Source organism: Pseudomonas sp. PDM19, from assembly GCF_014852215.1.
Classification (GTDB): domain Bacteria; phylum Pseudomonadota; class Gammaproteobacteria; order Pseudomonadales; family Pseudomonadaceae; genus Pseudomonas.
Genome location: NZ_JACVBG010000002.1, coordinates 55,891 through 113,307, shown reverse-complemented (window position 1 = coordinate 113,307; position 57,417 = coordinate 55,891). Strand labels below are relative to the sequence as shown.

49 protein-coding genes and 3 pseudogenes (1 of these 52 only partly in view) are annotated in these 57,417 nt (G+C 66.2%); 26 read left to right on the top strand and 26 right to left on the bottom strand.

From position 1 onward, the window contains the following. Nucleotides 1–75: 75 nt before the first annotated feature. From IB273_RS08755 to IB273_RS08705, 12 genes and pseudogenes are all read right to left on the bottom strand, one after another. Nucleotides 76–1,515: an NAD-dependent succinate-semialdehyde dehydrogenase gene (locus IB273_RS08755; RefSeq protein ID WP_151188281.1), complete on the bottom strand. Its 1,440-nt coding sequence runs from the start codon at nucleotides 1,513–1,515 to the stop codon at nucleotides 76–78. Then, nucleotides 1,512–2,546 (bottom strand): aldo/keto reductase, encoded by a 1,035-nt coding sequence (locus tag IB273_RS08750; RefSeq protein ID WP_192223884.1) that lies wholly within the window; start codon nucleotides 2,544–2,546, stop codon nucleotides 1,512–1,514. Before IB273_RS08750 ends, IB273_RS08755 begins: the two co-directional genes overlap by 4 nt. Nucleotides 2,547–2,556: 10 nt before the next feature. Then, the gene (fae, locus tag IB273_RS08745; RefSeq protein WP_081516344.1) at nucleotides 2,557–3,069 is read right to left on the bottom strand and encodes a formaldehyde-activating enzyme; all 513 of its coding nucleotides are present in this window, start codon (nucleotides 3,067–3,069) and stop codon (nucleotides 2,557–2,559) included. Between the two features lie 386 nt (nucleotides 3,070–3,455). After that, a pseudogene (locus IB273_RS31910) lies at nucleotides 3,456–3,869 on the bottom strand (arginine decarboxylase); the annotation flags it as partial. 99 nt (nucleotides 3,870–3,968) lie between these two features. Beyond that, nucleotides 3,969–5,696 (bottom strand): annotated as a pseudogene (locus IB273_RS08740) (Orn/Lys/Arg decarboxylase N-terminal domain-containing protein); the annotation flags it as partial. Nucleotides 5,697–5,841: 145 nt separating this feature from the next. After that, nucleotides 5,842–7,353 carry an arginine/agmatine antiporter gene (adiC, locus tag IB273_RS08735; protein ID WP_192223882.1) on the bottom strand — a complete coding sequence of 504 codons (1,512 nt, stop codon included), beginning with the start codon at nucleotides 7,351–7,353 and terminating at the stop codon, nucleotides 5,842–5,844. 151 nt (nucleotides 7,354–7,504) lie between these two features. Then, on the bottom strand, nucleotides 7,505–8,083 hold the full coding sequence (locus tag IB273_RS08730; RefSeq protein WP_192209846.1) for a DUF2846 domain-containing protein: 579 nt from the start codon (nucleotides 8,081–8,083) through the stop codon (nucleotides 7,505–7,507). A 149-nt stretch (nucleotides 8,084–8,232) separates the two neighbouring features. Further along, entirely contained in the window at nucleotides 8,233–8,820 is a 588-nt protein-coding gene (locus tag IB273_RS08725; protein WP_081516445.1) for a GNAT family acetyltransferase, read from the bottom strand. A gap of 160 nt (nucleotides 8,821–8,980) precedes the next feature. Then, nucleotides 8,981–10,276, bottom strand: coding sequence for an acyltransferase family protein (locus IB273_RS08720; protein WP_192223881.1), 1,296 nt, complete (start codon nucleotides 10,274–10,276; stop codon nucleotides 8,981–8,983). A gap of 51 nt (nucleotides 10,277–10,327) precedes the next feature. Next, nucleotides 10,328–11,485, bottom strand: coding sequence for a phospholipase D-like domain-containing protein (locus tag IB273_RS08715; protein ID WP_081516349.1), 1,158 nt, complete (start codon nucleotides 11,483–11,485; stop codon nucleotides 10,328–10,330). Beyond that, nucleotides 11,482–12,057, bottom strand: coding sequence for a YceI family protein (locus tag IB273_RS08710; protein WP_081516350.1), 576 nt, complete (start codon nucleotides 12,055–12,057; stop codon nucleotides 11,482–11,484). The genes IB273_RS08715 and IB273_RS08710 overlap by 4 nt, the downstream gene beginning before the upstream one ends. Nucleotides 12,058–12,169: 112 nt before the next feature. Next, entirely contained in the window at nucleotides 12,170–13,075 is a 906-nt protein-coding gene (locus IB273_RS08705) for a LysR family transcriptional regulator (protein ID WP_192223880.1), read from the bottom strand. A 109-nt stretch (nucleotides 13,076–13,184) separates the two neighbouring features. On the opposite strand from IB273_RS08705, the gene IB273_RS08700 reads away from it, so the two are divergent. Then, nucleotides 13,185–14,684, top strand: coding sequence for an MFS transporter (locus IB273_RS08700; RefSeq protein ID WP_192223879.1), 1,500 nt, complete (start codon nucleotides 13,185–13,187; stop codon nucleotides 14,682–14,684). A gap of 602 nt (nucleotides 14,685–15,286) precedes the next feature. Here IB273_RS08700 and IB273_RS08695 read toward each other — a convergent pair. The 5 genes from IB273_RS08695 to IB273_RS08675 all read right to left on the bottom strand — a co-directional run bounded on the left by IB273_RS08695 (nucleotide 15,287) and on the right by IB273_RS08675 (nucleotide 19,321). Then, nucleotides 15,287–15,886 carry a YceI family protein gene (locus IB273_RS08695; RefSeq protein WP_192223878.1) on the bottom strand — a complete coding sequence of 200 codons (600 nt, stop codon included), beginning with the start codon at nucleotides 15,884–15,886 and terminating at the stop codon, nucleotides 15,287–15,289. Between the two features lie 43 nt (nucleotides 15,887–15,929). Beyond that, nucleotides 15,930–16,277 carry an amidase gene (locus tag IB273_RS08690; protein WP_081516354.1) on the bottom strand — a complete coding sequence of 116 codons (348 nt, stop codon included), beginning with the start codon at nucleotides 16,275–16,277 and terminating at the stop codon, nucleotides 15,930–15,932. Next, entirely contained in the window at nucleotides 16,274–17,401 is a 1,128-nt protein-coding gene (locus IB273_RS08685) for a serine hydrolase domain-containing protein (protein ID WP_192223877.1), read from the bottom strand. The genes IB273_RS08690 and IB273_RS08685 overlap by 4 nt, the downstream gene beginning before the upstream one ends. Before the next feature lie 132 nt (nucleotides 17,402–17,533). Continuing rightward, complete coding sequence (locus IB273_RS08680) at nucleotides 17,534–18,319, bottom strand: MBL fold metallo-hydrolase (protein ID WP_192223876.1); 786 nt, start codon at nucleotides 18,317–18,319, stop codon at nucleotides 17,534–17,536. 105 nt (nucleotides 18,320–18,424) lie between these two features. Next, on the bottom strand, nucleotides 18,425–19,321 hold the full coding sequence (locus tag IB273_RS08675; protein ID WP_192223875.1) for an acyl-CoA dehydrogenase family protein: 897 nt from the start codon (nucleotides 19,319–19,321) through the stop codon (nucleotides 18,425–18,427). 148 nt (nucleotides 19,322–19,469) lie between these two features. Between IB273_RS08675 and olsB the strand changes: the two genes are divergently transcribed. Beyond that, nucleotides 19,470–20,225 carry an L-ornithine N(alpha)-acyltransferase gene (gene olsB, locus IB273_RS08670; protein ID WP_081516358.1) on the top strand — a complete coding sequence of 252 codons (756 nt, stop codon included), beginning with the start codon at nucleotides 19,470–19,472 and terminating at the stop codon, nucleotides 20,223–20,225. Beyond that, nucleotides 20,225–20,992, top strand: coding sequence for a lysophospholipid acyltransferase family protein (locus IB273_RS08665; RefSeq protein WP_151188292.1), 768 nt, complete (start codon nucleotides 20,225–20,227; stop codon nucleotides 20,990–20,992). The genes olsB and IB273_RS08665 overlap by 1 nt, the downstream gene beginning before the upstream one ends. Before the next feature lie 161 nt (nucleotides 20,993–21,153). Here the strand turns inward: IB273_RS08665 and IB273_RS08660 are convergent, their stop codons facing one another. After that, nucleotides 21,154–22,014, bottom strand: a complete 861-nt coding sequence (locus tag IB273_RS08660) for a universal stress protein (RefSeq protein ID WP_225601570.1) — start codon at nucleotides 22,012–22,014, stop codon at nucleotides 21,154–21,156. A 75-nt stretch (nucleotides 22,015–22,089) separates the two neighbouring features. Beyond that, on the bottom strand, nucleotides 22,090–22,683 hold the full coding sequence (locus IB273_RS08655) for an ACP phosphodiesterase (RefSeq protein WP_192224498.1): 594 nt from the start codon (nucleotides 22,681–22,683) through the stop codon (nucleotides 22,090–22,092). Between the two features lie 129 nt (nucleotides 22,684–22,812). Here IB273_RS08655 and IB273_RS08650 point away from each other — a divergent pair, with 129 nt between their 5' ends. Genes IB273_RS08650 through IB273_RS08640 form a run of 3 tightly spaced genes read left to right on the top strand, consistent with a single transcriptional unit; the run spans nucleotide 22,813 to nucleotide 25,433 of the window. Further along, the gene (locus IB273_RS08650) at nucleotides 22,813–23,142 is read left to right on the top strand and encodes an ArsR/SmtB family transcription factor (protein ID WP_138215930.1); all 330 of its coding nucleotides are present in this window, start codon (nucleotides 22,813–22,815) and stop codon (nucleotides 23,140–23,142) included. Between the two features lie 47 nt (nucleotides 23,143–23,189). Beyond that, nucleotides 23,190–24,353 (top strand): MFS transporter, encoded by a 1,164-nt coding sequence (locus tag IB273_RS08645; RefSeq protein ID WP_192223874.1) that lies wholly within the window; start codon nucleotides 23,190–23,192, stop codon nucleotides 24,351–24,353. 30 nt (nucleotides 24,354–24,383) lie between these two features. Next, nucleotides 24,384–25,433 (top strand): alkene reductase, encoded by a 1,050-nt coding sequence (locus tag IB273_RS08640; protein WP_192223873.1) that lies wholly within the window; start codon nucleotides 24,384–24,386, stop codon nucleotides 25,431–25,433. Nucleotides 25,434–25,637: 204 nt separating this feature from the next. On the opposite strand, the gene IB273_RS08635 is transcribed toward IB273_RS08640, so the two are convergent. From IB273_RS08635 to IB273_RS08620, 4 genes are all read right to left on the bottom strand, one after another. Beyond that, nucleotides 25,638–25,907, bottom strand: coding sequence for a FeoC-like transcriptional regulator (locus tag IB273_RS08635; protein WP_081516365.1), 270 nt, complete (start codon nucleotides 25,905–25,907; stop codon nucleotides 25,638–25,640). Continuing rightward, entirely contained in the window at nucleotides 25,907–28,201 is a 2,295-nt protein-coding gene (feoB, locus tag IB273_RS08630; RefSeq protein ID WP_192223872.1) for a Fe(2+) transporter permease subunit FeoB, read from the bottom strand. The genes IB273_RS08635 and feoB overlap by 1 nt, the downstream gene beginning before the upstream one ends. A gap of 6 nt (nucleotides 28,202–28,207) precedes the next feature. Then, entirely contained in the window at nucleotides 28,208–28,435 is a 228-nt protein-coding gene (feoA, locus tag IB273_RS08625) for a ferrous iron transporter A (RefSeq protein WP_081516367.1), read from the bottom strand. Between the two features lie 191 nt (nucleotides 28,436–28,626). Beyond that, a complete protein-coding gene (locus IB273_RS08620; protein ID WP_151188296.1) occupies nucleotides 28,627–29,466 on the bottom strand; it encodes an ATPase in 840 nt (279 codons plus the stop codon). A gap of 252 nt (nucleotides 29,467–29,718) precedes the next feature. Between IB273_RS08620 and IB273_RS08615 the strand changes: the two genes are divergently transcribed. Continuing rightward, complete coding sequence (locus IB273_RS08615; RefSeq protein ID WP_318652482.1) at nucleotides 29,719–30,009, top strand: hypothetical protein; 291 nt, start codon at nucleotides 29,719–29,721, stop codon at nucleotides 30,007–30,009. A gap of 220 nt (nucleotides 30,010–30,229) precedes the next feature. Here the strand turns inward: IB273_RS08615 and IB273_RS08610 are convergent, their stop codons facing one another. Further along, entirely contained in the window at nucleotides 30,230–31,219 is a 990-nt protein-coding gene (locus IB273_RS08610; protein WP_192223870.1) for an NAD-dependent epimerase/dehydratase family protein, read from the bottom strand. A gap of 193 nt (nucleotides 31,220–31,412) precedes the next feature. Here IB273_RS08610 and IB273_RS08605 point away from each other — a divergent pair, with 193 nt between their 5' ends. Next, on the top strand, nucleotides 31,413–32,474 hold the full coding sequence (locus IB273_RS08605) for a saccharopine dehydrogenase family protein (protein ID WP_151188297.1): 1,062 nt from the start codon (nucleotides 31,413–31,415) through the stop codon (nucleotides 32,472–32,474). Here IB273_RS08605 and IB273_RS08600 read toward each other — a convergent pair. Beyond that, nucleotides 32,461–33,366 (bottom strand): LysR family transcriptional regulator ArgP, encoded by a 906-nt coding sequence (locus IB273_RS08600; protein ID WP_192224497.1) that lies wholly within the window; start codon nucleotides 33,364–33,366, stop codon nucleotides 32,461–32,463. The genes IB273_RS08605 and IB273_RS08600 overlap by 14 nt on opposite strands. Nucleotides 33,367–33,459: 93 nt before the next feature. On the opposite strand from IB273_RS08600, the gene IB273_RS08595 reads away from it, so the two are divergent. The 18 genes and pseudogenes from IB273_RS08595 to IB273_RS08515 all read left to right on the top strand — a co-directional run bounded on the left by IB273_RS08595 (nucleotide 33,460) and on the right by IB273_RS08515 (nucleotide 56,787). Beyond that, nucleotides 33,460–33,867 (top strand): ACT domain-containing protein, encoded by a 408-nt coding sequence (locus tag IB273_RS08595; protein ID WP_151188298.1) that lies wholly within the window; start codon nucleotides 33,460–33,462, stop codon nucleotides 33,865–33,867. 3 nt (nucleotides 33,868–33,870) lie between these two features. Continuing rightward, nucleotides 33,871–34,473 (top strand): LysE/ArgO family amino acid transporter, encoded by a 603-nt coding sequence (locus IB273_RS08590; protein WP_192223869.1) that lies wholly within the window; start codon nucleotides 33,871–33,873, stop codon nucleotides 34,471–34,473. Nucleotides 34,474–34,799: 326 nt separating this feature from the next. Beyond that, nucleotides 34,800–35,381: a superoxide dismutase gene (locus tag IB273_RS08585; protein ID WP_045211147.1), complete on the top strand. Its 582-nt coding sequence runs from the start codon at nucleotides 34,800–34,802 to the stop codon at nucleotides 35,379–35,381. A 192-nt stretch (nucleotides 35,382–35,573) separates the two neighbouring features. After that, a complete protein-coding gene (locus tag IB273_RS08580; protein WP_192223868.1) occupies nucleotides 35,574–37,655 on the top strand; it encodes a putative bifunctional diguanylate cyclase/phosphodiesterase in 2,082 nt (693 codons plus the stop codon). Between the two features lie 205 nt (nucleotides 37,656–37,860). Continuing rightward, nucleotides 37,861–39,201, top strand: coding sequence for an imelysin family protein (locus IB273_RS08575; protein ID WP_138215918.1), 1,341 nt, complete (start codon nucleotides 37,861–37,863; stop codon nucleotides 39,199–39,201). A 197-nt stretch (nucleotides 39,202–39,398) separates the two neighbouring features. Continuing rightward, nucleotides 39,399–40,823 (top strand): di-heme oxidoredictase family protein, encoded by a 1,425-nt coding sequence (locus IB273_RS08570; RefSeq protein ID WP_192223867.1) that lies wholly within the window; start codon nucleotides 39,399–39,401, stop codon nucleotides 40,821–40,823. A 15-nt stretch (nucleotides 40,824–40,838) separates the two neighbouring features. After that, a complete protein-coding gene (locus IB273_RS08565; protein ID WP_192223866.1) occupies nucleotides 40,839–41,900 on the top strand; it encodes an imelysin family protein in 1,062 nt (353 codons plus the stop codon). Between the two features lie 153 nt (nucleotides 41,901–42,053). After that, nucleotides 42,054–43,148: a DUF1513 domain-containing protein gene (locus IB273_RS08560; RefSeq protein WP_192223865.1), complete on the top strand. Its 1,095-nt coding sequence runs from the start codon at nucleotides 42,054–42,056 to the stop codon at nucleotides 43,146–43,148. A gap of 242 nt (nucleotides 43,149–43,390) precedes the next feature. Then, nucleotides 43,391–44,083: pseudogene (locus IB273_RS31905) on the top strand (methyl-accepting chemotaxis protein); the annotation flags it as partial. 165 nt (nucleotides 44,084–44,248) lie between these two features. After that, on the top strand, nucleotides 44,249–45,016 hold the full coding sequence (locus tag IB273_RS31900; protein ID WP_405307215.1) for a methyl-accepting chemotaxis protein: 768 nt from the start codon (nucleotides 44,249–44,251) through the stop codon (nucleotides 45,014–45,016). A gap of 290 nt (nucleotides 45,017–45,306) precedes the next feature. After that, nucleotides 45,307–46,422, top strand: coding sequence for an efflux RND transporter periplasmic adaptor subunit (locus IB273_RS08550; RefSeq protein WP_081516380.1), 1,116 nt, complete (start codon nucleotides 45,307–45,309; stop codon nucleotides 46,420–46,422). 195 nt (nucleotides 46,423–46,617) lie between these two features. Beyond that, complete coding sequence (locus tag IB273_RS08545; protein ID WP_192223863.1) at nucleotides 46,618–49,677, top strand: multidrug efflux RND transporter permease subunit; 3,060 nt, start codon at nucleotides 46,618–46,620, stop codon at nucleotides 49,675–49,677. Nucleotides 49,678–50,022: 345 nt separating this feature from the next. Next, nucleotides 50,023–50,499, top strand: a complete 477-nt coding sequence (locus tag IB273_RS08540) for a GspH/FimT family pseudopilin (protein ID WP_081516447.1) — start codon at nucleotides 50,023–50,025, stop codon at nucleotides 50,497–50,499. Then, nucleotides 50,496–51,032 carry a type IV pilus modification protein PilV gene (gene pilV / locus IB273_RS08535; protein ID WP_151188305.1) on the top strand — a complete coding sequence of 179 codons (537 nt, stop codon included), beginning with the start codon at nucleotides 50,496–50,498 and terminating at the stop codon, nucleotides 51,030–51,032. Before IB273_RS08540 ends, pilV begins: the two co-directional genes overlap by 4 nt. 8 nt (nucleotides 51,033–51,040) lie before the next feature. Then, nucleotides 51,041–51,802, top strand: a complete 762-nt coding sequence (locus IB273_RS08530) for a PilW family protein (RefSeq protein WP_151188306.1) — start codon at nucleotides 51,041–51,043, stop codon at nucleotides 51,800–51,802. Continuing rightward, complete coding sequence (locus tag IB273_RS31410) at nucleotides 51,799–52,377, top strand: PilX N-terminal domain-containing pilus assembly protein (RefSeq protein WP_081516384.1); 579 nt, start codon at nucleotides 51,799–51,801, stop codon at nucleotides 52,375–52,377. Before IB273_RS08530 ends, IB273_RS31410 begins: the two co-directional genes overlap by 4 nt. A gap of 10 nt (nucleotides 52,378–52,387) precedes the next feature. Further along, entirely contained in the window at nucleotides 52,388–56,353 is a 3,966-nt protein-coding gene (locus IB273_RS31740; RefSeq protein ID WP_192223862.1) for a pilus assembly protein, read from the top strand. Beyond that, on the top strand, nucleotides 56,350–56,787 hold the full coding sequence (locus IB273_RS08515) for a type IV pilin protein (protein ID WP_151188309.1): 438 nt from the start codon (nucleotides 56,350–56,352) through the stop codon (nucleotides 56,785–56,787). Before IB273_RS31740 ends, IB273_RS08515 begins: the two co-directional genes overlap by 4 nt. A gap of 185 nt (nucleotides 56,788–56,972) precedes the next feature. Here IB273_RS08515 and IB273_RS08510 read toward each other — a convergent pair whose 3' ends face one another. Then, nucleotides 56,973–57,417: the 3' portion of a hypothetical protein gene (locus tag IB273_RS08510; RefSeq protein WP_151188310.1), read on the bottom strand. It continues 671 nt past the right edge of the window; the window shows 445 of its 1,116 coding nt (coding positions 672–1,116); its start codon lies off the right edge, out of view; the stop codon is at nucleotides 56,973–56,975.

Genomic DNA, 57,417 nt, shown 5'->3' with positions numbered 1-57,417 from the left:
TATTGGAAACACAGCGAGGTTGAGCCGCCGAGCCCGGAGGGCGCGGCGGATGAGGCAGAACGCCTTGACGAAGCGTCAGGCGGACAGGCCGCCCATGAGCAGGTACTTGATCTCCACATAGTCCTCGATGCCGTACCTGGAACCTTCGCGGCCCAGGCCCGATTCCTTGATGCCGCCAAAAGGCGCCACTTCGGTGGAGATGATTCCTTCGTTGATGCCGACCATGCCGGCCTCCAGGCCCTCGGCCATGCGCCAGACGCGGCCGATGTCGCGGCTGTAGAAATAGGCGGAAAGTCCGTAGGGCGTATCGTTCGCCAGACTCAGGACTTCAGACTCGTCGCGGAATCGGAAACAGGCCGCTACAGGGCCGAAGGTTTCCTCACTGGCAATCAGCATTTTCGGACTCGCTTCGGCCAACACCGTCGGCTCGAAGAAGGTGCCGCCCAGCGCATGGCGACGGCCACCGCAGAGCAGCTTCGCGCCCTTCTCCAACGCATCGCCGACGTGCTGCTCGACCTTGGCCAGCGCTGCTTCGTTGATCAGCGGGCCCTGCTCGGTTTCGCCCTCCAGTGCATTGCCCACGCGCATGGCGAGCACCGCTTGGGTAAGGCGCGAAACGAAAGCGTCGTACACGCCGTCCTGGATGTAGAAGCGGTTCACGCACACGCAGGTCTGCCCGGTGTTGCGGAACTTCGAGGCCATGGCGCCGCGCACGGCGGCCTCGATATCGGCGTCATCGAAGACGATGAAGGGGGCGTTGCCGCCCAGCTCCAGCGAGACCTTCTTCAGTGTTTCCGCCGCCTGGCGCATCAGCAGTTTGCCGGTGCGGGTTGAGCCGGTGAACGACAGTTTGCGCACCGCCCCCGATGCCTGCAGCGCGCCGCCGATGGCCGGGGCGTCGCCAGAAACGATGTTGAACACGCCCGGCGGGATGCCCGCTTGTTCCGCCAGCACCGCGAGGGCGAAGGCCGACAGCGGGGTTTCTTCCGAAGGCTTGAGAATCATCGTGCAGCCGGCGGCCAACGCCGGACCGACCTTGCGGGTGACCATCGCCAGCGGGAAGTTCCACGGAGTGATCGCCGCAACCACGCCGATCGCCTGCTTGATGACCACGATGCGCGCATCACCCTTGTGCGAAGGGATCACGTCGCCGTAGACACGTTTGGCTTCCTCGGCGAACCACTCGAGGAAGCTCGCCGCATAGGCTACTTCGCCCTTGGCCTCGGCCAGCGGCTTGCCCTGCTCGGTGCTGAGCAGACGCGCCAGGTCGTCCTGGCGCTGCAGCATCAGCTCACCCCAGCGGCGGATGCGCGCGCTGCGTTCCTTGGCAGTCAACGCGCGCCAGGCCGGCAATGAGCGTTCGGCGGCGGCGATGGCTGCATTGGTTTCTTCTGCGCCACCGCGGGCAACGTCTGCGATCAGCGCGCCGGTGGCCGGGTTGCGCACCGGGTAGGTCGCGCCACCCTTCACCCATTGGCCGTCGATGTAATGGCCGGTCTTCAGCAACTCGCTCATGCCACCGCCTCCGTCAGCGCGAAGGCTTCGCGCATGGGGCGGGCGACCCGCAGGATGCGCTTGCCGGCGCTGTAGTCGTTGATCACATCGCAGGGCGTGTAGTTGCGCTCCAGCTCGAAGATTTCCTCATCATCCAGGCGAGTCTCCAGTGCAGCCAGCGCACTGTCGAACTGCGCGGTGGTGTCAGCGCCGACCAGCATGCAATCCACTCCCGAATGCTGCAGGACCCAGGCCTGGGCGATCTGCGCATTGGACACTCCGCGCCGCTGGGCAACGCGCTGCACCGAACGGGCGATCTCGAAGGAGGCGTCGTCGGCATACATCTGCTGGGTGAAGAAGTCGGTCTGGTTACGCGTGGAGCTCACGTCGCCGGTCAGCAGTCCCCGCGCCAGCGGGCTGAACGCCGAGACGCCGAGGCCCTGGTCGCGGCAGAACGGGATCATCTCGCGTTCTTCCTCGCGGTAGGCGCAGTTGAGCTGCAGCTGCATGTTGATCGGCTTGACCCAGCCATTGCGCTCGCAGGCCATGAGGATCTTCGCCAGCTGGCCGGTGAGCATGGTGGACACGCCAATGTAGCGGGCCTTGCCGGCGCGGACGATGTCGTTCAGCGCGCCCATCACCTCTTCCACCGGGGTGTTCACGTCGTAGAAGTGCAGCATGTAGATGTCGACGTAATCCATGCCCATGCGCTTCAGGGAGGCGTCGATGCCATCCATGATGTGCTTGCGCGAATGCCCGCTGGCGTTGATGCCGGGACGGGTGCCGTAGCCGACCTTGGTGGTGATCACCACGTCCTCGCGACGCACCAGGCGCTTGAGGATGCGGCAGACCACTTCCTCGCCGACACCGGCCGAATAGAAGTCGGCGAGGTCGATGAAGTTCACGCCGGCATCCAGCGCGTGCTTCACGATCGGCTCGCTTTTTGCCTCATCGAAGATCCACGGTTTCCAGTCCGGGGTGCCCATGTTCATGGTGCCCAGGCACAGCTTGGAAACCTGCAGGCCGGAGTTGCCGAGACGGATGTATTGCATGGTGCGGACCTCAGGCCTTGGGGGTGTAGAAGGGGTTGGCGATGGCGTTGACCACGTCGGCCAGCTGCGCACGCTCGGGCTTGCAGGTCAGCGCCGCGCGGATCGCGGTGCGGCAGGCGTTGTAGTTGTTGCGGTAGACGGCATCCAGGTCGTCGCAGCCCGGATTGACCCAGTTGGCGGTGACGATGGCCCATTCGTCCTCGGCTTCCGGAGGCAGGGTGCCGTCCAGCAGCGCCTCGGTGACGGCCTTGGCGATGCCCGCCTGGGAAGCCCCCCAGGTGGCGTTGGCGTGCAGGTCACCATCGATCTCGGCCTTGTTCACGTAAAGGGTCATCGGCTTGACCGGAATGTTCGGCTGGGCGATCACCATGAACGGGCAGTGGCCCTGGCTGGGCGAAGCCAGGCTGTTGGAGAAGGCCTGGCCGGCCGGGCCGCTGCGCGGACCGAGCAGGATATTGATGTGCGCGGCGTTGACGCCGGGGCCTTCGAAACCTTCACCGATATACAGGTCGAGCTTTTTCATGGGGTACCTCATGGAATCGTGGGGGTGCAGGAAAGCCCGGGCCTGCTTGCGCGGCCCGTGGCAAAGCCGGCGCAGGGCGCCGGAGGAAATCGGAGTGGGATCAGGAATCGACAGGCGAGTCGGACGGGTGCGCAGAAGCACCGGACAGGCCGGAACGCGGAGGACGGATCGAGGGCAGGGAAAGCAGGGAGGTGATCATGTCGCGTCGCTCTTTGTTGTTGTCGATGAGCTGGTGCGACGATTTTTAGCACCGGGCCAAATCGACCCGGTAACCATAAAAACTCAAGGAGCTATGAGTTCATCTCATACCCCAAAAAACAGACAGCCAAGCCGGAAAAAGCCGACGACGAAGCGAGGCTCCGCCGTCGGTTGGTTACCCTTGGCCGTCAGTTCTTGAGGCAGGCGATACGATAGAAACCGTCCTCTACCTCGACGCCGTGGGTATCGAGGGTGAAGCCCGGGAAACGCCGGTCGAAGGCTTCCAGTGCCTTCAGGTAACCCAGTACAGGACCGTTGCCCGGACCGGCATTCTCACCCGGCATCAACAGCGGAATGCCCGGCGGATAGGGCACCACGCCCGTCGCCACGGTGCGATCACTCATCTCCTCCAGCGTCAGCTGTTCGATGTTGTTCTTCACCAGTTGCTCGTAGGCGGCAGTTGGCGTCAGTCGCGGCTCGGGCAGCAACGAGAAGGCCTGGCCCATGAGGGTGGTGGTCTGCAGTTCGGCCATGCTTTCGAACATCCGGTCGCAGAGGTCCTTGAGCCCGATGTCGCCGTAGCGCTCCGGCCAGCTCGCGACCAGCTGCGGCAGCGCGCGCGACAGCGGAAGGTTGCAGTCGTAATCGCGCTTGAAGCCCAGCAGCGCGTTCACCAGCGTGCCCCACTTGCCCTTGGTCACACCGATGGAGAAGAGGAACAGCAGGGTGAAGTCGGTGGTCTTCTCCACCACTATGCCCTGTTGCGCCAGATAGGTGGTGAGGACCGCCGCGGGGATACCGACCGGCATCAAGCCACCATTGGGCGCGACACCGGGCGTCACCACCGAGACCTTGATCGGATCGAGCATGCAGTAGCCGTCCTCGATCTCGCCGAAGCCGTGCCACTGCGCTCCCGGCGCCAGGGTCCAGCACTGCGGGTCGCTGACCAGAAGCTCCTCGTCCGCCTCGAAGAACGACACCTTGCGGCCGGTTCTCGGGTCGCGCACCTCGTCGGGCTGCCAGGCATCGAAGAACCAGTCGCCCTGCTCGGCGAACTCATTGTTCAGGCGCGCCAGCAGGCGGCGGAAGGCCACCGCCTCGCGGATGGCGTCGGTGGTCAGCGCCACCCCGCCCTGCCCGTCCATCATGGCCGCCGATACATCGTTGGAAGCGATGATCGCGTACTGCGGCGAGGTGGACGCATGCATCATGAACGACTCGTTGAAGCGCGCGTGCTTCACCGGATTGCGCCCATCGCGCACGTGAATGAACGAGGCCTGGGACAAGGCCGCCAACAGCTTGTGGGTGGATTGGGTGGCGAACACCGTGGGGCGGTCCGCCGTGTGCTCGGCCGGGTCGCCGTGCATGGCGTGGCGCTGGCGGTAGATGGGGTTGAAGCGCGCGTAGCCGTACCAGGCCTCGTCGAAGTGCAGGCGGTCGACACTCTGCCCGAGCAGCTCTTCGACCCTTGCCACGTTGTAGCAGAGGCCGTCGTAGGTGGAGTTGGTGATGATCGCGTGGCGTGGCGTGGGATCGATCCCCGGATGTGCCAGCGCGTTTTCGGCAATATGGCGCTTCACCGCCACGGGCGTCAGCCGTTCGGGCAGTATCGGGCCGATCAGGCCAAGGTGGTTGCGTGAGGGCACCAGGTAGGTGGGAATCGCCCCCGACATGGTCATCGCATGTTCCGCGGACTTGTGGCAGTTGCGGTCGCACAGGGCGATCTGGTCGCGGGTGACGCTGGCCATCAGGATGACCCGGTTGGACGTCGAGGAGCCGTTGGTGACGTGGTAGCTGCGATGGGCACCGAACACCCGCGCAGCATAGCGCTCGCTATCACCGATGGGACCGCTGTGATCGAGCAGCGAACCCAGGTCGCCGACGGAGATCGACAGGTCCGAGCGCAGCAGCTCCTCGCCGAAAAAGTCGAAGAAGGCTCGCCCGGCCGGCGACTTGAGGAAGCCCGTGCCGCCAGTATGGCCCGGCGTATGCCAGGAATATTCGTAGACGCGGGAGAACTTCATCAGCGCCTTGAACATCGGCGGCAGCACCGCGTCGCGATAACGCTCGACGGCCGCGATGATGCGACCGCCGATGAAGTCGGTGGTGTCTTCCAGCAGCCAGATGAAATCGTCCGACAGGCGCAGTGCCTGCAGATCGATGGACGCCGCATCACCGCGCGACGCCATGAGGAAGGCTGGCAGTTGCGCGTGGCGCTGGCGAAGCGTCTGCAGAACCGACAGCGCACCGCCGGGCAACTCCCAGTTCAGCAGGAGGCATTGCAGAGCGGGGTTGGACTCGATCACCGCGCAGGCGTCGTTGGCGCTCGCAGCGAGCAGCACAGTCACACCGCGACGCTGCAGATCCTGGACCAGCGCACGCGCGGCTCGACCTGCAGACGTAGGCTGCTCCAGCCCCTCGTGGACCATCAGCACCACGACATCCAGCGTGTTCTTGGTAGCGGACTCAGACATGGGAACTCCTTGATACGACTGGCGGCTCTCAAGCCGTCAGCCAGGCAGGCGCCTGCCCCGCCTTCAGCGCCATCGGAGAAGGCGCGTGCAGGCGGAGGGATCAGTTGGGGGCAGGGACGACGGCTGCGGGGGCAGCCGGCACAGTCACTGCGGCGGTAGCGGGTTGCGGTACCCGCGGCCGCAGGTTGAGGTTGTCGTGGCGGCCGACCGAGACCCAGAACATCGCCACCAGCGCGATGATGGTCAGTGCCAGGGTGCCAAAGCGGATCCAGCCCGGCGAGACGCCGCCCGGATGCACGCCGGTTTCCTCGACGGTGCGCATGCTGTTGATCGACAGCTCGTAGAAGATAATCGTGGAGACCACGAAGATCAGCGACCAGCGCGTCTGCTCGCCATCGGAACCGACCATCGCCCAGAGGCTGTAGATCGCGGCGATGATGCCGACGAAGGTATAGAAGCCATACTGCCGCGCCGGCATCTTCTGGTAGCCCATCACCTTGATGGCGATGGCCGAGTAGATGTACGGCAGCAACGTCATGATCACCGCGATGGAGGCGATCTTGCCGAACTGCTGGCTGGCGGTGGGCGACATGGTCGCCAGCACCTGGATGCTCATGATCGCCGCGACAATGGCCAACCCCGCCGAGGGCACGCCCTTGGCATTGACCTTGGCGAATATCTTGCCGAACAGGCCGTCGTCCGCCGCCGCCTTGGCGGTCTGCCCAACGAGCAGCGTCCAGCCGGCCAGCGAGCCGAGGCAGCCGATCGCCGCGCAGAGGGCCACGACGTTGGCGGCGGTATCCCCCAGCGCCAGGCGCGCGGCATCCGCGAAGGGGGCGCTGGAGGCGAGCAGGTCCTTGTTCGGAATCATGCCCATGATCGCGGTGGAGCTGAGGACGTAGCAGACAGCTGCGATCAGCACCCCGCCCACGGTGGCGATCGGCACGTTGCGCGCCGGGTCACGCACCACACCTGCCGACACCGACGCGCTCTCGACACCGATGAAGGCCCACAGCGTGTAGTTCAGCGTCGAGCCGACCGCCTCGAAACCGCTCTTGCCGGAGACGTTCCAGCCGGCCTTGTAGATGTCGCCGCTGAACCAGAACCAGCCCAGCAGCGCCATGCCGATGATCGGGAACAGGGCGAACACGGTGGTGAAAGACTGCAGCTTGCCGACCACCGACGGGCCGAGGATGTTGGCGTAGGTGAAGAACCAGATCACCGCGATCTGCGCCATGGCGGAGACCAGCGGGTCCTTCAGGCTGGGGAAGAAGTGCGACAGGTAACCCAGGCCGGCCACCGCCAGGCCGACGTTGCCTACCACGTTGGCCAACCAGTAGATCAGGTTGGTCTGGTAGCCCATGTAGTTGCCGAAGGACTTCTTGGTGTAGGCGTAGGGGCCGCCCGCCGCCGGGTCGATCGCCGACAGTTTGGCGAAGACCAATGCCAGCGACACGGCGCCGACGATGGTGATGAACCACCCGTAGAGGGCAATGCCGCCGGTGGTGGCGAGGTTGGCCGGGAGCATGAATACGCCCGAACCCATCATGTTGCCTGCCACCATCAGGGTGGCCGCCACCACCCCGATCTTGTTGCTGTCGGCCTGTTCCATAGCGTGACTCCCTGAATGTGGAGTCACGATTTTTCTGCCACGACGCAAGCCGCCGAAATCGCTTGGATTCCTAAAGCGGAGGTCGAATTTTCCCCTACCGGGTCAAGAGCTGCAGCTGTCTATTCCGGTCTTCGCGTGTGGCTTGGCAACCTCAGAGGCCGATGCGTTCGAAGAAGCCCGGTCCTTCGACTTCCTTGCCGCTGGCGGCGATGCTCACGGGCTCCTGGACCTGCCGCGTGGCGGGGATTTCCCGCGAGCCCAGCTCCTTGCCCACCAGTTGCAGCGGGCCGGCGCCCTGGCCGGCGGTGTGCTCGTACTTGGGCGGCGTGTGGGTTTCGTCGTAGCGCAGATAGTAGACCTCGCCAGCGCGGGCTTCCAGGGTGAAGCCGGCGATCAGGGTGAAGTCCAGGCTGCCGCCGGCGAAGAAGGTCCAGAAGCTGCCCAGCAGTGGGCGCCGCATCTGCAGCGGATAACTGCCGGGGGCGAAGCTCAGGGCGAAGTAGCCATTGCTCGGCAGGCTGCCGATCAGCTCGTTGTTGATGAACAGGCCGGGCGCTTCCAGCTCCTCGTCGGACCACTGGTTCTGCGGCCGGTAGATGTACACCGTGGCCTGCTGCGCATCCGCAGGCAGCGCGCCGAACGGCGGCCCGTCGACCGCGCCGAAGAACGCACCGGGCGAGCTGCAACCAGCGAGCATCAGGAAAAAGGCGCACAGGGCCACTCGGAGCATGGAAAGTCCCTCTTATGGTTATACCCGGAGCATAACCAGCGCTTCGCGCCTTGCCACCCGTCGAAAGTCCGGGTCGATCTCTTCTCGGCCACACCTGGGCCACCGGCGCAGACCTGTCCCCGATCCAGCGTCCCGAACACTGACGTGCGTCAGCTCAGGTCCTTGAGCCAGAACATCATCGACTTGGCCGTCTCCCGTTGCTCGCCGATATCCCGCCAGTGGTATTCGGTCTGCAGGGAGGGTTGCGGAGTGAAGCCCCGCTGCAGCCAGAAGGCGTCCGGCGAGCGGTAGGTGGCAGGTCGCGCGCAATGCTCCGGCGGCCGCCGAAGGGCGCAGAAGGCACACCAGTCGAAGCGATCCAGGCTACGCGCAAAGCGCTCGCGTTCCTCGAAGAAGCGCAGGTCGAGATCGGCGCTGCGGTACTCCGGCAGCACCACGGACTCGCCAAAATAGAAGATTCGTTCCGGGTTCCAGCCCTGCACCAGGAACGGCTGCTGCAAAGCCTCGGACTCGTCCAGCAACGGCAGCCCGGTCGAGGCCCCCACCACCCTGCCCTCATCGATCACCAGCACGCACAGGCTCCAGGCGGAGCGCACGTGGCTGTCGAGGTATCCGGCTTCGTACTCCGGGCTGCCGTCGTAGAGGTACGGATACTCGCGGAACACGGTAATACGCAGTCGCGCCAGATCATCGATGAACGGGCGAAGGGCATCGCCGCTGAGCAGACGGATATCCAGGGGCATGGCGGGAGTCCGCAGGTGCAGCCGCCGGTAAGGCGGCAGCAATGTTGAAACCTAGCATGGGCCGTGAAGCCAGCCGAAGTTCCAACCGCGACAGAAGCGTATCCCTGCGCGCCAGCCTTCAAGGCAGTTCGCGGGTGTGGCCGACGGACGCGCCTCAGGACTCGGTCACCACCCGTCGCCGCGTGGCGGGCGGTGCGGGCGGCGCCGGCAACAGGTGGCGCACCAGCCATTTGCGCACCGGCACTACGCAGCGCTCCTGCACCAGCACGCAACTGGTGACCATGAACAGCAGGAACAGCGGATACAGCCACAGCGACAGCTGCTGGTGGGTCGCCGCCTCGACGCAGAAGGCCCAGTCGGCGAGGCAGTCGCCCGGCGCGCGGATCAGCTTCTCGGTGCGCGAGAACAGGGTGAACAGCGGCACATGCAGGGCGAACAGTGACAACGAAGCGGCCCCCAGCCTCGGCGACCAGTGGCGGATCAGGCTGCTCTGCGGATCGCGCGGCAAGGCGCTCATGTAGACCAGCACCAACTGCGCCGGCAGCAGCAGGCCGTTATGCAGGAGGAAGTACCAGTACTTGGCGCCGTGGGTGTAGAGGTAATCGGCGACGAGGAAATTGGCCAGCACGAAAGCCCCCATCGCCACCAGCATCCCGCGCCCCGGCAGGCGGCCGGCGTCCTTGTACTCGCGGAACAGCCCGTAGGCGAGGATGCCGCTGAGGAACTCCGGCAAACGCAGCAGCGGGTTGCGGTGCAGCAGGCCGGTCCAGGGCATGCCGTACTGCTCGCTGGCGACCACCAGGATCGGCGGGATCAGGTAGAGCACCCACAGCGCCAGCAACCAGCGCCACTTGTTCTGCAGGCGCGCCAGGCGCGGTGCGACGAAGGGGAAGCAGAGGTAGAAGAAGAACAGCGTCGAAAGCGACCAGAGCGGCGCGTTGAAGGTCAGGTAATACGGGTTCCAGGCCTGCAGCATGGTGAGCTGGAGAATGCTGTTGAACAGCAGCTCGCGATCGCTCATCCAGTGGTGGAACAGCTCCGGCTGCAGCCGACCGACGGCCTCGTTGGTGTCGTAGATGACGAAGCGCGGTGTCGCCTGATCGAGGTCCGGGCCGATGCCCAGCCCACTCACCACCAGCAGCACGGTGATGGTCAGCAGGATCGAGAAGATGTGCAGCGGGTAGAGGTTGGACAGGCGCTTGGTGAAGAAGCTGCGCGGGCTCTCGCGCAGCTGCCCGTCGGTGACGTAGACGTGGCAGAGCAGGAAGCCGGAGAGCACGAAGAAGGTGCTGGTGGCGAAGAAGCCCAATGCGGTGAGGTCATCGAGGCCGGCGAACTTCTGCTCCGCCGGGTAGCTGTGCAGCGTGTGATAGATCACCACATAAAGGCCCATCAGGAAGCGCAGCCACTCCAGCCCGATGAAACGCTCCTTTTTTTGTATGTTCTCCACGCTTCTCTCCTTCCAGGTAGGCGAACGACAGCTGGACGAACCACAACGACATCAGCGGCGGCGATCGAGGAAGTTCACCACCAGTCGGTCCAGCGAGCCCCACAGGCGCTCGCGCAGGCGCTTCCACCAGGGACGCGCGCGCCAGAAGCCCAGGTCGATCTCGCGGCTCTGTGCGAAGTCGGCGGCCAGGCAATCGGCCACCGCCGCGGTGAACGACGGATCGAACGCTTCTACATTGGCCTCCAGATTGAACCGAAGGTTCCAATGATCGAAGTTGCACGAGCCGACGCTGACCCAGTCATCGACCAGTACCATCTTCAGATGAAGGAAGCGCGGCTGGTATTCGAAGATCTTCACCCCGGCACGCAGCAGGCCGGGGTAATAGCGCTGACCCGCGTAGCGCACGGGAGCATGGTCGGTGAGGCGCCCGGTGAGCAGCAGGCGCACGTCGACACCGCGCTGGGCGGCCTTGCGCAGGGCGCGGCGGACTTTCCAGGTCGGCAGGAAGTAAGGCGTCGCCAGCCACACACGCTGGTGCGCGCCACGCAGCGAACGCACCAGCGCCTGGAGGATGTCCCTGTGCTGGCCGGCGTCGGCATAGGCGACCCGCGCCAGGCCTTCGCCGTAGTTGGGGATCGGCGGCAGGCGGGTCAGCAGGACTTCCTCGCGGGGCTTCCAGGCGCGCACGCCGAGACAGGCATTCCACTGCCGCTCGAACAGCCGCTGCCAGTCGGCGACGATGTGGCCGGTCATCTCCACCATCACTTCGTGCCAGTCGCTGCGGTTCTCCCGCGCGGACCAGAACTCGTCGGTGGCGCCGGTACCGCCGACATAGGCGATGCGCTCGTCCACCAGCAACAGCTTGCGGTGATCGCGGTACAGGTTGCGAATGCCGGCCTTCCAGTTCAGCGGGTTGTAGTGGCGCAGCTCGCCGCCCGCCTCCAGCAGTTGGCGCGTCCAGGCGCTGGAGAGCTTGAGGCTGCCGAAGGCGTCGAACAGGCAACGCACCTTCACGCCGCGCGAGCGCGCAGCCAGCAGGCGATCCAGCAGCGCCTCGGCGCAGCTGCCGCTTTCCACCAGGTACAGCTCCAGTTCGATCTGCCGCTCGGCGCTGTCGATGGCTTGGAACATGCGCGGGAAAAAGCGCTCGCCATCGCAGAGCAGGGCGAAACGGTTGCCCGTCCGCCAGGGGAAGATCGGCCCGCTCACCGCGAGGCGAAGATCAGCACGGCGCCCACCGGCACCGACAGGCCGATGCTCTTGAGCCCGGCCAGTTTGCGCAGCTGCGCCACGCCCGGCGCGAGGCCGAAGTCAGCGGCGTTGATCACCAGCGGCGAGAGCGTCACCACCTGGAAGCGATGCTCGTCCAGGCGGGTGATCAGCACGTCGGTGCGGTAGTCCTTCGCCTGACCGTTCAGCTCCAGGCGCAGCGGCAGGCGCGTTTCCAGCTGCACTCCGTTGGCAAGATCGGTGATGGGGCGCAGGTCGATGGTCGAGGTGATGCGCGCCTCGGGGAACTTCTCGGTATCGAACAGCTGATCGCGCACACGTTCATCGCGCAGCGGGATGCCGGTGCTCAGCGAATCCATCTCGATACGCAGCTCCACCCGGCCCTGCTCCTCCACCTTGCCGTGCATCACCAGGAAGCGGTTCACCTCGGCGATATCGGCGTTCTTGGTGGTGACGAAGGTCAGCCGCGAGGACTCGTAGTCGAGGTACCAGGCAGCCTGGGCAGAAGCGGCGAAGCAGGCCGCGAAGAGAAAGGCGAACAGCGAGCGCATGGAATCCCTTACATGGAAAACGGATGGATCAACGGCCAACGATAGCGGCCCGCCGTCGGCTTGCAAACCGGCCGACCGGCGAGCCCATTGGGCAGGTGTGAGCGCCAATGGTTCAGTCGGCCAGCAACCCGGGAACACCGGCCACCAGCGCATCGATGGCGCAACGAATCTTCGACGGCATGTAGCGCGTCTTCGGCCACACCGCATGGATCTCCAGCGGCGGCAGCCTGCAGCGTCCCTTCACCGCCACCAGCTCGCCACGCTTCACGTGCCGCGCCAACAGCCAGGTCGGCAGGCGTGCCAGGCCGAAACCGGCCACGGCGGCGGCGGTGATGGCTTGCAGGTCGTCCATGCTCAGCTGCGGGTCCATCTCGATGCGCCTGGCGTAGCCGTCGTCATCGCGCATGTCCCAGGGCGAGGTGACGCCAGCCACGGAATAGCTGATGGAAGCGTGGCCGACCAGATCGTCGAGGTGGTCGGGCATGCCATGTTCGGCGATGTACGACGGCGCCGCGCCGATGCCGGTGTACTGCACGCCCAGCTTGCGGGCGGCGAGTGTGGCGCTGTCGCTGAGCGGGCCGATGCGCACGGCCAGGTCGATGCCCTCTTCCACCAGGTCGACGCGGCGATCGGTGAACGACAGGTCGATCTTCAATGACGGATATTGCCGCGCCAGCGCCAGCATCAGCGGCGCCACGCAGAGGTGGCCGAAGGAGATCGGCACGCTGACCCGCAGGCGCCCGCGCGGCTCCATCCGCCCGCCCTCCAGCGCGGTATGTGCGGCGTCCAGCTCGGCCAGCGCGCGCACGCAGCTGTCGTAGAACACCTGGCCGTCGTCGGTGAGGTTCTGGCTGCGCGTGGTGCGTTGCAGCAGGCGCACGCCCAGGCGCGCCTCCAGCCGGGCGATGGCCTTGCCCACCGCCGAACGAGTAAGGCTCAGGCGCTCCGCCGCGAGGGCGAAGCTGCCGGCGTCGACCACCTGAACGAAGGTAGCGATGCCATCGAGACGGTCATCCATCACCCTTCCCCTTTGAATCCTGAAAAGACTCAATGATGGGACCAAATGGAGCCAATGGGGAACCCTGTTCTTTTCGACAATGGTGGCTCGCCCTATGGAGCCCACTCCCATGACTGCCCACCGCAACCCAAGAAACCTCATCGCCCTGGCGGCGGTGTGCCTGTCCTCGATGATGTTCGGCCTGGAAATCTCCAGCGTGCCGGCCAGCCTGCCGGCCCTGGAGCGCGTGCTGCACGGCGACTTCCAGGACCTGCAATGGGTGATGAACGCTTACACCATTGCCGTCACCAGCGTGCTGATGGCCGCCGGCACCCTGGCCGACCGCTTCGGCCGCAAGCGCCTGTTCGTCATCAGCCTGGCACTGTTCGGCCTGACCTCGCTGCTCTGCGGGCTGGCGGGCGACATGCCGACCATGATCGCCGGGCGCTTCCTGCAGGGCGCCGCCGGCGGGGTCATGCTGATCTGCCAGGTGGCCGTGCTGACCAGTCAGTTCAGCGACCCGGCCGAGCGCGTGCGCGCCTTCGCCGCCTGGGGTGTGGTGTTCGGCATCGGCCTGGGCTTCGGGCCGATCGTCGGCAGCGCCATCGTCGCCCTGGCCAGCTGGCAGTGGGTGTTCCTTGTCCACGGGCCGCTCGCCCTGCTCACCCTGGCGCTGGCGCAATACGGCGCGGTGGAGTCGCGCGATCCGGATGCCGAGCGGCTGGATGTCGGCGGCATGCTCACGCTGTCGCTGGCAGTGCTCGGCACGGTGTTCTACATCACCCAGGGCGCCGACATGGGCTACGCCAGCCTGGCGGCGCTGGCCATCCTGCTGCTCAGCCTCGCGAGCCTGGCGGCCTTCGTCCTGATCGAGCGCCGCGTCGCCCACCCGATGTTCGACTTCTCGGTGCTGCGCATCCGCGCATTCTCCGGCGCGATGTTCGCCTCGGCTGGGATGAACGTGAGCTTCTGGCCGCTGATGATCTACCTGCCGGTCTACTACCACGGCGTGCTCGGCTACGACGACGTGAAAGCCGGCTGGTCGCTGCTCGCCTACACCCTGCCGACGCTGGTGGTACCGCCGATCGCCGAGCGCCTGGCGCATCGCTTCCACCCCGGCTGGGTGATTCCCGGCGGAATGTTCGTGATTGGCGCCGGCTTCTTCCTGATGCTCTGGGGCAGCAGCGTGGACCATGCCAGCTGGCTGACCCTGCTGCCCGGCTGCGTGCTGGCCGGCATCGGCCTGGGGCTGACCAACACCACGGTGACCAACACCTCCACCGCCGCCGTGCCCGCCACCCGCGCCGGCATGGCCTCAGGCATCGACATGAGCGCGCGGATGATCTCCCTGGCGATCAATATCGCGGTGATGGGGCTGATCCTGCTTTCCGGCGTCGCCGCAGCCCTGCACGACGTAGAGGGTGGCGAGAAGCTGCAACTGGCGGCCAGCATCGCCAGCGGCCGGCTGGGTGCGGACGATCCGGACGCCGCCCGTGCGGCACTGGTGCAGGGATTCGGCTGGGTGCTCGGCTACGGCGGGATCGCTGCCTGGCTGTTCGCGGCGGGGAGTTTCCTGACCTTCGGCGCGCATCGGGCGGCGCGGCCTAGACTGGAGGCTGTCCAATCCTGAATGACAGGAGCATCACCATGAAAACCATCCTGCTGCTCACCTTCGTGATCATCGGCGCTTCCAGTTGCAGCGTGGGCTCGGGGTTTCGCTTCCAGCCCGACGTGCCGGCGATTGCGGCGCGGGCGTAGAGCCGTCCGCTTTTTCGAAGTGGACAGCGTGCCGTGCGGTTCGCGAGCAAGCTCGCTACGAAAAGCCACATATCCCGGTATGGCTCTGGTACTTGAAGACTTCCTGATAAACCTCAGCGCACTCCGAACGCCCCGTTCAGGAGGCCTCGTTGAAGCGGAGTTTCAGGGGTTGAGCGGCATGGATGCCGCGAGAGCGCTGTCGGGCCAGGGATGGCCCGTCAGCGCGTGCCCCTGAAACTTCGCTTCAACGAGGGAATTTTTCGCCTAAGCGAAAAACCGGATGTCCGGGGCAAGACCTTTTGGTTCCTTTTGGGGCGTTTGCCAAAAGGGACTCGCCCGAGGGGGCGAAACAAGAAGTTCTCGCGCACGCTGAAGCGGCGCTGGAACTCCCACGCTGAGGCAGCAGATCCCAAACACTGGAACCGGGGTACGCGATCGCGGGCATAGCCCGCTCCTACACTCCACCGCGGAGCATCACGGCGCCTGCTTGATCACCTGACTGAACCCCAGCACCGCAAACACCGGCACCTCAGGGGTAATCGAAGGGACGTTGGCGACTTCCTTGAGCGGCTCCAGCTTCTCTTCCAGGTCGAAGTCGATCAGCTTGAGCACCAGCGGCTCCATGGTCGTCACTTCGACGCGGCTCTCGCTGGGACGACTGACCAGCACCTCGGACTTGAGCCGGCGCTGCTGGCCGTGCAGGTCGAGGTTGAAATCCACGGTTTCCTGGCGCGACTGGCCGACCTGCAGGTCCTCGTAACGGCTGAGGTCCAGCTGGCTGCTGACGATCGCCTCAGGGAAGCGCTCGATCTCGAAGAAGGCATTGCGCATACGCTCGTCGCGCAGTGCCAGGCCGCTGTCGATGGACTCCAGCGGCACCACCACACGCACCGCGCCCTTGTCGTCGATCTGCCCGGAGAGGCGGTCGAAACGCTGCACTTCTGCCATCTTGCCGCGCTTGACCGAGACGAAGCTGATCCGCGAGGTGTCGCCGTCCAGTTGCCATTCGGCCAGGGCCAGGGGGCTGGCCAGCACCAGCAACGCGCATACAGCTCCTGTTACAAAAGAATGCATTGATCCTCCGAAGCGGGTCGCCCCGCTCCGTGGAGCGCGCCCGTCAGTGGCTGCCCGATTCGGGCAAATCGTCCGCCTGGGGCATCAGTTGGCATCCCTCGCGCGCACTGAGCCAGGCGGCTGTCTGCGTACTGCCCAGGCCGCGGGCGGTCACCCGCTTGCGCGCTTCGTCGTCGAGGAAGGCGCTGGTCGGCACGTACTGTTTGGTATAGGCCCGGCAATAGTCCGCCGAGTTCCCCATAACGTAGCGGCAGGAGCAGTACTCCTTGGCGGTATAGGCGCCGATGATGCCGGGGAAGGCGGCGAGGTGGATGCGGTTCTGCCAGGCCGTGGTCACCAACGCGAGCAGCAGAAGGACCAGGGCGGTGAGGATCGGATGGCGGCGGATCATGGCTGCACCTCCCCGTGGGCGAAGGCCGCCTGGGCAAGCTTGAGGAAGGTGTCGTGCTGGTAGCTGCCGTCGCGGTCGTCGGCGTAGCGAACGATCACCAGCTTCTGTTCGGGAATCACGTACAGCGCCTGGCCCCAGTGGCCGAGGGCGGCGAAGGTGTCCTCGGGCGCATCCGGCCAGGGCGCGGGCGCACCGGCCACCGGGCGGTTGAGCCACCACTGGCCGCCGGGCACCGCCTCATTGGGCTTCTTCGGATCGGGCTGGTACTCGGGGAATGGCGCGAGGACGAATTTCAGCCAGTCCTGCGGCAGCAACTGGCGATCCTTCCAGCGCCCGTCGCGCTCCATCAGCAGGCCGATGCGCGCCAGGTCGCGGGCGGTCATGTAGGCGTAGGACGAACCGACGAAGGTGCCGCTGGCGTCACGCTCCCAGACCGCGGACTGGATGCCCAGCGGCTCGAACAGCGCGGTCCAGGGGTAGTTGGCGTAGTCCTTGCCGACCATCTGCTTGAGCGTGGCGGAGAGCACGTTGCTGTCGCCGCTGGAGTAACGGAAGCGCTTGCCCGGCTCGGCATCCGCGGGGAAGCCGGCGGTGAACTTCGCCATGTCGTCGCGGCCACGGGTGTAGAGCATCGCCACCACCGAGGAGCGTACCGGCGCGTATTCGTACTCTTCCTGCCAGGCCAGGCCCGAGGCCCAGTGCAGCAGGTCGCGCATCTTGATGTCGGGGTGCTCGGCGAAGGCCGGGTAATGCTTGGCGACCGGGTCGTCGAGCTGGAATTTCCCCTCGCCGAAGGCCACGCCGAGGACGCTGGCCATCACGCTCTTGCTCATCGACCAGGCGAGGTGCGGAGTCTCGGCGCGTGTCGGGCCGGCGTAGCGCTCGTAGATCAGTTGGCCATCGCGAATGACGACCACGGCGTCAGTGCGCACGCCCTTGCGGGTGCCGTCGTCGCGCGTGGGGAAGGCGTAGCTCTCGAACGCCTGCACAGCGGCGCCGCTGGGCGTGGCGCCGTGGGGCCAGTCGGCCTCGGGCCAGGTTTCGCTACCGTGGGCGTGGCTGCTCAGCAGGCAGGTGGCCAGCGCCAGCGCGCGCAGCGCTGGGCGGAAGGGGGCAAAGGGCATCGGCGGGCCTCTTGTTATCAGGTCGGCCCGCACCCTAGCACGGTGAAGATGACGGATTAAGCGCCGATCGTGCCGTAATCAAGGACGATTGGCGCAATCGGTCAGCGCCGCGCTTGTTACAGCACGAGCGCGCTAGCGCGGAACCTGGTAGTCGTCCGGCCCCATGAGGTCCATGCCGCATTGCAGGTCGGCGATCCAGTCGAGGAATGCCGTGATCATCGGTTTGCCCACGAAGGGCCGGCCGTGCTGCGGGACGATCATCTCGATGTCCAGGCCGCGAACCATGTTGGCCCACAGCCGGCCGACCTTGTTCGAGGCCATGTAGCGGCGGTGGAAACCTTCCATGTGCGGCACGTGGGCGGCGAAGTCCTGCACCGGGCTGGCGTCGTCCACCAGGGAGGCGCCCATGTCGCCGGAGAATAGGATCTTGCTGATCGGGTCGTAGACCTGGAAGTTGCCCACCGAGTGGAGGAAGTGCGCGGGGATCATCTTCAGCTGGCAGCGGCCCAGCTGCACCGATTCGCCACGGTCCGGCAGCGGGATCACGCGGTCATAGGTGGAGATGCCATGGCTGACCGCCAGGTAGCTGGCCGTGAGGTGCGGCAGGAAGCGTGCCCAGAGTTTCGAGCAGATGACCTTGGCGCGGGTGTGCAGCAGCCACTTGTCCAGCGCGGCGATGATGTCCGGGTCCTGGTGCGAGGCGAAGATGTAGTCCAGGTCCTGCAGCGGGAACAGCTTGGAGAGTTCCAGCGACAACGGGGTGTAGGTCAGGTCGCCGCCCGGATCGAGCAGCAGGCGCTTGTCGTGGTCGACGATGAGGAACTGGTTGGATTGCACACCGTCGCCGCTGACCAGATCGTCGAAACACAGGCATTGGTGTTTACCGTCGTCGAACAGCACGATGGGTTCGCGTCGCATGAGGGGATTTCCTAAAGCAGTGGGAGGGAAAACAGTGGGTAGCCCTACGGAAATTTCTAGGTATCTCAGAAACTTCTGTAAGGCTAACGTCCCCTCCCCAAGCCCTCACTGACGTGGGTCAAGGCCTATTGCCACCCTCGCTTTCTCCAGGCGTTTGGCCCGTGCGGAGCCGGCGATGGCCAGCACGCCCTTGTCCCGCTTCCACACCGCAGCCAGCTCCGCAGCGCCTGAGGCAAATGCGGCATCCAGTGCCGAAGCGAGGCTTTCGAACTGGCTGAACACGCCGGCCAGCAGCAGGTGGGTTTCCGGCTGCGAGGCGGGCTGCCGGCTGACTTCGGCGCAACCGGCGAGTACGCCGGTCAGGCGCAGGCTCAGCTCCGCCGGCCATTGGTGTTCCACGGCCAGGCCATAGAGCCAGGCGCAGACCGCGGCCAGCACATGGGTGTCTTCCAGGGTACGGAAAGGTTTGCTGTAGGCCTCCCAGCCATCGCCGGGCAGGCGCTCGCAATGGGCGCCATCGAGCAGCAGGCGGGCGTGGGGGATGTCGGGCATCAGCGGCAGGGCCGGCAGCGCTTCGAGCTTCGCGCCAGGGGCGCCGGCCTGCACCACGGTCATGGCGATGCGCGGCGGCTCGCCCTCCTCCTCGTCACGCGCGGCGACCAGCCACCAGGCGGCGCTGTCGGCTGCGGTGGCGAAGTCCTTGCGACCGTGCAGCACCAGGCCCTCGAGGCGGGTCTGCAGGTCGGCGGGGCGCACGCTCTTCTTCTCGGTCACGCACAGCGCGCCGAGGCTGCGCGGGGCAGCCGGCCAGAGTGCGCGCAGCGCCGCCTGGTAGCCAGCGAGAAACGCCAGCCCTGGCGAAGTCGCCAGACGACCGCCGAGCACCGCCAGTTCGAAGCTGCCGGCGCACTCTGCGCGGGAGAGCAATTCGGCGTACCAGTCGTCCAGGGCCAGGCCGGGCGGTAACCGGTCCTGCGGGCCGAGCAGGCATTTCCAGGGCATCGCGGCGCTCCTTCCTTCGAGGTCGTTGTTCTTGTCATACAAGCATCACCACACCGTCATGGGCGTGACACCGGTCATTCCTAGCCTGAGCTTGCACAACAAAGCCGACCGGCCGCAACCCGCATGGCCGGTTCACGGAGGCACTCGCATGAGTCAGATCGCCCTCTCCTGTGACACCCCGGCACAGCGCCGTCTCAAGGCCGTGCGTCTGCGCGGCGCCCGCGCCCTGCGCGAAGCCCAGGCCCTGCGTTACCGCGTGTTCAGCAGCGAGTTCGATGCCCAGCTCAAGGGCGCGGACCTGGGGCTGGACATGGACGACTACGACCGTCACTGCGCCCACATCGGCGTGCGCGACCTCAACACCGGCGCGCTGGTGGCCACTACCCGCCTGCTCGACCACCGCGCAGCGCAACGCCTGGGTCGCTTCTACAGCGAAGAGGAATTCGCCCTCGACGGCCTGGACAACCTGCAGGGCCCGGTACTGGAAATCGGCCGTACCTGCGTCGACCCGGACTACCGCAACGGCGGCACCATCGCCGTGCTCTGGAGCGAACTGGCCGAAGTGCTCAACGAAGGCGGCTACCGCTACCTGATGGGCTGCGCCAGCATTCCCATGCGCGACGGCGGCATCCAGGCCCGCGCGGTCATGCAACGCCTGCGCGACCGCTACCTGTGCCAGCAGAACCTGCGCGCCGAACCGAAGACCCCGCTGCCGCCGATGGACGTGCCGGACAACCTCACCGCCGAACTGCCGCCGCTACTCAAGGCTTACATGCGCCTGGGCGCGAAGATCTGCGGCGAGCCCTGCTGGGACCCGGACTTCGGCGTTGCCGACGTGTTCATCCTGCTCAAGCGCGACGAGCTCTGCCCGCGCTACGCCCGCCACTTCAAGGCCGCGGTCTGATGCGCAGCCTGCGCGCCTGGCTGCGCGTCGCCCGCCTGCTGTCATTGCTGCTGGTGGGCCTCGCGCTGGCCAGCTTCGTCAGCCTGCTGGAGCGCCTGCCCGGCGACCGCATGCCCCTGCGCCAGCGACTGACGCGCTGGTTCCTGGCGCGCCTGTCCGGTGCCCTGCCCTTCCAATTGCAGGTTCACGGCGAGCTGCCACGGCAGCCGATGCTGTGGGTCTCCAACCATGTGTCGTGGGTCGATATCCCGCTGCTGGGCGGGTTGCTGCCGCTGACCTTCCTGTCCAAGGCCGAAGTGCGCCAGTGGCCGCTGGCCGGCTGGCTGGCGGAGAAGGCCGGCACGCTGTTCATTCGCCGTGGCTCAGGCGATGCACGGATGATCAATGCGCAGTTGGCCACGCACCTGTCGCGCGGCCGTTCGCTGCTGGTCTTCCCCGAAGGCACCACCACCGACGGCACGGGCCTGCGCACCTTCCACGGCCGCCTGATGGCCAGCGCCATCGAAGCCGGCGTGCCGGTGCAGCCGGTAGCGCTGCGCTACCGCCGCAACGACCAGGCGTGCGAACTGGCGCCCTTCATCGGTGACGACGATCTGGTCAGCCACCTGAAGCGCCTGTTCGACCATGATCGGGGCGTCGTGGAGATTCACCTGCTGCCGGCGCTGTCCAGCGCCCACCAGGACCGCAACCTGCTGGCGAAGCAGGCGCACGCCGCGATTCAGGCAGTGGTGTGTGAGGTTCAGGAAGAATCGGCCATCGCGGCCTGAGGCCTGCCAGGAAAGCGACAGGAAAGACGAAGTGGGTTTGGAGCCCGCCGTAACCTACGGCCGACGGGTTCCCACTCTGACGAAACGGCTTTCAAACTGCGCCGGGCGGCACCCTCGAGCCACCCGACGCAACCTGAAAACAGTCTCCAGGCGCCGCAGGCTCAAGCCTCCGGCGGCACGACCAGGATGTCACAATCCAGTTCGCGCAGAGCGTAGTCGGCAACACTGCCGATCAGGGCACGCTTGATCCCACCCATACCCCGAGTACCCATGACCAGCAGATCGGGCCGATGCTTGTCGACCATCCGCTGCAACACGTTGCCCGGCAGCCCGACGGCCACCAGTTGCTCATCGATGCGCTCTTCCAGATGGCGCTCGTGGAGGAACTTCTTCAGCTCGTCCACCGCCTGGCGGGATTCGCTGCCGACGAATTCGTCGATGCGCTCCTCGCTCACTCCGGAGTACTGCATCATGCCCTTGGCCAGCGGGCTGAAGGCGTAGACGCCCCGGCGCACGGCGCCTTCAAGCAAGCCCAGCTCATCGGCCACTTCCACCGCGTGAGCCGAGGCCGGCGAAGTATCGAGGGCGATCAGCAGGTCGCGGTACTGGCCGCCGGCCGGCTGGTTGACCACCAGCACCGGCAGTTGCCCGGCGCGCAGCACTCGCTCGACCGTGGTGCCGACGAAGATGTCGCGCAGCACGCTCTTGCGGTGCGCACCCATCACCAGCATCTCGCAGTCCTGCTGCTTCGCCGCAGCGAGGATCTGCTGATTCGGATCACCACGTTCCACCAGCAGTTTCGGGCAGGTGCCGCCCAGCTCGGTGAGCTCCACCAGCCGCGCTTCAAGCATCAGGCGCACCTGGGTGACTTCCTGCTCGACCAGCGCCGAAGGCTGGTCTTCATCGACTACGTAGAGCACGGTCCAGGGACAGGCATAGCGCTTGGCCAGCGCTGCCGCACGGTGCAAAGCCTTTTCGGAACGGCCGGACAGATCCGTTGCGACCATTAACGACTTCATCATGCTGCTCCTCTCGTCGTCCTTCAGATGTGTCTATTGCACACGCTATGGGCCGTCGGGCGGTTGACGCATATCAAGTCAGGCCGGACCGTCCATCGTATTCGGCAGATTTCTGACGAAGGTCTGCAATTGGGGATAGAACTCACGGAAATCGCTGCTCAATGGCTCGTACAGGCGATCCAGTTCATCCCAGGCGCCATCCAGCAGGGACGGCCTGGACAGGCGCCGGGACATCCCGGCGACCACGTCCTGCAGCACCTCGAACTCCCGATAGCTGCCCAGCCAGTCCTGCGCGGCCATGCGCGGTGCAATGCGCGCCAGACGCTCCGGCAGGCCGGGCGTGCGGCCCAGTACACCGTAGACCCGTTGGGTGAAGTGCTCCAGCGGCTCGCCGGAGAAACGCCCCCAGTCGCGGGCCAGGCAATGGTCGAAGAACACGTCCAGAAGTACGCCGGCCATGCGCCGGCGCTCGCTGGGGAAGCGCGTCTTGGCACTGTGTATCAAGGCGTGACTGTCGGTGAAGGCGTCGATGCGCCGGTGCAGGCGGATGCCTGCCTCGATCTCGGCGGGCCACTGGCCGGCCAGCGGTCCCTTGACGAAGTCGCCATAGAGGCTGCCGAGCAGTTGGGCGGGCCGGTCGCCGCCCAGATGAAGGTGCGCGAGGTAGTTCATGGGCAGAGAGTAGCGCGGGTGGTCAGCGGCTACTATCACGGGTGTCGATCATTACTATCGCCCCAAACGAATTCATATCGCTTTTGACCGATATATAGTTCGTCCCAACGCGATATACCGATGTGCCCCATGACTGAACAAACCCATCTCGATCCTGACATCGACCTCGAAGAAATCTTCAAGGCCCTGGCCCACCCGGTGCGGCGCGACATGCTGCATTGGCTCAAGGACCCTGAGCAGTTCTTCGTCGAGCAGGAGCACCAATCCTTCGAGATCGGCGTCTGCGCCGGCAAGTTCGACCAGCGCACCGGTCTGTCGCAATCCACCGTTTCCGCGCATCTGGCCACCCTCCAGCGCGCGGGCCTGGTGACCAGTCGAAAAGTCGGCCAGTGGAATTTCTTCAAACGTAATGAGGAAACCATCCAGGCCTTTGTTCGCCACCTGAGCGAAGCGCTGTAACCCGGCTACTGCCAGCCAAGACAATCCCACTCTCCAGGAGCAGGCAAATGCCCACTTCGCTTCTCGTCCTCGCTTTGTCCGCGTTTGCCATCGGCACCACGGAATTCGTGATCATGGGCCTGCTGCCCGAGGTTGCGGGCGACCTCTCGGTGACCATTCCCGCCGCCGGCTGGCTGGTCAGCGGCTACGCCTTCAGCGTCGCCATCGGCGCGCCGATCATGGCCCTGCTCACCGCCCGTCTGCCGCGCAAGACCGCGCTGCTGATGCTCATGGGCATCTTCATCCTCGGCAACCTGCTCTGCGCGGTGGCCGCCAACTACGGCCTGCTGATGCTGGCGCGGATCATCACCGCCCTGTGTCACGGCGCCTTCTTCGGCATCGGCTCGGTGGTCGCCGCCAGCCTCGTGCCGGCCAACCGCAAGGCGTCCGCCGTGGCCCTGATGTTCACCGGCCTGACCCTGGCCAACGTGCTCGGCGTACCGGCTGGCACCGCGCTGGGCCAGATCGCCGGCTGGCGCTCGCCCTTCTGGGCGGTGACCCTGATCGGGGTGTTCGCGCTGATCGGCCTGTGGAGCGTGCTGCCGAAGAAACACGATGAAGAAGCGGTGGACATGCGCAAGGAAGTCGCCGCGCTGCGCAACGGTCCGCTGTGGCTGGCGCTGGGCACCACCGTGCTGTTCTCCGCTGCCGTCTTCGCGCTGTTCACCTACGTCGCGCCGCTGCTGGGCGAAGTCACCCAGGTCTCGCCGCGCGGCATCACCTGGAGCCTGGTGCTGATCGGTCTCGGCCTGACCCTGGGCAACATCCTCGGCGGCCGCCTGGCCGACTGGCGCCTGGGCACCACCCTGGCCGGCGTGTTCGCCACCATGGCAGTGGTTTCCACCGTCCTGAGCTGGACCAGCGCCTCGCTGATCCCGGCCGAGATCACCCTGTTCATCTGGGCCGCCGCGGCCTTCGCCGCGGTGCCCGCCCTGCAGGTCAACGTGGTCCGCGTCGGCGGCGCCGCACCGAACCTCGTCGCCACCCTGAACATCGGGGCCTTCAACGTCGGCAACGCCATCGGCGCCTGGGTCGGCGGCAGCGTCATCGACCACGGCCTGGGCCTGCCCCGCGTGCCCCTGGCCGGCGCTGTGCTCTCCGTACTCGCGCTGATCGCGGTGATGATCGCCTTCAGCGGCAAGCCCAACCAGACACAACCCGTCCTCGACTGATCCTCCACCCTCACGCCCCGGAGTAACGCAATGACCACGCTTTTCGACCCCATCGTCATCGGTGACCTGGAACTGCCCAACCGCATCGTCATGGCCCCGCTGACCCGCTGCCGCGCCGACGAAGGCCGCGTGCCCAACGCACTGATGGCCGAGTACTACGTCCAGCGCGCCGACGCCGGCCTGATCCTCAGCGAGGCCACCTCGGTGACCCCGATGGGCGTGGGCTACCCGGACACCCCCGGCATCTGGTCCGACGACCAGGTCCGCGGCTGGACCAACATCACCAAGGCCGTACACGCCAACGGCGGTCGCATCATGCTGCAGCTGTGGCACGTGGGCCGCGTCTCCGACCCGCTGTACCTGAACGGTGAACTGCCGGTAGCGCCGAGCGCCCTCAAGCCGGCCGGCCACGTCAGCCTGGTGCGTCCGATCAAGGAATTCGTCACCCCGCGCGCCCTGGAAACCGAAGAGATCGCCGACATCGTCGAGGCCTACCGCGTCGGTGCCGAGAACGCCAAGGCCGCCGGTTTCGATGGCGTGGAAGTCCACGGCGCCAACGGCTACCTGCTCGACCAGTTCCTGCAGAGCAGCACCAACCAGCGCACCGACCAGTACGGCGGCTCGGTGGAGAACCGTGCCCGCCTGCTGCTGGAAGTCACCGATGCCGTGATCGGCGTCTGGGGTGCCGGCCGCGTCGGCGTGCACCTGGCTCCGCGCATGGACTCCCACGACATGGGCGACGCCGATCCGCTGGCCACCTTCGGCTACGTAGCCCGCGAGCTGGGCAAGCGCGGCGTGGCGTTCATCTGCACCCGCGAGAAGGCCGGCGACGACAGCATCGGCCCGAAACTGAAGGAGCTCTTCGGTGGCGTATACATCGCCAACGAGCGCTTCACCAAGGACAGCGCCAACGAGTGGCTGGCAAGCGGCAAGGCTGACGCAGTGGCCTTCGGCATCCCGTTCATCGCCAACCCGGACCTGGTGACCCGCCTGGAAAAAGGCGCCGCCTGGAACGAGCCGCACCCGGAAACCTTCTACGGCAAGGGCCCGGTCGGCTACCTGGACTACCCGCGCCTGTAACGGCGGGTTCCTGCCCCAATGAAAAGGGCGCCTTCATGCGAAGGCGCCCTTTTTTTGTTGTCCTGAAAATTCGCAGCCGCTCCTGCAATGGGCACCCAGAGTTACCGGTACCTGTAGGATGGCGTGGAGCGCAGCGATACCCATCAATCCGTGGCACCGACAGCATGGGTATCGCTTAGGCTCCGCCCATCCTACGAGCCGGGTTCAGGTGGTAATCCAGCGCAGGGGCGTGGCCTCGTTGCGACCAGCCAACCGATACCCCGTCGTCGAACACCGCGTTGCCTCCGCGCAGCCCTTGCAACTCCCGCAGGCGGCAGGCTCGGGGGCGATCTTCTCCACCACGCCCATCGCCAGCAGTCGCTCCAGCAATGCCTCGAGTAAAGCCTTCGAGGCGCCGAGGCGCTGGGCCAGGGTCGGCACGTCCGCCTCACCCATCTCGCCGAGCAGGTTGCGCACCGCGATTGCCGTGGCCATCAGTGGCAACTCCCCGCCGGGGCCGGGCGCAGGTCACGCTCGCCCTCCAGCTCAAGACCACGCCGGCCGATCCAGCGCAGGATCAGGAACAGCACCAGGTTGAACGCCAACACCAGGCCGATGGCCACCGCGCTGTACTGCGGATGCTGGCCGAAGCTGAAGACCTGGTAGCAGAGGGTCGCCAGCGAGTAGGCGACGTTGAGGCCCCAGAACACCGCAAAGGTCATCCAGCCGCGACCGCTCTCGCGGGTCAGCGCGCCAAGGGTCGCCACGCAGGGTACATAGAGCAGCACGAATACCAGGTAGGCGTAGGCGGCCAAGGGGCTGCCGAACTTGGCGGCGAAGGTGCCCATGGAGCCCTCCTCCATCTCGCCGTCGGCCATGCTCGCGGCCACCGGGTTGGCCAGCACGCTGAGGCTGAACGAGTCGCGCAGGCCATCCAGGGTATCCGCGCCGGCCTGTTTCAGCTGGCCCCAGAGGTCGTAGCCGTCGGCATCGAAGGCTTCGCCCTGGATGTGTTCGGCGGTGTACAGGGTGTTCAACGTGCCGACCACCACTTCCTTGGCCAATGCGCCGGTGACCAGGCCAACCGTGGCCTGCCAGTTGTCCTCGTGTACGCCCATGGGTTTGAGCAGCGGGGTGACCTTGTGGCTGAGGCTGGCCAGCGCCGAGTCGGCGATGTCGCCTTGCACCGGGCGGCCGTCGAGGGTGACGCTGTTGAGGCCGCCGATCACCAGGCTGACCAGGATGATCACCGTCCCCGCGCGGACCACGAAGGCACGCAGGCGCATCCAGGTCTGCAGCAGCAGGCTGCGCAGGTGCGGCACGTGGTACAGCGGCAGTTCCATGACGAAGGGCGAGGCCTCGCCGCGCATCAGCGTGTGCTTGAGCAGCAGGCCGGTGAGCACCGCGACGACTATGCCCAGCAGGTACAGCGAGAAGATCGCCAGCGCGCCGTTCTGGCCGAAGAAAGCCGCGGCGAACACGGCGAAGATCGCCAGCCGCGCACCGCAGGACATGAACGGCGCCATCATCGACGTCATCAGGCGCTCGCGCGGGTTGTCCAGGGTGCGGGTGCCCATGATCGACGGCACGTTGCAGCCGAAGCCGACGATCAGCGGCACGAAGGATTTTCCCGGCAGGCCGAGGGCCTGCATCAGGCGGTCCATGACGAACGCCGCGCGGGCCATGTAGCCGGAGTCTTCCAGCAGGGCGAGGAACAGGTACATCAGGCCGATCTGCGGAATCAGCGGCAGCACCGCGTTGATGCCGCCGCCCAGGCCCTGGGCCAGCAGCGCAGTCAGCCAGTCCGGCGCACCCGTCCGCGCACCCAGCCACTGGATGCCGTCGATGAAGAGCGCCGAGGAGCCCTGGTCGAAGATCGGCTGCAGCGCACCGCCCAGGGTAATCGCGAAGAAGAACATCAGGTACATGACGAGGAGGAATACCGGGATACCCAGCCAGCGGTTCAGCGCGACGCTGTCCAGCAATTGGGTCAGGCGATGTGGCGCGGCCTGGCGGTGGTTGCTGGCGCGCTCGCAGAGTTCGCCGATCAGCCGGTAGCGCGCATCCACCAGTAGCAGTTCCGGGTCTTCGCCACAGGCACAGCGGATCGCGTCGCGGGCGGCCAGCAGGCTCGCCGGGTCGAGCTTGAGCTGACGGGCGCTGTGCAGATCGCCTTCCAGCGCCAGCAGGGCCATCCAGGCCTGGGCCGGCGGCGCGTCGGCGGGCAGCAGTTGGGTGACGGCATTGCGCAGTGCGGCAGGGTACGGCACCTGCAGCGGCGGCTGTGCCGTCACGCCATCGATGGCGTCCTTCAGTGCGTCGATGCCTTCGCCACGGGTCGACACCAGCGGCACCACCGGGCAACCCAGTTCCTGCGCCAGCGCCTCGCGGTCGATGTTCAGGCCCTGGGTGCGGGCGATGTCGAGCATGTTCAGCGCCACCACGCAGGGCAGGCCCATCTCGCGCAGCTGAACAGTGAGGTAGAGGTTGCGTTCCAGGTTGGTGGCGTCCACCACGTTGACCAGCACGTCCACTTCGCCATCGACAATGCAGCGCCGGGCGATCTGCTCGTCCAGCGAGGCCTGGGTCGACAGCGTGGTCAGCGAGTAGGTGCCGGGCAGGTCTACCAGACGTACCTGATGACGCGCGGTGCGGAAGCTGCCCTCCTTGCGCTCCACGGTAACGCCAGCCCAGTTGCCGACACGCTGGCGCGAGCCGGTGAGCTGGTTGAACAGAGTGGTCTTGCCCGCGTTGGGGTTGCCGATCAGGCCGATGCGCAGCTCAGTCATGGCGGCTCAGTCCTGCGCTTCTAGCTGGAGGAACGCCAGGTCGCGGCGGCGCAGCACCAGGCTGCACTGGCGGGTATCTACCTGCACCGGATCGCCCAGCGGTGCTACGCGGCGCACCTGCAATTCAGCGCCGGGCAGCAGGCCCATGGAGAACAGTCGCTGGCGGAAGGCGGCGCCGATCCCGGGCCGGTAGCCGGCGATGCGGTACCGGCGTTGCGCTTGAAGATCGTGCATGGGGAGCCTCCGGGGCGAATGATCGAACAAGGAGAGAATCGGAATGACTCTCATTTGTTAGCGATTATTCGCCTCGAAGCCGGCCCTGAAACTGATTCAAGACAAGAATTGCCGTTACTACCCCCAAAGAGGGATGGCCAGAAAAAAGCCCCCGGACCTGTCGGTGCGGGGGCTTTTCTTCGGCAGGACAATCAGCGGGTGCTGATCTGCTGCTGGAGGTTCTGCATCTGCTGCTGCAGGGTGTTGATGTTGCGCATGACCTGGATGCGGAACACGTCGAACTCCTTGGTATCGCTGCTGGCCTGGCCCTGACGGCCATCGACCTCGGCGCGCAGCAGCATCAGGTCGTCCTGAAGGCTCTTGATCGCCTGGCTCTGGTTGCCCTGCTTCTTCAGGTTGGCGATCTCGGTGTTCAGCGCCTGGATCTGCTGGTTGGCGGCGGTCAGATCAGCCTGCACGTTCTTGAACTTGGCCTGTTCATCAGTGATGGACTTGAGCTTGACGTCGAGCTGCTGCATCAGCAGCGCGGCGCTTTCCTGCTGGGCCTTGAGGTCGGCGCTGACCTGCGCCAGGCGCTTGCCCTGGGCGCCGTCGAATTCCGACAGGGAGGTCTGCTGCGCCTTGGCCTGCTCGGCCAGGCGGCCCTGCAGCTGCTTGACCTGCAGCTTCAGCGCCTCGCGGTCGGTCATGCCGTTGGATTCGTTGGCGACGAACTTGCCGCGGATGTCGTCCAGGCGACCGGCGGCTTCCTCGCTGATCTTGGCGAAGCTTTCCTGGGTGGCGATCAGTTGCTGTTCCATCAGCAGCAGTTGCTGATGGCTCCACCAGCCCACGCCGGCCAGGGCGATGGCCATGGCCGCGACCAGCGCCCACAGCGCACCGGTACCGCCACCGCGTTTCACCGCCTGGGGCACGGGACGGCCGTTGGGCTCGACCACGCGGCGCGGGTGATGACCGAACTCGTCGCGGTCGGCGGCGTCGGTGGAAAGGTGGGGCACATCATCGAATTCGTCGAACGTGTCGTTACGCATGGAATGAACCTGTGGGGATAAAGCGGCGTGTTGCCTGCGCAGGGCGCAGTATATCCGTTCGCGTGACGCTCAGAGCAGCGTGCCATCACAGGGCGTCACGCACCTCGTCGGCGCACAGAAGACCCGTGACGGAGGTCGCAGTTCCCCAGGCGACCCGCCAATAGTGGCTTTGCGACATCGTGGCACGCCCCTTGCTCCCGCTCCAGGTACTTGGCGCCGCTTTGGCGCCCTTCGCGGGGAGGAAGTCGGGTGATCGAACTCAACAAGGCCATCCTGGATTGCATGCGTGAACTGCGCCGCCGTCTGCGTGAAGAACAGGCACTGGAGATCCAGTACCAGCAGAGCGACGCCATCGAGCGGATGCTCCGCGCCTGCGCCGACTCAGCGCGGGAAGAAACGCGCCAGCTGGGCGAACGCCTGAGCGAGCTGAGCGGCGTGAAGCTGCCCCGCGTGGTGCAGGAACCGAGCTTCCTGCCAGTGCAGGGCAGTGGCGACCAGCAGTACTCCGGGCCGCTGCGGGGCGGCGCCCGCCCCTCACGTTAGATTGGGACGTGCTCTCGTAGGAGCAACTGTCTATCTCTGAAAGTCTGTGCCAGGAACGTCCCTCTCCCCCCGCCCTCTCCCTGAAGGGAGAGGGAGCTGTCCGTGCCGACTGACGCCAAGGTTTCAACCTGCACCGAACGGTTCCCTCTCCCTTCAGGGAGAGGGTTAGGGAGAGGGCAAACCCTCGCAGCGGGGTAACAGATGGTGTAGGAGCCAGCCGCTATGCCCCGCGCAACCGCCACCAGTCGCAGAACTCATCCAGCGCATCCCACAGGCTCGCCTGCGGGTCGTAGTCGAGGTACTGGCGGGCGCGGGAGATGTCCAGGGAGAAATCCTTGGCCATCACCGCCATCCCCAGGCGATGCAGGGTCGGTTCCGGGCGGCCGGGCAGGACCTTGCACACGCCCTCGTTGAGCAGCGCCAGGTTATAAGCCAGCCCGTAGGGCATGTGCCGTTCCACCGGCTGCATGTCCAGCCGGCGCAGCACATAGTTCACCACGTCCCACAGCGGCAGCGGCTGGCCGTTGCTGATGTTGTAGGCCTGGCCGAGCGCCTCGTCGCCCGCCATCAGGCTGGCGAACAGCGCGTCGTTGAGGTTCTGGATGCTGGTGAAGTCCACCTTGTTCAGGCCCTGGCCGATGATGCGCAGGCGGCCCTTGCGGTGTGCGGCGATCATCCGCGGAAAGATACTGGTGTCGCCGGCGCCGGTGACGAAGCGCGGGCGCAGCGCCAGCACTTCCAGGCCGAATTCCTGGGCGCCGAGGGCGACCAGCTCGGACTGGTACTTGGTCGATCCGTAGTGGTTGGCGAAGCGCTTGGGCACCTGCTGCTCGGTGATGCCGACATGGGACTGGCCATCGAAGTAGATCGACGGCGAGGACAGGTGCACCAGCCGGCGCACCTTCTGCTTGAGACAGGCCTCGACCACCGACTCGGTCATGGTCACGTTGGCCTGGTGGAAGTACGCCTGGCTGCCCCACACACCCACCGCACCGGCGCAATGCACCACGGCATCGACGCCGCTGCACAGCGCGCGGACCAGTGCCGGGTCCGACAGGTCGCCCGCCATGAACTCGGCCCCGCGTGCCACCAGCGGCTGCAGCGCCTCTTCGCGGCGTCCGTTCACCCGAACCGCCAGCCCCTGTTCCAGGGCAAAACGGGCAAAACGCCCGCCAATGAACCCGCTGGCTCCGGTGACCAGAATCTTCATGCACGCCACTCCCGTTCTTATAGTCCGGCGACTCTAGCAGGCGCCGTACCGTACTACTCTGGCCTTGCACGCCAGAAACGAATCCTTGCAGACCGCGCCGCTGCGCCAGGGTTGCACGACTTGCGATCGGCGACATGCGCCGGGTGGTTGCGACTACCCTTTGAGGCACGCAGTTTTCTCAAGAGGCCACACCATGAGCAAGCCCCACTGGATGATCTACGGCGCCAACGGCTACACCGGCCGGCTGGTGGCCGAGCAGGCGCAGCGCGAAGGCCTGAAGCCGGTCCTCGGCGGCCGCAACCCGGCCAGCCTGCATGCGCTGGGCAGTTCACTGGGCCTGGAATGCCGGGTGTTCGACCTGAACGACAGCGCCGCCGCCCTGGCCGCGCTGGAAGATGTCGGCGTGGTCGCCAATTGCGCCGGGCCCTTCTCCGCCACCGCCGCGCCGATGATCGAGGCGTGCGTCGCCAGCGGCGCGCATTACGTGGACATCACCGGGGAGATTTCCGTCTTCGAATACGCCCACAGCCTCGACGAAGTGGCGCGCACGGCGGGCGTGGTGATCTGCCCCGGCGTCGGCTTCGACGTGATCCCCACCGACTGCGTCGCCGCCTGCCTGAAGGAAGCCATGCCCGATGCCGCGCACCTCGCGCTGGGCTTCGACAGCGGCAGCGGCCTCTCGCCGGGCACCGCCAAAACCACCGTGGAAGGCCTCAAGCTGGGCGGCAAGGTGCGCGAGGCCGGGCGCCTGCGCGACGTGCCGCTGGGCTACAAGCGCCGCGACATCGACTTCGGCCGAGGCCTCAAGCATGCGGTAACCATCCCCTGGGGCGACGTGGCGACGGCCTACTACTCCACCGGCATCGGCGATATCGAGGTCTACCTGCCGGTGCCGCCGGCCGCCGCCATCGGCATGCGGGTGATGGACAGCCTGCGCCCGCTGCTGGGCCGCGACCGCGTGCAGGACTGGCTCAAGCAGCAAGTGGACAAGCGAGTCCATGGCCCCAACGAACTGGCCCGCAGCAAGCTGCGCACCTGGGTCTGGGGCGAAGTGCGCAACGCCCGTGGCGAACGCCGCACCGCACGGCTGGAAACTGCCAACGGCTACGACGTGACCATCCACGGCGTGCTCTTCGCGGTGCGCCACCTGCTGGCCAACCCCAACACGGTCGGCTACTTCACTCCGTCGAAACTCTTCGGAGCGCGCTGCATCGAGCAGTTGCCGGGCAGCGGCAGCATCGTCATTCGCGGCTGATCGGCACCATGAGCCCCGGCGCCTTCGCCAGCAGGTGCCGGGTCAGCGCGGAGAGCAATTCGCCGCCGTTTCGCCAGTGGTGCCAGTAAAGCGGCACGTCGATCACCTGCCCCGGCAGCATGTCCACCAGCTCGCCGCGCTCCAGTTCGCCACGCACCTGTTGCTCCGGCACCAGGCCCCAGCCGAGGCCGCCGCTGGTCATGCGCACGAAGCCTTCGGAAGATGGGCACAGGTGGTAGCTGAAGTGGCCGTCGACGCCGAGGTCCTTCAGGTAGTGGTGCTGCAGTTGATCGTCCGGCCCGTAGACGATGGCCGGGGCGCGGACCAATCCGGCAGGCGTCACGCCCCTCGGGAAGTGCCGGGCAATGAATTCCGGGCTGGCCAGCCCGCGATAGCGCATGGCGCCCAGCGGCTCGCAGCGCCCGCCGGCCACCGGGCGCGGACTGGCGCAAACGCAGCCGGCCACCTCGCCCGCGCGCATGCGCTTGAGGCCGACCTCCTGATCCTCGACCACCAGGTCCAGCAGCACGTGGCGCTCGCCGCAGAAATCGCCGACCGCATGGGCCCACCAGGTGGCCAGGCTGTCGGCGTTCAGTGCCAGGCGCAGGCGCTCGGGTGCCGCGCCGTCGTCCAGGGCGGGAACCCATTGCTGCAGATCGCCCTCCAGCAGCCGCACCTGCTGCACATGGTTGAGCAGGCGTTGGCCGAGATCGGTCGGTTGCGGCCGCGCCGCGCGCACCAGCACCGGCTGGCCGACCCGCGCTTCAAGCAGCTTGATGCGCTGGGAAATGGCCGACTGCGATAGCCCCAGCACCTGGGCGCCGCGCTCGAAACCGCCCTGCTCCACCACGGCAGCCAGGGCGGCAAGCAGCTTGTAGTCGAACATGATCAGTTTCCCTAATGAGATATCAGCAGTATTGGTTTTTCTTATACAGGCCAAAGCCGGACAATCGCCAGCATTCCCACTCTTTATGGATTGCCCACCATGGCTGGCGAAACCTCCCTGGCCGCGCTGCTGCGCGACATGACCCCGGTGCTCAACGACGGCGAGTACGTCTTCTGCACCCTGCCCGACGGCCAATTGCCAGCCGGACTGCAACCGCTGGGCAGCTTTCGCGAAAGCGAGGGGCTGACGCTGATCCTGTCGCGCGCCGAAGCCGAACAAGCCGGGCTGTCCTTCGACTACGTCGCCGCCTGGCTGACCCTGGAAGTGCACTCGGCGTTGCAGGCGGTCGGTCTCACCGCCGCCGTGGCCGGCGCCCTGGCCAGGGCCGGAATCAGCTGCAACGTGATCGCCGCCTGGTACCACGACCACCTGTTCGTTGCCTACGCTGACGGCCCGCGAGCGCTGGACGTGCTGCGCGCCCTCGCCCGCAACCCGGAAGGAGCCTGAATCATGTGGCAGAGCTACCTCAACGGTGTGCTGGTCGCCGCCGGCCTGATCATCGCCATCGGCGCGCAGAACGCCTTCGTCCTCGCCCAGAGCCTGCGCCGCGAACATCACCTGTCAGTGGCCGCGCTGTGCGTGCTGTGCGACGCCATCCTGGTCAGCGCCGGGGTGTTCGGCCTGGCCAAGGTCCTCGCCGAGAACCCGACGCTGCTGGCCATCGCGCGCTGGGGCGGCGTCACCTTCCTGGTCTGGTACGGCCTCAAGGCACTGCGTCGTGCAGTCGCACCCGAAGCCCTGGCCGATGCCCAGGAAACCGGCCCGCGTTCACGCCGTACCGTGCTGATGGCCGCGCTGGCGGTCACCCTGCTAAACCCCCACGTCTACCTCGACACCGTGCTGCTGATCGGCTCACTCGGCGCCCAGCAGGCAGCGCCCGGCGCCTACGCCATGGGCGCCGCCAGCGCCTCGCTGCTGTGGTTCTTCACCCTGGCCTTCGGCGCCGCGTGGCTTGCGCCATGGCTGGCGCGGCCGGCCACCTGGCGTCTGGTAGACCTGATGGTCGCAGTGATGATGCTGGGCATGGCCGCGCAACTGGTGTTCGCCAGCTGATCTCCGGCCCGCCGAAGGAAGCTTTTCGAACGACGTTCCGTCATCCCGGTCTGTGCATAGTGAGCGTCGCGCTCCGGCGCAAGCCGCTATGCAGGGCCTTTGCCCCTACAGTTGCTGCGTGGATATGCCGCAGGTCGGGTGCTATGATCGGACCTTCGTGGCGCCGGCGGGCTCTGAGCCTTCCGGACGCAACTGGCGCGCTGCCTGCCCCTTGATGGGGCGCATTGCAGCTACGCCCGGATGCCGCGACAAACATCGAACCGGCCCCGTGTACCGGTCGCGCGCACGTCGCGCTAGCCCAGACTGAGTGAGATAGGAGAGAGACCATGGCTTTCGAATTGCCGCCGCTGCCTTACGCGAAGAACGCCCTTGAGCCGCACATTTCCGCGGAAACCCTGGAATTCCACCACGACAAGCACCACAACACCTACGTCGTGAACCTGAACAACCTGGTTCCTGGTACCGAGTTCGAAGGCAAGAGCCTGGAAGACATCGTCAAGACCTCTTCCGGCGGCATCTTCAACAACGCCGCCCAGGTGTGGAACCACACCTTCTACTGGAACTGCCTGAGCCCCAACGGCGGTGGCCAGCCCACCGGCGCCCTGGCTGACGCCATCAACGCTGCCTTCGGTTCCTTCGACAAGTTCAAGGAAGAGTTCAGCAAGACCTCCATCGGCACCTTCGGCTCCGGCTGGGGCTGGCTGGTGAAGAAAGCCGACGGCTCCCTGGCCCTGGCCAGCACCATCGGTGCCGGCTGCCCGCTGACCAGCGGCGACACCCCGCTGCTGACCTGCGACGTCTGGGAACACGCCTACTACATCGACTACCGCAACCTGCGTCCGAAGTACGTCGAGGCGTTCTGGAACCTGGTCAACTGGGACTTCGTGGCCGAGCAGTTCGCTGCCTGAATGTACCCTGTCTGATACGAAAACCCGGCCTCGCGCCGGGTTTTTTCGTAATGGGCGCGTAACACCTTCGTGTCAGCTAACCTGAAAGGCCGGTACAGTCACGAAACACAACGATGGCCCTTTGACGTCATTGCGCCAATTGCCAATACTCAGCCCCAGTCGTTCGCCCCTGGCGAGAAACAAGGAACGCCCTTGAAACTGGATCCCCGGCACAGCCTCTCCCTCAAGCTGCTGCGAATGGTATTGCTCGCGGCCCTCGTGGTCGGGGTGGTACTCAGCTGTGCCCAGATCGTCTATGACGCCCACAAGGCGCGCCAGGCCGTACACAACGATGCCCAGCGCATCCTGGCGATGGTCCGCGATCCCTCTACCCAGGCTGTCTACAGCCTCGACCGCGATATGGCGATGCAGGTCCTCGAAGGCCTGTTCCAGCACGAAGCCGTGCGCTACGCCGCCATCGGCCACCCCGACGAACCCATGCTGGCGGAGAAATCCCGACCGCTGCTGGACTCCAGCACCCGCTGGATGACCGACCCGATCCTCGGCGCCGAGCAGAACTACTCCATCCGCCTCGCCGGCCGCGGCGGCTCCAACGAGTACTACGGCGACCTGAAGATCACCCTCGACACCGCGCCCTACGGCGACGACTTCGTCGCCACCTCGGTGATCATCTTCATCTCCGGCATCCTCCGCGCCATGGCCCTGAGTCTGGTGCTGTTCATGGTCTACCACTGGCTGCTGACCAAGCCGCTGTCGAAGATCATCGAGCACCTCGCCTCGATCAACCCGGACCGCCCCAGCCAGCACAAGCTGCCAATGCCCGACGGTCACGAGAAGGACGAGCTGGGTCTATGGGTGAATACCGCCAACCAGCTGCTGGCCTCCATCGAGCGCAATGGCCACCTGCGCCGGGAGGCCGAAGACAGCCTGCTACGCATCTCCCAGTACGACTTCCTCACCGGCCTGCCCAACCGCAAGCTGCTGCAACAGCGCCTGGACCAGATCCTCGAGGGCGCTTCGCGCCTGCAACGCCGCGTCGCCGTGCTCTGCCTGGGCCTGGATGACTTCAAGGGCATCAACGAGCAATACAGCTACCAGTTCGGCGACCAGTTGCTGATCGCCCTCGCCGACCGCCTGCGCACCCGCAGCGCGCACCTCGGCGCCCTGGCGCGGCTGGGCGGCGACCAGTTCGCCCTGGTCCAGGCCGACATCGAACAGCCCTACGAAGCGGCGGAACTGGCCCAGCAGATCCTCGACGACCTGGAAGCCCCCTTCGAGCTCGACCAGCACCTGGTGCATCTGCGCGCCACCATCGGCATCACGCTGTTCCCCGAGGACGGCGAGACCACCGAGAAGCTGCTGCAGAAAGCCGAGCAGACCATGACCCTGGCCAAGAGCCGTTCGCGCAATCGCTACCAGTTCTACATCGCCAGCGTCGACAGCGAGATGCGTCGACGCCGCGAGCTGGAGAAGGACCTGCGCGAGGCACTGGCACGCAACGAACTGCACCTGGTGTATCAGCCGCAGGTGGATTACCGCGATCACCGCGTGGTCGGCGTGGAAGCACTATTGCGCTGGCAGCACCCGACCCAGGGCTGGGTCGCGCCGGACCTGTTCATCCCGCTGGCAGAACAGAACGGCAGCATCTTCAGCATCGGTGAATGGGTGCTCGACCAGTCCTGCCGGCAACTGCGCGAATGGCACGACCAGGGCTTCGACGACCTGCGCCTGGCGGTCAACCTGTCCACCGTGCAGCTGCGCCACAACGCCCTGCCGCGGGTGGTCAGCAACCTGCTGCAGATGCACCGCCTGCCGCCGCGCTCGCTGGAACTGGAAGTCACCGAGACCGGCCTGATGGAAGACATCTCCACCGCCGCCCAGCACCTGCTCAGCCTGCGCCGCGCAGGCGCCTTGATCGCCATCGACGACTTCGGCACCGGCTACTCCTCGCTGAGCTACCTGAAGAGCCTGCCGCTGGACAAGATCAAGATCGACAAGAGCTTCGTTCAGGACCTGCTGCTGGACGACGATGACGCCACCATCGTTCGCGCCATCATCCAGCTGGGCAAGAGCCTGGGCATGCAGGTGATCGCCGAGGGCGTGGAGACGGTCGAGCAGGAGGCCTACATCATTGCCCAGGGCTGCCACGAAGGTCAGGGCTACCTCTACAGCAAGCCGCTGTCGGCTCGCGAACTGACGCTCTACCTCAAGCAGGCGCGGCGTCTGGCCGAAGCGGCCGGCGGCAATCCCAACGGCTCCGTCGAGCGCCATTGATTCCCTGATACCGCGCCCTGCGCGCGATCGCAGGCAAGGCCCGCTCCTGCACGCCAATTCCCTTCTGCTGGCGACTTGCTGGCCCCTTGATCGAGCGGCGCCACCGATCTCTCTTTTCAAAAATGCAAATCTTTCGCATTATGTTGCGGATTTTCTTGCGCAGTCCTTTTTACGTGCGCCTCCTCTCCATGCAAAGGAACCCGTCATGACTCGTATGCCCTGGGCCACTGCCAGCCTGCTCGCCATCGCCATTTCCCTCGCCGGCTGCGGCGATGACAAGAAAGCCGAAGCCCCCGCCGCCGCCGCTCCGGCTGCCAGCACCCAGAGCACTGCCCCGGCAGCGGCTGCCAAGGTCGACGAGGCCGCAGTCAAGGCCGTGGTGAAGAACTACCTGGACATCGCCGAAGCCACCTACGGCGACGCCCTGACCACCGCCAAGGCCCTGCAGACCGCCGTCGATGCGCTGATCGCCAAGCCCAGCGAAGAAACCCTGAAGGCCGCCCGCGAAGCCTGGATCGCCTCCCGCCCGTCCTACTCGCAGAGCGAAGCCTTCCGCTTCGGCAACTCGATCATCGACGACTGGGAAGGCGCGGTTAACGCCTGGCCGCTGGACGAAGGCCTGATCGACTACGTCGCCAAGGACTACCAGCACGCCGAAGGCAACGCCGGCGCCAGCGCCAACATCGTCGCCAACACCGAGATCCAGGTCGGCGAAGACAAGATCGACGTCAAGGAAATCACCGGCGAGAAGCTCAAGGGCCTGAACGAGCTGGGCGGTTCCGAAGCCAACGTCGCCACCGGCTACCACGCCATCGAATTCCTCCTGTGGGGCCAGGACCTGAACGGCACCAAGCCGGGCGCGGGCGACCGCAAGTACACCGACTACGCCCAGGGCAAGGACTGCACCAACGGTCATTGCGACCGTCGCGCCGCCTACCTGAAGGCCGTCACCGACCTGCTGGTTTCCGACCTGGAAGAAATGCACGGCAACTTCAAGGCCGGCGTCGCCGACAACTACCGCGCCAAGGTCGAGGCCGACACCGCCGAGAACAACCTGCGCAAGATGTTCTTCGGCATGGGCTCCCTGTCCCTGGGCGAGCTGGCCGGCGAGCGCATGAAGGTCGCGCTGGAAGCCAACTCCACCGAAGACGAGCACGACTGCTTCAGCGACAACACCCACAACACCCTGTTCTTCAACGCCAAGAGCATTCGCAACATCTACACCGGCGAATACAAGCGCACCGACGGCAGCGTCGTGAAGGGCCCGAGCCTGTCCGACCTGGTCGCCAAGGCTGACGCCCAGGCCGACACCGACCTGAAGGCCGACCTGGCCAACACCGAAGCCAAGATGCAGGTCATCGTCGACCGTGCCGAGAAGGACGGTGTGCACTTCGACCAGATGATCGCTCCGGAAGACAAGGACGATCAGCAGAAGATCCGCGACGCCATCGCCTCGCTGGTCAAGCAGACCGGCGCCATCGAGAAGGCCGCCACCGCGGTCGGCGTGCAGGACCTGAAGCCGGACAACGCCGATCACCAGTTCTGATCCGCCTGTCCTGACGGCTGAAAGTGCTGCGGCTCCACGCCGCAGCCACCTGCAAGCCTCTGCAAAGCCCCGCACTGCGGGGCTTTGTCATTTCCGGGCGGCAAACGATGTCGTTCTCAAATACAAATTTTTCATATTTGCATTTGACGCCCCTGCTACCATGGCGCGCTGCCATCTACCGCTCTGGAACCCCGCCAATGCTCCACCGCCGTGCCGCCCTGTGCCTTGTGCCGCTGCTGTCTGCCCTCGCCCTTGCCGCGTGCAAGCCGGAGTCCTCCCAGCATGCCGTGGCCGAGCCTGGCGAAGCACTCTCCGGCGGCGCCACCACGGTGAAACAGAGCGATCGCAACGCCTATTCCATGCCCTCGGGCAACCTCACGCCGAGTCGCCGCCTGGACTTCGCCGTGGGCAACAGCTTCTTCCGCAATCCCTGGGTGATCGCGCCGACCACCACCACCGCGCGCGACGGCCTCGGCCCGCTGTTCAACACCAACGCCTGCCAGAACTGCCACATCAAGGACGGTCGCGGCCATCCGCCGGAGATCAACGACGTCAACGCCGTGTCGATGCTGGTGCGCCTGTCGATCCCCGCCGGCGCCGCCGACGTCGAAACCATCAAGCGCCTGGGCGTGGTGCCCGAGCCGGTGTACGGCGGCCAGTTCCAGGACTCGGCCATCCCCGGCGTCGCGCCCGAGGGCAAGGTGCGGGTGGACTACGAGCCGGTGAAGGTGAGCTTCAAGGACGGCACCGTGGTCGAGCTGCGCAAGCCCAAGCTGCTCATCAGCGACCTGGGCTACGGCCCGATGCACCCGGACACGCTGTTCTCCGCCCGCGTCGCCCCGCCGATGATCGGCCTGGGCCTGCTGGAGTCCATCAGCGAGGCGGACATCCTTGCCAACGCAGAGCTCCAGGCCAAGGGCAGCGACGGCATCCACGGCCGGCCGAACCGGGTCTGGGACGACGAGAAACAGGCCACAGTCCTCGGCCGCTTCGGCTGGAAGGCCGGGCAACCCAACGTCGCCCAGCAGAACGCCCACGCCTTCTCCGGCGACATGGGCCTGACCAGCGACCTGCTGCCCAGCGATGACTGCACAAAAGCCCAGGTCGATTGCCGGAACGCCATCGACGGCGGCAAGCCGGAAGTCAGCCAGCACATCTTCAACCAGGTCGCCTTCTACGCCCGCAACCTCGCGGTGCCGGCGCGGCGCAAGGTCGACGACCCGCAGGTGCTCACCGGCAAGGGCCTGTTCTTCGACAGCGGCTGCGCCAGCTGCCACACGCCCAAGTTCACCACCGGCGCCAATGCCGCCGAGCCGGAACTGGCCAACCAGGTCATCCGCCCCTACAGCGACCTGTTGCTGCATGACATGGGCGAGGGACTAGCGGACAATCGCCCGGAATTTCTTGCCAGCGGCCGCGACTGGCGCACGTCGCCGCTGTGGGGCATCGGCCTGACCGAGACGGTCAACGGCCACACCCAGTTCCTGCATGACGGCCGCGCCCGCAACCTGCTCGAAGCCGTGCTCTGGCACGGCGGCGAAGCCGAAGCGGCCAAGCAACGCGTACTGAATTTCGACGCCGGGCAGCGCGATGCCCTGCTGGCGTTCCTGAACTCACTCTAAGGAGCCGAGCCCACCATGTTCCGCCCCCGACTGCTGATCACCAGCCTTGCCATCGCCCTGGGCGCCTGCTCGCCCACCGACCCGCAGGCCACCACCAGCGCCACGCTGGCCCAGCAGGTGATCCTGCCGACCTACAGCCGCTGGGTCGACGCCGACCGCGCGCTGGCCGCCAGCGCCCTGGCCTACTGCCAGGGCAAGGAAGACCTGACCAAGGCCCGCGCCGACTTCATGGCCGCGCAGAAGGCCTGGGCCGAGCTGCAGCCGCTGCTGGTCGGCCCGCTGGCCGAGGGCAACCGCTCCTGGCAGGTACAGTTCTGGCCGGACAAGAAGAACCTCGTGGCGCGCCAGGTCGAGCAACTGCTCAACAGCGGTAACGCGATCTCCCCGGCGACCCTGGATAAATCCAGCGTCGTGGTGCAGGGCCTGACCGCCTACGAATACATCCTCTACGACGCCAGGATCGACCTCGCCAACGCCGAGACCAAGGCGCGCTACTGCCCGCTGCTGGAAGCCATCGGCAGCCACCAGCAGGCCCTGGCGGAGAGCATCCTGGCGCAGTGGAAGCAGGACGGCGGCATGCTCGCCCAGCTCTCCAAGTTCCCCAACGAGCGCTACGCCGATGCCCACGAGGCCATCGCCGAGCTGCTGCGGGTACAGGTCACCGCGCTGGACATGCTGAAGAAGAAGCTCGGCACCCCGCTGGGCCGCCAGAGCAAGGGCATCCCGCAGCCGTTCCAGGCTGAAGGTTGGCGCAGCGACATGTCGCTGGCGAGCCTGGACTCCAGCCTGACCGGCGCCCAGGCGCTGTGGGACGGCACCGACAAGAAGGGCCTGCGCGCCCTGCTGCCGGCCGAACAGAAAGAGCTGGCCGGCAAGATCGACGCCGCCTACGCCGACGTCCACGGCAAGCTGAAGGCGATCAACCAGCCGCTCAGCGAGCTGCTCAAGAACGAAGCCGGCCTCAAGCAGCTGAACGAGCTGTACGACAGCCTGAACGTCGTCCATCGCCTGCACGAAGGCGACCTGGCGAAGGCCCTGGGAGTACAGCTGGGCTTCAACGCCAACGACGGGGATTGATTCGATCTGCTGCGCGTCGGCCATGCGTCGTTGGGACGGTGCGTCGGATTGCTCATTGGCTGGAGCCAACTCCGCATCCGCCGCACCATCCCGCCTAGCCTGGCTCTAGCTCGCAAGACCGATGGGATGCAAGAAGTGATAGAGGTGAAAGCCATGTTGCGACGTCACGTGATCGGCCTGGGCAGCCTGCTGCTCGGCGCCCTGACCTTCGGCGGCTGGACGCTGTCACGCAAGGGCAAGGAGCCCCTGGTGCTGTCCGCCCGTGACGACGCGGATGGCAAGCACTATGCCGTGGGCTATCGCCTGGACGGCAGCTGCGCCTTCGCCACCGAAGTCGGCCTGCGCTGCCACGACGTGGTGCAGCACCCCAGCCTGCCGCTGGCGCTGTTCGTCGCCCGCCGCCCCGGCCGGCAAAGCTACCTGATCGACCTGAATGACGGCCGCCTGCTGCAGACCGTCAATTCGCAGGCCGACCGCCACTTCTACGGCCACGGTGTGTGGCACAAGGACGGCGAGTGGCTCTACGCCACCGAGAACGACACCACCGATCCGGGTCGCGGCCTGCTCGGCGTGTACCGCTTCGATGGCGAGCGCCTGAACCACACCGGCGAGGTTTCCACCCACGGCCTCGGTCCGCACCAGGTGTCCTGGATGCCCGATGGCGAAACCCTGGTGGTGGCCAACGGCGGCATCCGTACCGAAGCCGAAAGCCGCGTTGAGATGAACCTCGACGCCATGGAGCCGAGCCTGGTGCTGATGCAGCGCGACGGCGCGCTGATCTCCAGGGAAACCCTGCCGCAGCAGATGAACAGCGTGCGCCATCTGGCCATCGCCGCGGACGGAACCATAGTCGCCGGCCAGCAATACATGGGCGACTCCCATGACCGCGCCGACCTGCTCGCCATCAAGCGCCCCGGCGAGGCCTTCCAGGCCTTCCCGCTGGCCGACGAGCAGCGCCTGGCGATGACCCAGTACACCGCCAGCGTCGCCGTGCACAACGACCTGCGCCTGGTCGCCCTGACCGCCCCGCGCGGCAACCGCTTCTTCATCTGGGACCTGGACTCCGGCGCCGTGCGCCTGGACGCCCCGCTGCCCGACTGCGCCGGTGTCGGCGCGGTGAAGGACGGCTTCGTCGTCACCTCAGGCCAGGGCCGCTGCCGCTTCTACGACTGCCGCAGCGAGCGCATCGCTGGCACCCCGCTGGACCTGCCCCCGGCCTTCTGGGACAACCACCTGCACCTGGCCTGAACAGGATCGGTGAACGCTGGTTGAGCACCGGCATTCCCTTGCAGGAGCGGGCCACGCCCGCGATCGCGCGCATGGCGCGCTCCTACGGGTGTGCTCAGTCGCTCACTCGACATTCGCCAGAACGCCCGTCCCAGAGCATCTGAAACCTCTACCACTCGTCTCCCTGGACTCAGGAAGACAACAATGCGGCCGATGCAAAGGCTGACCGATTCCCACCCTGCGTCTTAGAGGCGTAAACCAAGATGTCCCCCAACACTTCCCTGCGTACCCAGATCCTTTCGCTGCTGGGCGGCAGCCTGCTGCTCGTGCTGCTGATCGCCCTCGCCTGCTTCCACTTCCTCTCCGGCAGCGTCGGCGCCTACCAGCGCCTGCTGGACGGTCCGCTGCAGTCCTCGCAACTGGTCGACCAGGCGAACCTGGCCTTCAAGGTCCAGGTGCAGGAATGGAAGAACGTCCTGCTGCGCGGCCAGCAGCCGGCTGACCTGACCAAGTACTGGGGCCAGTTCGAGGACCAGGAACGCGTCGTGCAGGACGTGCTCGGTCGCCTGGAGCAGAACGCCGCCGCCGAGCCGCAGCTCAAGGCCCAGGTCAGCCGCCTGCGCGACGAACACCGCCAGCTCGGCCAGGCCTACCGCAAGGGCCGCGACGCCTACCTCGCCGCCGGCAGCGACCCGCTCGCCGGTGACGCCGCGGTGAAAGGCATCGACCGCGCCGCCAGCGAGCAGATGGCCGCCCTGGTGGACAGCCTGCACCGCGATGCCCAGGAAGAGGCCGGGAACATCTCCGCCAGCGCCCACAGCACCGTCATCAGCGGCAGCCTGATCCTGCTGATCTCCGGCATCGCGCTGGGCCTGCTGAGCCTGTGGCTGGTCAACCGCAACCTGATCGGCCCGATCGCCCGCCTGATCGAACACATCGCCCAGCTCAGCGAAGGCAACTTCGGCGAGCGCGTCGACGCCAGCCGCCGCGATGAACTGGGCCGCCTGGCCCGCGCCGCCAATACCCTGCGCGACTTCCTGGCCGAGACCTTCACCCGCCTGAAACACAGCACCACCGAACTGGACACCGCCAGCGGCGAGCTGAACGCCATCGCCACCCTGATGGCCGAAGGCACCCGCGAGCAGTTCTCGCGCACCGACCAGGTGGCCACGGCGATGCACGAGATGTCCGCCACCGCCCAGGAAGTCGCCCGCCACGCCTCCGACGCCGCGCGCGCCGCCGACGATGCCGACCAGCACGCCCAGGAAGGCGGCGAAGTGATGAAGACCACCATCGTCACCATCACCGAGATGAGCAACGAGATCGCCAACACTGCCGAAGTCATCCGCCGCCTGGAAAGCGACAGCGGACGCATCGGCAAGGTGCTCGAAGTGATCCGCGGCATCGCCGACCAGACCAACCTGCTGGCCCTCAACGCCGCCATCGAGGCCGCCCGCGCCGGTGAAGCCGGCCGTGGTTTCGCCGTGGTCGCCGACGAGGTCCGCACCCTGGCCCAGCGCACCGCCGAGTCCACCGCCGAGATCCACCAGATCATCGATACCGTGCAGACCGGCTCGGTGAACGCTCTGCGCGCCATCGAGAGCGGCCAGACCCGCAGCGAACAGGGCGTGGAGCGCGTCACCCAGGCCGGCGAAGTGTTGCGCAGCATCACCCATGCGGTGGAAGCGATCCGCGACATGAACCGCCAGATCGCCACCGCCGCCGAGGAGCAGACCTCGGTCGCCGAGGACATCTCGCGCAACCTCACCGAGATCACCGCCATCGGCGCCACCAACGAGGAAAACGTGGTGCGTACCCAGGGTGCAAGCCGGCATTTGCACGGCCTCTCCGGTGAACTGGCGGACGTCACCCGCAAGCTCAGCGCCTGATCCACTTGTGCCACAGGGATGTGGCACCCTTCCCGGATCCGTCTGCTGCACCGATTCAGCGCGTATCTGCGGCAAACAACCTTACTTTTCGTGGGAAACCTCTTGTAATCGCAGGCCTTTGACTCGCCGCGCATTCAGGCATAAGGTGCGCAATTCCGCCCCGCAATGGGGCGTCCCCCGTATCGGCTTCAAAGCCTGATCGATATCTGCGCGAACGGAAGGCCGCCCGGCAACTTGTGGGCGAGCGATCGCGCCCGATTGCTGCCAGGCACGTACCAAGGAACAGGAAGATGTTGCGCCGCATGCTGATCATGCTGGGCGTAGTTGCCGTCATCGTTGCGGTGCTCGCCGGCTCGAAATACCTCTCCATCAAGAAACAGATCGCCATGTTCTCGGCGCCGCGTCCGCCGGTGAGCGTGAACGCAGCCAATGCCGAAGAGCGCGACTGGCAGAGCCGCCTGCAGGCCATCGGCACCTTGCGCGCGATCCAGGGCGTGACCCTGACCGCCGAGGTTTCCGGTACGGTCAGCGCGGTGCAGTTCGTCTCCGGCGACAAGGTCAAGGTCGGTCAGCCGGTGGTGCAACTCGAATCCGATGTCGAGCAGGCCACCCTGCGCACCGCCGAAGCGGACCTCGGACTGGCCCAGGTCGAGTACGAGCGCGGCAAGAGCCTGGTGGGCCGCCAGGCCATTTCCAAGAGCGAGTACGACCGCCTCGCCGCCCAGCTGAACCGCTCCACCGCCACCGTCGCGCAACTGCGCGCGGCGCTGGCGAAGAAGCGCATCCTCGCTCCCTTCTCCGGCACCATCGGCATCCGCCAGGTGGACGTCGGCGACTACGTTTCTCCGGGCACCGAGATCGTCACCCTGCAGGACCTGACGACCCTGCAGGTGGACTTCTTCCTGCCCGAGCAGGACTTCCCGCTGCTCAAGCGCGGGCAGAAAGTCGTGGTGCGCGTGGCGGCCTATCCGGGCCAGAGCTTCGACGCGCAGATCGACGCCATCAGCCCGCGCGTGGACAACCAGACGCGCAACCTGCTGGTCCGCGCCAGCATGGCCAACCCCGACGGCAAGCTGCTGCCGGGCATGTTCGCCAACCTGGAAGTGCAGTTGCCGGACAGCGCGCCGCGCATCGTGGTGCCCGAAACCGCGGTGGCCTTCACCCTGTACGGCAACTCGGTGTACGTGGTGGTGCCGCACAAGCCCAAGGACGGCGAAAAGGCGGAAGACGCCAAGGCCGACGCGCCGAAGCTGGATGTCGAGCGCCGCTTCGTGAAGACCGGCGAACGCCGCGAAGGCAGCGTGGTGATCCTCGAGGGCCTGAAGGCCGGCGAAGAAGTGGTGACCTCCGGCCAGCTCAAGCTGGACAACGGCACCGCCGTGGCCATCGTCAAGGACCCGCAGTAATCGCACAGCAGTGCCCTCGCCACCGGCGAGGGCAACCAGAGACAACCGCTCTGCCCGGATTTCGCGAGCTAGAGCCAGGCAAGGCGGAGGGAATTGGCGAAAGCGGAGTTGGCTGTAGCCAATGAGCATTTCGACGATTCCCTCCAACGCCGCATGGCCGACGCGCAGCAAATCCGAATACAAAGGATTGAGCTTATGGGCTTCACCGATCCCTTCATCCGTCGCCCCGTGCTGGCGACCGTGGTCAGCCTGCTGATCGTCCTGCTCGGCATGCAGGCCTTCAGCAAGCTGGTGATCCGCGAATATCCGCAGATGGAAAACGCGCTGATCACCGTCACCACCTTCTATGCCGGCGCCAACGCCGAAACCATCCAGGGCTACATCACCCAGCCGCTGCAGCAGAGCCTCGCCAGCGCCGAAGGCATCGACTACATGACCTCGGTGAGCCGGCAGAACTACTCGGTGATCTCGATCTACGCGCACATCGGCGCCAACTCCGATCGCCTGGTCACCGAGCTGTTGTCGAAGATCGGCGAGGTGAAGACCCAGCTGCCGCCCGATGCGGAAGACCCGGTACTGGACAAGGAAGCCGCCGACGCCTCGGCGCTGATGTACATCAGCTTCTTCAGCGAGCAGATGAACAACCCGCAGATCACCGACTACCTGTCGCGGGTGATCCAGCCCAAGCTCGCCACCCTGCCGGGTATTTCCGAAGCCGAAATCCTCGGCAACCAGGTGTTCGCCATGCGCCTGTGGCTGGACCCGGTGAAGATGGCCGCCTACGGCATCACCGCCGGTGACGTGGCCGACGCGGTGCGCCAGTACAACTTCCTCTCCGCCGCCGGCGAGGTGAAGGGCGAAATGGTGGTCACCTCGGTGAACGCCTCCACCGACCTGAAATCCCCGGAAGCCTTTGCCGCCATTCCGCTGAAGACCGCTGGCGACCGCCGCGTGCTGATGGGCGACGTGGCGCGCATCGAACTGGGTGCGGCGAGCTACGACGCGGTCAGCTCGTTCAACGGCATCCCGTCGGTGTACATCGGCATCAAGGGCACGCCCAGCTCCAACCCGCTGGACGTGATCAAGGAAGTCCGCGCCAAGATGCCGGAGCTGGAAGAGCAGCTGCCGCCGGGCCTGCAGGTGTCCATCGCCTACGACGCCACGCGCTTCATCCAGGCGTCCATCGACGAGGTGGTGAAGACCCTGGGCGAGGCGATCCTGATCGTCATCGTGGTGGTGTTCCTGTTCCTCGGCGCGTTCCGCTCGGTGATCATCCCGGTGGTGACCATCCCGCTGTCGATGATCGGCGTGCTGTTCTTCATGCAGGTGATGGGCTACTCGATCAACCTGCTGACGCTGCTGGCCATGGTGCTCGCCATCGGCCTGGTGGTGGACGACGCCATCGTGGTGGTGGAGAACATCCACCGCCACATCGAAGAGGGCAAGTCGCCGTTCCAGGGCGCCATCGAGGGCGCGCGGGAAATCGCCGTGCCGGTGGTGACCATGACCATCACCCTGGCCGCGGTGTACGCCCCCATCGGTTTCCTCAGCGGCCTCACCGGCGCGCTGTTCAAGGAGTTCGCCTTCACCCTGGCCGGCGCGGTGATCATCTCCGGCATCGTCGCGCTGACGCTGTCGCCGATGATGTGCTCGCGCCTGCTGCGCCACGACGAGAACCCCAGCGGCCTGGCCCATCGCCTGGACCTGATCTTCGAGGGCCTGAAGGTGCGCTACCAGCGTGCCCTGCACGGCACGCTGAACAGCCGCCCGGTGGTCGTCGTCTTCGCCCTGCTGGTGCTGGCGATCATCCCGCTGCTGATGATGTTCACCCACAAGGAACTGGCGCCGGAGGAGGACCAGGGCATCGTCTTCATCATGGCCAACGCGCCGCAGACGGCGAACCTCGACTATCTGTCGAAGTACACCGCCGAGTTCGAGGGCATCTTCCGCAAGTTCCCCGAGTACTATTCGGCGTTCCAGATCAACGGCTACAACGGCGTGCAGACCGGCATCGGCGGCATGCTGCTCAAGCCCTGGGACGAGCGCGACCGCAGCCAGATGGAACTGCTGCACGCGGTGCAGGGCGAGCTGGACAAGATCCCCGGCCTGCAGATCTTCGGCTTCAACCTGCCGTCGCTGCCGGGCACCGGCGAGGGCCTGCCGTTCCAGTTCGTGATCAACACCGCCAGCGACTACCAGTCGCTGCTGCAAGTGGCCGAGCGGGTGAAGAAGCGCGCGGAGGAGTCGGGCAAGTTCGCCTTCCTCGACCTCGACCTGGCCTTCGACAAGCCGGAACTGGTCGTCGATATCGACCGCGCCAAGGCTGCGCAGATGGGCGTGTCCATGCAGGACCTGGGCGTCGCGCTGGGCGCCCTGCTGGGTGAGGGCGAGATCAACCGCTTCACCATCGACGGGCGCAGCTACAAGGTGATCGCCCAGGTCGAGCGCGCCTACCGCGACAACCCGAGCTGGCTGAACAACTACTACGTGAAGAGCCAGAGTGGCCAGCTGATCTCGCTGTCCACCCTGGTGACCTTCCACGAGCGTGCGCGCCCGCGCCAGCTCAACCAGTTCCAGCAGCTCAACTCGGCGATCATCTCCGGCGTGCCGATGGTCAGCATGGGCGAGGCCATCGACACGGTGCGCGGCATCGCCGAGCAGGAGTCGCCGCGCGGCTTCTCCTTCGACTACGCCGGCGCCTCGCGGCAGTTCGTGCAGGAAGGCAGTGCGCTGATGATCACCTTCGCCCTGGCACTGGCGGTGATCTTCCTGGTGCTGGCGGCGCAGTTCGAGAGCTTCCGCGATCCGCTGGTGATCATGGTCACCGTGCCGCTGTCGATCTGCGGTGCGCTGATCCCGCTGTTCCTTGGCCTGTCGAGCCTGAACATCTATACCCAGGTCGGGCTGGTGACGCTGATCGGGCTGATCAGCAAGCACGGCATCCTCATCGTCGAGTTCGCCAACCAGTTACGCCATGAGCGCGGGCTGTCGGTGCGCGAGGCCGTGGAGGAAGCCGCGGCGATTCGCCTGCGCCCGGTGCTGATGACCACTGCGGCCATGGTGCTCGGGGTGATCCCGCTGCTGCTCGCCACCGGCGCCGGCGCGGTGAGCCGCTTCGACATCGGCGTGGTGATCGCCACCGGCATGAGCGTCGGTACGCTGTTCACCCTGTTCGTACTGCCCTGCGTGTACACGCTGCTGGCCAAGCCGGACAAGAAACCCGGCGAAGCCACCGCGCCGGCTCCGGCGCACTGAAAAAAAGCCCCGCTGATGCGGGGCTTTTTCTTTGAGCAGCTCCGCCACCGGTACATCCGGAGCTGCCGTGCAGGATGGGTGGAGCGCAGCGATACCCATGCTGCCGGTGGGCGAGATCGATGGGTATCGCTTCGCTCCACGCCATCCTACGTCGGGGTCCGCCTGCAGGATCGGCACGCCAGTTCGTCATCTGAGCGGTCTTCTGACAGACCATTCATACGCATATTTCGACCGCCCACGCCTTTATCTCAGCGCTGATACACAACCTCTAAATTCCCCATACACGCATCACGTATCCCTGCGCGCCATTCGCCGGGAATCTCCGGCTCAACGTCGGAACCCGCCATGCCGGCAAACGCCCCAAGCCCAGGCTTCACCCTGGTCGAACTGATGGTCACCCTGGCAGTCCTGGCCATCCTCTCAACCCTGGCCGCGCCGATGTTCGGCGACCTGATCCAGCGCAACAAGGTCGATGCCGCCAGCGGCGAACTGGCTCACCTGCTGCAATACGCCCGCAGCGAGGCCATCACCCGCGCCAGCGCGGTGACGGTCACCGCCAGCAGCGGCAACTGGGTCGGTGCGCTGAGTGTCGCCACCAGCAGCGAAACCCTGCGCCAGTACGGCAGCGAGGGCATCAACGGCGGCAGTGCGGTGACCGCCACCGGCAGCGCCAGCAGCCTGACCTTCCGCGCCGCCGGCACGCTCAATGGCGCTGCACAGAGCATCCGTCTGTGCCCCAGCAGCGGCAGCAGCAGCGGCCGTCTGCTGAGCATCTCCAGCAGCGGGCAGATCACCAGCACCACCACGGAGTGCTCGTCATGAGACGCGCCCACCGAGGTTTCAGCCTGCTGGAAGTGCTGATCAGCCTGCTGCTCGTCAGCGTCGGCGCCCTGGGCATGGCGGCACTGCAAGGCAAGAGCCTGCGTTACACGCAGGATGCGGTGCAGCGCAACGAAGCGATCATGCTCGCCCAGCAGTTGCTCGAGCAGATGCGCAGCAATCCCAAGGATGCCTTGAGCGCCACCCACCAATTCAGCAGCAGCTCGGCCTACTACAAGGTCGCCGGCACGGCCTTCGCCACCACTTCGCGCAGCGATTGCGCCACTCGCGAGCGCGGCAATGGCGGCTCCGACGTGGCGAAAGCCGATCTCGCCTGCTGGCTGCAAGCGGTGCAGGCGACGCTGCCGGTGACCAGCTCGATCCTCAGCGCCAGCTTCACCATCTGCCCCAGCCAGTCCGATGGCGCGTGCAGCAACGACGCCAGCTCCGCCGTGCTGATCCAGCTGGCCTGGAGCGACCCCAGCGGCCAGTGCGACAACAACCTGTGCATCTACCGCCTGCGCGGCGAACTCTGAGGTCCGCCATGTCCGCAAGAACATTTCCCGCACAAGCACGCCAGGCCGGCCTGTCGCTGGTCGAGCTGATGGTCGCCCTGGCCATCGGCAGCCTGCTGATCCTCGGCGCCACCGAGCTGTACATCAACAACAAGGCGCACTTCCAGTTCCAGCAGGGGCAGTTGGGCAATCAGGAAAACGCCCGCTACACGCTCCTGCTGCTGGACCAGCAATTGGCCCGCACCGGCTACCGCTACCAGCCCCAGGACAGCCTGGAAGTGGCCTTCCCCGCGCTGGCCAGCAGCAACGGCTGCCCGTCCTTCAAGGCCGGCCAGACCTACCAGGCCAGCAGCGACGGCAAGGGCGTCTGCCTGCGCTACCAGGGCGCCAGCGATAGCACCACGGAAGTCGCCGGCTCCAATGGCAACCAGTACGACTGCCTGGGCACGTTCATCCCACGCGGTACACGCGTGCTCACGCGCATCGGCTATGTAGCCGGCAGCACGCCGGCGGACGGCACCCTTACCTGCACGGCCCAGGGCGCCACCGAGCAGGCGCTGATCAAGGGCGTGGCGGGCTTTGCGCTGTTCGCCCTGCCCGCCAGCAGCGATGACAGCCAGGCGGTCAGCTACGCCGCTCTGCTCGCCACCGGCGCGTCGACCCGTGGCGGCATGAGCAGCGATATCGCCAGCCGCTGGAAAACCCTCAGCGGCGCGACCCTCAGCGAGAACACCGCCTACGTCTACCAGATCGCCCAAGGCAGCGTGATGCTGCGGAACCTGATGCCATGAGCCCACGACACACCCTGCGCGCGCAACGCGGCGCCACCCTGGTCATCGCCCTGGTGATGCTGCTGCTCGGCACCCTGATCGCCCTGAGCAGCATGCGCGGTACCACCACCGAGACCCGCATCATCGGCAACCTCAGCGAGCAGCAGCATTCGCGGGCGGCCGCCGAGTCGGCGCTGCGCGAGGGCGAGCGCCGCCTGGCCGCGCAGACCAGCCTGGACCAGGGGTCGGCGAACTGCGCCTCCAGCGTCGCGCAACACGCCAACCTGTGCATCCTGGTCAGCGACAAGTACTCCTCCAACGCCAAGGCCAGCGCCGACTGGTGGAGCAGCGACGCCACCTCCATCGCCTACCTGGGCATGGACGGCAGCTCCACCTTCGACCCGGTGCCACGCTGGAACGCCGCCTACATCGCCTTCGACCCGGCCGACTCCAACGGCAACGTGCAGATCACCGACCCCGACGAACGCTCCCAGGGGCGCGGGCCGCATTACTACCGGGTGAGCGCTGCCGCCCGCGCCGACGGACAGCGCCTGATGAGCGTGCTGCAGACCGTCACCATCCGTCGTTACTACTGAGGAGCCCGACGTGAGCCGACGTCCCGCCCAGCCCTTCCTGCCGTACCTGTTCGGCGGCCTGCTGCTGGCCACCGCGCTGCCCACCGATGCCGCGACCCTGACGCTGAGCCAGCAGCCGCTGTTCCTCACCGAGGGCGTGGCGCCGAACATCATGGTGACCATCGACAACTCCAACAGCATGCGCTGGAGCTTCGCCCCCGATGGCATGAACCCCACAACCGGGAGCACCTACAACGGCTATACCGCCGACCAGGTGCGTACCAGCCGACGCGCCAAGTCGTCGACCTTCAACCCGCTGTACTACAACCCCAACGTCACCTACCAGGCGCCCTACAGCGTCAGCTACAGCAATGCCAGCACCACCTACACGCCGCTGACCACCAGCTTCACCACGGCCTACGTGAACGGCTTCAAGAGCGCCAAGGGCAGCTTCGACCTGAGCTCGGCGTACAAGGTCTCCTGGGAGTACGACACCGCTCGCGCGACCACCGACAGCACCTACTGGACCTACACCGGCTACACGTCCTACAACAGCCCGGACAAGGTCTACTACCTGGCGGCGAACCCGTCGTCGGACTTCAGTTCGAGCAGTACCCAACTCGCCAGCACCACCAGCAGCTCGTCCGCCACCTCCTCCAGCACCAGCAAATCGGGCTCGCTCACCGGCGGCGGCACCTACACCGTCACCACCAAGAGCAACAGCTGCACGGCCACGGTCACCAACCCGAAATCCAGCAGCACCTCGACCACCAACAGCGACGGCAGCACCACCAGCACCACCACCGCCGTCAGCTACTCGACTGCCAGCTGCTCCTACGTCACCAGCGGCGGCAAAACCACCTACACGGTGACATCGACCGCGACCACCACCCAGACGAGCACCATCACCTACCCGGACCGCACCAAGACCGCAGTGCCGGCGTACTACTACGTCTACAACACTGCGCTCAGCGGCTGCAGCAGCAACGTCAACGACGACAACTGCTACAAGCTGGTGACCGTGTCCTCCACCTCCGGCACCAACGGCAGTGACGAGCGGCAGAACTTCGCCAACTGGTACAGCTTCTACCGCAACCGTGAGCTGGCGACCCAGTCCGGCGCCAACCTCGCCTTCGTCTCGCTGCCGGAGAACACCCGCCTCAGCTGGCAGGCCCTGGGCACCAGCGATACCTGCATCACCAGCAGCTCGTACCTGTCGAGCTACAACTGCCGCGGGCTGAGCAACACCAGCAGCAGCTACTACGACAACCGCCTGGGCACCTTCTCCGGCGCGCACCGGGCCAAGTTCTTCGAGTGGCTCGGCGACATCTACTTCAACCAGGGCACCCCGCTGCTGGATGCCGTCGACCGCGTCGGCTCGCTGCTCAGCGTCACCGGCAAGTACAGCCCCTATGCCTACTCCATCGGCAGCAGCGAAACACCGCTGTACAGCTGCCGGGCGAGCTACAGCATCACCCTCACCGACGGCATCTGGAACACCGCCGGCAGCCACGGCGACTGGGACAGCACCGGTCGCACCCTGCCCGACGGCCAGACCTACAGTGCACGCGCACCGTACAAGGACAGCGCCTCCAACACCCTCGCCGACCTGGCGTTCAAGTACTGGGCCACCGACGCCCAGCCGAACATCGCCAACAACGTCAGCACCTACATCGCCGAGAGCAGCAGCAACGCCACCACCCAGTACTGGAACCCGAAGAACGATCCGGCGACCTGGCAGCACATGGTCAGCTACTTCGTCGGCCTGGGCCTGACCACCAGCCTGACCAACCCGGCCTGGGGGGGCGACACCTACTCCGGCGACTACAGCAAACTGGCCGCCGGCACCCTGAGCTGGCCCGCGGCTTCGTCAGGCAGCGCCAACAACGTCTACGACCTGTGGCACGCGGCGGTCGACTCCCGCGGCGAATTCTTCAGCGTCGACTCGCCGGATGACCTGGTCTCCGCCCTGCAGAACGTGGTCAACCGCATCTCCCAGCGCGAGGACTCCGGCGCCGCGCCGGCGCTGGTGAGTTCGCCGCTGCTCAATGCCGACAGCAGCACCGCCGACAGCGAGCTGTACAGCTACACCCCGAAGTTCGCCAGCACCGACTGGAGCGGAGACCTCATCAAGTACCTGCAGAACACCGCCAACGGCAGCCAGACCTCGGTGTGGAGCGCCCAGGACGTGATGGACAGCACCTACGGCAGCGGCAACAGCGCCTGGTCCACGCGCACGGTGAAGATGGCCGGCAGCACCGCCGGCACGCTCAAGGATTTCACCTGGAGCAACCTCAGCAGCGCCCAGCAGACCACCCTCAACAAGACCCTCGCCAGCGTCACCGACAGCAATGGCGAGAAGCGCGTGGCCTACCTGCGTGGCGACCGCAGCAACGAAGGCACACTGCTGCGTACTCGCAGCACCGTGCTGGGCGACATCATCGATTCTTCGCCGGTACTGGTGGGCCCACCCAACCGCCTGGCCTCGCTGATGAACGCCACCGTCAGCAGCACCGACACCTCCTACACCACCTTCAAGAGCACCTGGAGCGCGCGCCCCACGCGCCTCTATGTCGGCGCCAACGACGGCATGCTGCATGCCTTCGATGCCGACGGTAAGGAAGTCTTCGCCTACGTACCCAGCGCGGTGATCAGCAACCTCTACAAGCTCACCGACAGCGACTACACCAGCGCCACCCACCAGTATTACGTGGACGGCTCGCCGGTCACTGCCGATGTCTATTACGACAACGCCTGGCATACCGTGCTGGTCGGCACCCTGCGCGGCGGCGGCCGCGCGCTGTTCGCCCTGGACATCACCGACCCGGCCAACATCAAGCTGCTCTGGGAGAAGAGCTACAGCGACAGCGACTACAGCGAGCTGGGCTTCACCTACTCGCGGCCGACCATCAGCCTGCTGCACAACGGCACCTGGGCGGTGATCCTGGGCAACGGCTACAACGGCGCCAACGACAAGGCCGTGCTCTACCTGATGGACGTCAAGGACGGCAGCCTGATCAAGGCCCTTACCGTCAGCGACGGCAAGACCACCGCCAATGGCCTGGCCACCCCGCGCGCCGCCGATATCAACGGTGACCTGATCACCGACTACGTCTATGCCGGTGACCTGCACGGCAACCTCTGGCGCTTCGACCTGACCAGCTCCGGCAGCCTCACCGCCAGCACCACCGCCAGCAGCTTCCGCGTCGGCTTCGGCGGCTCGCCGCTGTACAGCGCGACGACTACGGCCGGGCAGGTGCAACCCATCACCAGCGCGCCCTACCTGGTCAAGCACAGCTCCGGCACCGGCTACCTGGTGATCTTCGGCACCGGCAAGTACATCGAGTCCGACGACGCCGACCCCAACACCACCCAGATCATGGGCCTCTATGGCATCTGGGACCGGCAGACCGCCGGCGAGGCCGCCACCAGTACGCCCACGCTCAGCCGCAGCAAGCTGCAGCAGCAGACCATCACCCAGAGCGAAGTGACCACATCCTTCGACAACAACGGCACGGCGGTGACCCAGACCATCCGCACCGTCAGCGACAACGCCGTCACCTGGTACGACAGCAGCGGCAACGTCTCGCAGTACGGCTGGTACCTGGACCTGCCCGCCACCGGGGAAATGGTGGTCAACAACCCCTATGCCACCTCCGGCGTGCTGCTCGCCAGCACCCTGACGCCCAACGAAGACCCCTGCGCCGACGGCGTCACCACCTGGCTGATGTCGCTCGACCCGTATACCGGCGGCGCCACCGATTTCGCCACCCTGGACCTGAACAACGACGGCGTGGTGGACGACAACGATCTGTACAACGGCAGCGTCGTCTCCGCCTTGCAGATGTCCGGCCTCAAGGGCGGCTTCACGGTCGGCAGCACCAGCGCCAGCAGCAGCAACGTCAACGCCTGCGGCAGCGACGGCTGCGTCAGCGTGGCAACCAGCGGCGCCAGCTCCGGGCGGCAGAACTGGCTGAACATCAAGGAACAGGAATGAACAGGCACTACCGGCAAAAAGGCTTCACCCTGATGGAGCTCATGGTGGTGGTGGCGATCGTGGCGATCCTCGCCGCCGTAGCCTACCCCAGCTACCAGGAATACGTGCTGCGCGGCAAACGCGCGGAAGGCCAGGCCCTGCTCAACCAGGCCGCGTCGCAGGAAGAGCGCTGGTATGCGCTCAACTCGGTATCCGGCTACGTCACCGACCAGGCTTCGGTGGCCAACCTGAAGCTGGCTGGCACCAGTGGCAGCACCGTCACCTCCCCCACCGGCCTGTATACCCTGACGGTGGGAGGAGGCAGCAGCGACGGCGGCTACACGCTGACGGCCAACCCGACCTTCACCGATAGCAAGTGCACGCACCTGACCCTGACCGCCCAGGGCCAGAAGGGCAGCAGCGGCACCGGCAGTGTGAGCGATTGCTGGCGGTGAGGCGCGACCAGCCGCCTGATCGAGCGGAGCGGTGCTGAGTCAATCGCAGACGGCTTGGGCTCCACTGTAGGAGCGGGCCATGCCCGCGATCCGCCGGCAGGGCCGGCGCCAGATCGGCACTGGGCTCACCGGATGGACACGCACCGGATACGGTCGCGGGCATGGCCCGCTCCTACAGGTAGCCGTCACTGCCCGGGGATAGAAAACGCCACCAGCCGATACCCCTCGGCGGTACGGATGAATTCGAAGCTGGCGTGCTTGCCCGGCTCGAACGAGCCCTGCTGCCAATGCTCCATGGCCGACACCCTGGGCGTCTGCCACTGGGCGAACTCGCCGCAACCGTCGAAGTACTGCGGGTCGCGCTCGGGGTCGAAGGGCCAGCCCATATCGCCCTGGCGCACGCCGTAGCCGACGGAGCTTCGCAAGGCCTCCAGTCGCTGGCGCAACTCTGCGCCGTACTTTTTCAGCACCTCGTCCGGCGTGGCGGCCTGCCAGTCATCCAGCGGCTCACCGCCCTGCCCAATCCGGATTCGGGAGTAGCTGTGGGCCTTCAGCGAGGCGTCATCGAGGTGCGCGAGGAACTCATCGCGGAACCAGACGGCGAAGTCCTTCTCGATATCGACGAAGCTG

Excerpts from the sequence above, each read along its gene's own strand:
- IB273_RS08755 (WP_151188281.1), bottom strand. The coding sequence starts at position 1,515 with ATGAGCGAGTTGCTGAAGACCGGCCATTACATCGACGGCCAATGGGTG.
- IB273_RS08750 (WP_192223884.1), bottom strand. The coding sequence starts at position 2,546 with ATGCAATACATCCGTCTCGGCAACTCCGGCCTGCAGGTTTCCAAGCTG.
- fae (WP_081516344.1), bottom strand. The coding sequence starts at position 3,069 with ATGAAAAAGCTCGACCTGTATATCGGTGAAGGTTTCGAAGGCCCCGGC.
- adiC (WP_192223882.1), bottom strand. The coding sequence starts at position 7,353 with ATGGAACAGGCCGACAGCAACAAGATCGGGGTGGTGGCGGCCACCCTG.
- IB273_RS08730 (WP_192209846.1), bottom strand. The coding sequence starts at position 8,083 with ATGCTCCGAGTGGCCCTGTGCGCCTTTTTCCTGATGCTCGCTGGTTGC.
- IB273_RS08710 (WP_081516350.1), bottom strand. The coding sequence starts at position 12,057 with ATGCGCTCGCTGTTCGCCTTTCTCTTCGCGGCCTGCTTCGCCGCTTCT.
- IB273_RS08705 (WP_192223880.1), bottom strand. The coding sequence starts at position 13,075 with ATGGATGACCGTCTCGATGGCATCGCTACCTTCGTTCAGGTGGTCGAC.
- IB273_RS08700 (WP_192223879.1), top strand. The coding sequence starts at position 13,185 with ATGACTGCCCACCGCAACCCAAGAAACCTCATCGCCCTGGCGGCGGTG.
- IB273_RS08695 (WP_192223878.1), bottom strand. The coding sequence starts at position 15,886 with ATGCATTCTTTTGTAACAGGAGCTGTATGCGCGTTGCTGGTGCTGGCC.
- IB273_RS08690 (WP_081516354.1), bottom strand. The coding sequence starts at position 16,277 with ATGATCCGCCGCCATCCGATCCTCACCGCCCTGGTCCTTCTGCTGCTC.
- IB273_RS08685 (WP_192223877.1), bottom strand. The coding sequence starts at position 17,401 with ATGCCCTTTGCCCCCTTCCGCCCAGCGCTGCGCGCGCTGGCGCTGGCC.
- IB273_RS08680 (WP_192223876.1), bottom strand. The coding sequence starts at position 18,319 with ATGCGACGCGAACCCATCGTGCTGTTCGACGACGGTAAACACCAATGC.
- IB273_RS08675 (WP_192223875.1), bottom strand. The coding sequence starts at position 19,321 with ATGCCCTGGAAATGCCTGCTCGGCCCGCAGGACCGGTTACCGCCCGGC.
- olsB (WP_081516358.1), top strand. The coding sequence starts at position 19,470 with ATGAGTCAGATCGCCCTCTCCTGTGACACCCCGGCACAGCGCCGTCTC.
- IB273_RS08665 (WP_151188292.1), top strand. The coding sequence starts at position 20,225 with ATGCGCAGCCTGCGCGCCTGGCTGCGCGTCGCCCGCCTGCTGTCATTG.
- IB273_RS08660 (WP_225601570.1), bottom strand. The coding sequence starts at position 22,014 with ATGATGAAGTCGTTAATGGTCGCAACGGATCTGTCCGGCCGTTCCGAA.
- IB273_RS08655 (WP_192224498.1), bottom strand. The coding sequence starts at position 22,683 with ATGAACTACCTCGCGCACCTTCATCTGGGCGGCGACCGGCCCGCCCAA.
- IB273_RS08650 (WP_138215930.1), top strand. The coding sequence starts at position 22,813 with ATGACTGAACAAACCCATCTCGATCCTGACATCGACCTCGAAGAAATC.
- IB273_RS08645 (WP_192223874.1), top strand. The coding sequence starts at position 23,190 with ATGCCCACTTCGCTTCTCGTCCTCGCTTTGTCCGCGTTTGCCATCGGC.
- IB273_RS08640 (WP_192223873.1), top strand. The coding sequence starts at position 24,384 with ATGACCACGCTTTTCGACCCCATCGTCATCGGTGACCTGGAACTGCCC.
- IB273_RS08635 (WP_081516365.1), bottom strand. The coding sequence starts at position 25,907 with ATGGCCACGGCAATCGCGGTGCGCAACCTGCTCGGCGAGATGGGTGAG.
- feoB (WP_192223872.1), bottom strand. The coding sequence starts at position 28,201 with ATGACTGAGCTGCGCATCGGCCTGATCGGCAACCCCAACGCGGGCAAG.
- feoA (WP_081516367.1), bottom strand. The coding sequence starts at position 28,435 with ATGCACGATCTTCAAGCGCAACGCCGGTACCGCATCGCCGGCTACCGG.
- IB273_RS08620 (WP_151188296.1), bottom strand. The coding sequence starts at position 29,466 with ATGCGTAACGACACGTTCGACGAATTCGATGATGTGCCCCACCTTTCC.
- IB273_RS08610 (WP_192223870.1), bottom strand. The coding sequence starts at position 31,219 with ATGAAGATTCTGGTCACCGGAGCCAGCGGGTTCATTGGCGGGCGTTTT.
- IB273_RS08605 (WP_151188297.1), top strand. The coding sequence starts at position 31,413 with ATGAGCAAGCCCCACTGGATGATCTACGGCGCCAACGGCTACACCGGC.
- IB273_RS08595 (WP_151188298.1), top strand. The coding sequence starts at position 33,460 with ATGGCTGGCGAAACCTCCCTGGCCGCGCTGCTGCGCGACATGACCCCG.
- IB273_RS08590 (WP_192223869.1), top strand. The coding sequence starts at position 33,871 with ATGTGGCAGAGCTACCTCAACGGTGTGCTGGTCGCCGCCGGCCTGATC.
- IB273_RS08585 (WP_045211147.1), top strand. The coding sequence starts at position 34,800 with ATGGCTTTCGAATTGCCGCCGCTGCCTTACGCGAAGAACGCCCTTGAG.
- IB273_RS08575 (WP_138215918.1), top strand. The coding sequence starts at position 37,861 with ATGACTCGTATGCCCTGGGCCACTGCCAGCCTGCTCGCCATCGCCATT.
- IB273_RS08570 (WP_192223867.1), top strand. The coding sequence starts at position 39,399 with ATGCTCCACCGCCGTGCCGCCCTGTGCCTTGTGCCGCTGCTGTCTGCC.
- IB273_RS08565 (WP_192223866.1), top strand. The coding sequence starts at position 40,839 with ATGTTCCGCCCCCGACTGCTGATCACCAGCCTTGCCATCGCCCTGGGC.
- IB273_RS08560 (WP_192223865.1), top strand. The coding sequence starts at position 42,054 with ATGTTGCGACGTCACGTGATCGGCCTGGGCAGCCTGCTGCTCGGCGCC.
- IB273_RS31900 (WP_405307215.1), top strand. The coding sequence starts at position 44,249 with ATGGCCGAAGGCACCCGCGAGCAGTTCTCGCGCACCGACCAGGTGGCC.
- IB273_RS08550 (WP_081516380.1), top strand. The coding sequence starts at position 45,307 with ATGTTGCGCCGCATGCTGATCATGCTGGGCGTAGTTGCCGTCATCGTT.
- IB273_RS08545 (WP_192223863.1), top strand. The coding sequence starts at position 46,618 with ATGGGCTTCACCGATCCCTTCATCCGTCGCCCCGTGCTGGCGACCGTG.
- IB273_RS08540 (WP_081516447.1), top strand. The coding sequence starts at position 50,023 with ATGCCGGCAAACGCCCCAAGCCCAGGCTTCACCCTGGTCGAACTGATG.
- pilV (WP_151188305.1), top strand. The coding sequence starts at position 50,496 with ATGAGACGCGCCCACCGAGGTTTCAGCCTGCTGGAAGTGCTGATCAGC.
- IB273_RS08530 (WP_151188306.1), top strand. The coding sequence starts at position 51,041 with ATGTCCGCAAGAACATTTCCCGCACAAGCACGCCAGGCCGGCCTGTCG.
- IB273_RS31410 (WP_081516384.1), top strand. The coding sequence starts at position 51,799 with ATGAGCCCACGACACACCCTGCGCGCGCAACGCGGCGCCACCCTGGTC.
- IB273_RS08515 (WP_151188309.1), top strand. The coding sequence starts at position 56,350 with ATGAACAGGCACTACCGGCAAAAAGGCTTCACCCTGATGGAGCTCATG.